Raw genomic sequence first — 56979 nt, 5'->3', positions numbered from 1 at the left:
TAATCGATCCCGGCCATGGCGGAATTGATAATGGAACCCACGCTTCAACCGGAGAGGCCGAAAAAGATCTGGTGCTGGCATTTGCGTCAGCGTTGCGCGACCGCATAGAGCAGGGCGGCAAATACCGTGTTGTCATGACGCGGACGAACGACACGTTCGTCCCGCTGGGCGATCGTTTGCGCGTCGCCCGCAACAACCGCGCTGCATTATTCGTGTCGATTCATGCCGACGCATTGCCGCGTCACGAGGGTGATGCGCAAGGCGCAACGATATACACACTGTCGGACAAGGCATCGGACCGCGAAGCGGAACGACTGGCCGAAGCCGAAAACAAGGCGGATGCCATCGGCGGTGTCGATCTGACTGAGGAGCCGACCGAGGTGGCCGATATCCTGATCGACCTCGCGCAACGGGAAACACGCACGTTTTCCAATCGCTTCGCCCAGTTGTTGATGAGTGAGATGAAAACCTCCGCGCGGATGCATAAGCACCCGCTGAAGTCAGCCGGATTCAGGGTGCTGAAGGCTCCCGATGTGCCGTCGGTGCTGGTTGAACTCGGTTACGTTTCGAACAAGGCAGATCTTCGCCAAATGGCGTCAGAAGAGTGGCGTTCCAGGACGGTCCGTTCGGTCGCTAAGGCCGTCGAGACGTTCCTTGCAAAAAGGATGGTGTCAGTCGCTCCGGCCGACTGAGGCGAAAAGTGGCGCGCTAAAGGTTAGAAGCCCTAGTTTGGCCACAGCCGCCGCCCTATAGAAAAGTCGTCGTAAGTTCGCAGAATCGGTCAGAACCGGCATACTCATCCGGCAGATGCTTCGGCCAACGAAAGCGTCCGCCCGGCGACAAGGCTTGCAGCCGATATCGTCAAGCCCCGGCAACGAAACGGACATTCAACAATGCGCTTGCTGCTGCGATTCACGGGCTTTCTGTTTGCAGCGGGAACCATCCTGTTTCTGGTCGGGGTCGCGGCAGTAGCGGGATTGATCTGGCATTTTTCCAAAGATCTGCCGGACTATTCCCAGCTTCAGAATTATGAGCCACCCGTGATGACGCGTGTCCATGCGTCCGATGGTTCGCTGCTCGGCGAATACGCGAAGGAGCGGCGGCTCTATCTGCCGATACAGGCAGTGCCGAAGTTGGTCATCAACGCGTTCTTGGCTGCGGAGGACAAGAATTTCTATGAACATGGCGGCATCGATTACCAAGGGATGCTGCGTGCGGCGCTGCTTTATGCTCAGAATTACGGTAGCAACAGGAGACCGCAGGGTGCCTCCACGATCACCCAACAGGTTGCCAAAAACTTTCTTCTGACCAATGAAGTTTCCTTTGCCCGCAAGATCAAGGAAGCGTTGCTGGCGATGCGCATCGAGCGCGCCTATTCCAAGGACAAGATCCTCGAGCTGTATCTGAACGAGATTTACCTCGGTCTTGGCGCCTACGGCATCGCGGCTGCTTCGCTCGTGTACTTCGACAAGTCAGTCAATGAATTGACCGTTGCCGAAGCTGCATATCTCGCGGCTCTACCCAAGGCACCCTCGACGCTGCACCCCGTCAAGAACCGAGACCGCGCGATCGAACGACGCGACTATGTCATCGACCGGTTGCTGGAAAACGGCTGGGTCAACCAGGCCGACGCGGAAAAGGCTCGCAAGCAGCCGCTGATCGTCACGAGCCGAACCAACCTGGCACATACCTTCGCCGGCGAATATTTCGCTGAGGAGGTACGGCGCGACCTGTTCGAGCGCTATGGCGAAAAGAAGCTCTACGAAGGGGGGTTGTCGGTCCGGACGACGCTCGATCCGGAATTGCAGGTGATAGCGCGCAAGACCATGGCAAATGGCCTCGTCACGTATGACGAGGCTCAGGGCTGGCGCGGTGCGATAAGCAAGCTCGATATCTCCGGCGATTGGGGCGTGAAGCTCGCCGAGGTCAAATCACTCTCCGATATCTCGCCGTGGCGATTGGCGGTCGTGCTCGAGTCCGACGACAAGTCCGCGCGGATCGGCTTCCAGCCCGGGCGCGAACTTGGCGGCGCCGTAAGCAAAAAGCGGCAAACGGGCCTGATTACGCTTGAAGGGGTAAAGTGGGCCAAGGCTGCATCCGGGTCGACAAGAGGCCGTACGCCGACAAAGGTGTCCCAAGTGCTTTCGCCCGGTGATGTGATCTATGCCGACCCCCTGATTGCAAAGGACGGCAAGATCGTCGAGGGGGAATACCGGTTGCGCCAATTGCCCGAAGTATCCGGCGCGATGGTGGCGATGGATCCGCGGACCGGCCGTGTGCTGGCAATGGTCGGCGGCTTTTCCTTCGATCAAAGCCAGTTCAATCGCGCCACGCAGGCCTACCGGCAGCCTGGATCCTCATTCAAGCCGCTCGTCTATTCCTCCGCGCTCGACAACGGCTATACGCCTTCGACAGTCGTGGTCGACGCGCCGATCGAGATCGATCAGGGTCATGGCTCAGGCGTTTGGCGTCCGGAAAACTACTCCAAGGAAAAATATTACGGGCCACAAACGCTTCGAAATGCGCTGCGGCTCTCGCTCAACACCGTTACGGTCCGTTTGGCGCAGGATATCGGCATGCCGCTGATAGGCGAATATGCAAAGCGCTTCGGGGTTTACGACGAGCTGCCGAACTATCTGTCCTACGCACTAGGAGCAGGCGAGACCACGGTTCTGCGCATGGTGACGGCGTATTCGATGTTCGATAATGGCGGCAGGCGGGTGAAGCCTACCCTGATCGACCGCATTCAGGATCGCTACGGTCACACCATGTACAAGCACGACACGCGAGAGTGCGGCGGCTGCGATGCGCCGGAAGGCTGGAAGAACCAGTCTGAACCTCAGCTGATCGACCACCGCGAGCAGGTGCTGGATGCAATGACAGCTTATCAGATCACCTCAATGATGGAGGGCGTGGTGCAGGCCGGCACCGCTACGGTCATGCGCGATCTGGGCAAGCCGATCGCCGGTAAAACCGGCACCACCAACGACCAGAAGGATGCCTGGTTTATTGGATTCTCACCTGACCTCGTCGTCGGCATCTATGTCGGGTACGACAAGCCGCGCAATCTCGGCCGTCAAGCGACGGGCGGACATCTGGCGGCTCCGATCGCACATGATTTCATGAAGGTTGCGCTTGCTGACAAGCCCGCTACTCCGTTCCGCATTCCTGCCGGCATCAAGCTGGTTCGCGTCGATTCCAAGACGGGTATGCGCGCAGGGCCAGGTAGTAGCGGCAAGACGATCCTTGAGGCTTTCAAGCCTGGCACCGCGCCTCCCGACAATTACTCTGTGATCGGTGTGGCTGATGCAAACGGACGCGAGCCACAGCCGCTGCCCGACGCGGACCGCAGCTTGTTCCGACCCGGCACCGGAGGGCTTTACTAGAGTCTTTCACCGCTTCGCGGAAACGGTGAAAACTCCATCTTTTTGATTTGACGCGTTTCTTCGCGCGAACCGGATTCCACTTCGCTCAATAGCGCTATAGTGTCCGGTTCAACTGTGTTGGACCGGCTCCAGCCTTATGGTTTTGATGAGTACGATCCCTTTTCAACTTTTGCTCGCGCAGTCTTTCCGGTTTGTTCATGCTCTACACGATTGCGCTTTGCGACCTTCGCAGCTAAATCACCAACCATCGTTGATAGTGTGAGCCGCAGAGAAAACCATGCGCGCTGAAATCGAAAGACTTGTCGAAGAGATCAAGCAGTCGGTCGGGCTGCTGAGGAGGCATCTTTGACGTCGAGACATCGACCGCGCGTCTGGCGGAGCTGAACAAGCTCGCCGAGGATCCAGACCTCTGGAACGATCCCCAGAAGGCCCAGAAACTGATGCAGGAACGAACCTCCCTGGAGGATTCGCTGACCGGTATCGGCAACGTCGAGCGTGAACTCGAGGACCAGATCGGCATGATTGAACTCGGCGAGGCCGAGAATGATCAGGCCGTCGTCAACGAATCCGAAAACGCCCTGAAGACCCTCAAGAAGGAGGTCGCCCGCCGCGAGCTCGAAGCCTTGCTTTCGGGAGAGGCGGATCGCTTCGATACCTATCTCGAGGTTCATGCCGGCGCGGGCGGTACCGAAAGCCAGGACTGGGCGCAGATGCTTCTGCGCATGTATGCACGCTGGGCGGAGAAGCGCGGTTTCAAGATCGAGTATCTGGAAGAAACGCCTGGCGAAGAGGCTGGTATCAAATCGGCGACAATCCAGGTTAGCGGGCACAACGCCTATGGCTGGCTCAAGACCGAAGCAGGCGTGCATCGTCTCGTGAGAATCTCCCCGTTTGATTCCAATGCCAGGCGCCATACGTCGTTTTCAAGCATAGCGATTTTCCCGGTTGTCGACGACAGCATCAAGATCGACATCAAGGAATCGGACGTCCGCACCGATACCATGCGCTCCGGCGGAGCGGGTGGACAGCATGTCAACAAGACTGAATCGGCGGTGCGGCTGACACACGTCCCGACAGGAGTCGCGGTGGTTTGTCAGGCCGGGCGTTCACAGCACAAGAATCGCGCGCAGGCCTGGGACATGCTCCGGGCGAGACTCTACGAGATCGAACTCAAGAAGCGGGAAGAGCAGGCCGCCGCTGATCAGGCCGCCAAGACCGACATCGGCTGGGGCCATCAGATCAGATCGTACGTCTTGCAGCCCTACCAGATGGTGAAGGATCTCCGAACGGGAGTGCAAACGTCAGACACTTCGGGCGTGCTCGATGGCGACCTCGACGAATTCATGGCAGCGACGCTGGCCCAGAGAGCTTTTGGTAGCACGCCTGGTGCCATTGAAGACGTCGATTAAAGCATTTTCGAGCGAAGCATGTTCTCGGGTTTGACCCGAGGATTGATACCGGTTCGCGTGAAGAAAACGCGCCGGAGTGACGATTGGCTCGCTCCATGAAATTGCTGCACCGTTTCGCTCTTGTCGCTCGGCGCCTCGGCTGACCTGAGCCAAGCCACCGGATTAGACGACATGATCGTCGACAAAATTCTCGTCAAAACCGTGCATACGAAAGGCCCATTGGAGGCCGACTACACCGCCCTTGATAGGCTGAATCAGCCATAGCGCCATGAGCAGCGTCATAGGCAAATAGATCGCCCATTGAACCGCCAGCGGCGGCGAAAACTCCTTCTCGATCAGCAACGCAAGCGGTACCACGATGTGGCCGACGACGACGATGACAAGATAGGCGGGCAGGTCGTCGGCACGCTGCGGGGTAAAATCCAGACCGCATTCCGAGCAGGTGTCGGCGGTTTTCAGAAAGGCACGAAAAAGTTTGCCTTCGCCGCATCTCGGGCAGCGGCAGAACAAGCCGCGCCTCACCGCGGCCCAGGCGTCGCGTTTCTCGCCTTCCCGGGTCCAGGTTTTGGCGGCTGTGCTCGCGGGATCTGGAGGAAGCGCCGTCATGATTTGCCCTTCTTTGGTTTGCCAGCCTTGCTCTTGCCCGGCTTGCGCGACGTCTTGCGCGGTTTGTGGCCTGGATGGCCCTTCAATTGGACTTCAGGATGACGCGCGTCCCGACCACGCTGCGCCTTTGGTTTCCGTCCAGCGCGCGCGCGGAGGGAGCGCGACCCCACCTGAGCTCCGGACAAGAGTTCGAAACGCAGAGCGCCAGCCAAGGGTACAGCTTCTACCAAACGAACCTCGACCACGTCACCCAGCTTGTGCATGGAACCGCTGCGCGAACCGACCAGTGCATGGCGGGTCTCGTCGTACTTGAAGTATTCGGTGCCCAGCGAGCGGATCGGGATCAGCCCATCGGCGCCCGTATCGGTCAGTTTCACGAAAAGGCCGGCGCGGGTCACACCGGAAATACGGGCCTCGAAAATATTGCCGATGCGATCGGCAAGAAAATGCGCGATCAGGCGGTCGGCGGTCTCGCGTTCAGCCTTCATGGCGCGACGCTCGGTAACGGAAATACGCGCCGCGATTTCAGCCAGCGTCTCGGCGGTCTCGGAATCCGGCAATGCGCCGTCGCCAAGGCCCAGCGCCCGGATCAGGGCGCGGTGCACGATCAGGTCTGCATATCGCCTGATCGGGGATGTGAAATGCGCGTAGCGCCGTAGGTTGAGACCGAAGTGGCCATAGTTTTCCGCCGAATATTCAGCCTGCGCCTGCGAACGAAGAACCACTTCGTTCACCAGCGACTCCGAGTCATGGCCTTTGACGTGGTCGAGTACCCGATTGAACAGCTCAGGTCTCAGCGCGCCGCTCTTGGCGAAGGACAGATCAAGCGTTCTCAGAAATTCACGAAGGTTGTGAACTTTCTCCACCGTCGGTTCGTCATGAACACGATAAATCAGCGGCAGTTCTTTCTTTTCCAGCATCTCGGCTGCGGCGACATTTGCAAGGATCATGAACTCCTCGATGAGTCGATGCGCCTCGAGTCGATCCGGTACGATCACACGATCGACCGTACCGTCCTTCTTCAGCAAAATCTTGCGCTCGGGCAGTTCAAGATCGAGCGGATCGCGCTCATCGCGCGCCCGCTTCACCAGCGCATAGGCTGCGTAGAGCGGTTTCAGGATCGGTTCGAGCAGGGAGCTGGTGATGTCATCGGGGTTGCCGTCGATCGCGGCTTGCACCTGCGCATAATTCAGCTTTGCCGCCGAGCGCATCAGGATACGATGAAAGGTGTGCGAACGTTTGCGTCCGTCGGGACCGATCACCATGCGTACGGCAAGCGCGCCGCGCTCTTTGCCCGGGATCAGGGAGCAAAGATCATTAGAAATGCGCTCCGGCAGCATCGGGACCACGCGATCGGGGAAATAGACCGAATTCCCGCGCTTCAGCGCATCTTGATCCAGCGCCGATTCAACCCGCACATAGTAAGCAACGTCGGCAATGGCGACGGTGACGATGGCGCCGCCCTTGTTGTTTGGATCGTCGTCTGGCGTGGCGTGAACCGCGTCGTCGTGATCTTTCGCATCGGGCGGATCGATGGTGACGAGCGGTAGCTGGCGCCAGTCTTCGCGTCCTCGTGGCGATACGAGCTTCGCAGCGTCTGCTTCGCGGAGCGCAGCCGGCGAGAACGCTTGAGGGATGTCATGAGCGTGGATCGCGATCAGACTGACGGCCTTTTCGGTCGCGAGCGAACCAAGCCGCTCTTTCACCTTGCCTGAAGCAAGCCCGAAGCCGCGAGTACGCACGAGTTCGACACTCACGAGATCGCCGTCCTTCGCGCCGGCGCTGTCGGCTTCCGCGATGTTCAATTCGCGCCCGGCCTGCTTCTTGTCGACCGGCACGAGGCGTCCACCACCTTGGGGCAAGGCGCGATAGACGCCAAGTATACGCGCACGGGTGCTATCGATCACCCTGATGACACGAGCACGATAGCGTGCGGATTCGGTGGGCTCCATCGCTTCGATGCGCAGTAGCGCGCGGTCGCCGACGCCAGCCACGGTGCCGGGCTTCGCGCGGCGCGGCACATGGATGAGGATCTTCGGCGCGGGCGTCGCTTCCTCGTCCCATTCGGTAGGTGTGGCGATCAGTTCGCCGTCGCTATCGCGTCCCGTAATATCTGCCATCAGCGTCGGTGGCAGCATTTCCGGCTGACGCAGCTTACGACCCCGTTTAACGATCGTGCCGTCGTCCGCGAGATCGCGCAGGATCTGCTTGAGTTCGGCGCGATCGGCATTCTTCAAGCCGAACTCGTGCGCGATCTCGCGCGTCCCCGCCCGGCCGGGGTGTGCACGGATGAAGGCGACGATAGTCTCGCGGTCCGGAAAATCCCTGGCGCGCGGTTTGCTCACGTCAGCCGTTCTTGCCAGCGCTCTTTTTTACGGCCGTATTCACAGGGTTGGGCGGCTGCTTGGCCGCGGCGATCGAACCACGTGCTTTGCTCACAGCCTCAGATTTCGGCTTCGCCGGAGCCTGTTTCGAAGTTGCCTTTTTGGATGGCTTTTCTGCCACAGCGCCGGCCTTGCCGTTCTTTTTGGTGTCGGCGGGCTTGGCTTTCTTTGCCGCGCGTTTCGGCTTGCCGCCACCCTTGGCGGCACGTTCGTCGATCAACGCGATGGCCTCCGGCAGGGTAATGGTGTCGGGGGTCTTGTCGTTTGGAATCGTGGCGTTGATGCCGCCTGCCGTAACATAGGCGCCATAACGTCCGCTCTTCACCGCGACAGTGCCGAGTGTCGGGTGCTCACCGAGGGGCTTGCCGGGATCGGCGCCGAAGCGCCGACTCGGCCCCTTGGCGACTTTCTCGGCGATCAGCGTCACCGCGCGGTTGAGACCGATGTCGAACACCTCGTCGCCGGCTTCAAGGCTCGCATAGGTCTTTTCATGCCGGACAAATGGACCGAAGCGGCCGATGCCTGCCGTGATTGGCGCGCCGGTCTCCGGATGCTTGCCGATCTCACGCGGAAGCGAAAGCAGCTTCACTGCAAGGTCCAGCTCCATGTCGGCGGGTGACGTGTTTTTCGGGATACCCGCGCGCTTCGGCTTCTCGCCGTCGGCGTAGTCGCTGGCCTCGCCGAGCTGGATGTAAGGTCCGAAGCGGCCGGACTTCACCGCGACATCCAGACCGCTCTGCGGATCCTTGCCGAGAACGCGATCGCCGCCAGCGTCGCCATCGGCGGCGAGGGGACGGGTATAGCGACACTCGGGATAGTTGGAGCAGCCGACGAAAGCGCCGAACTTTCCGGCCTTGAGGTTCAGTTTTCCGGTGCCGCAGGTGGGGCACTGGCGCGGATCGCCGCCATCTTCGCGCGGTGCATAGATGTGCGGTCCGAGCATATTGTCGAGCACATCGAGCACTTCGGAAACGCGGACATCCTTAATTTCATTGACCACGCCGATGAAGTCATCCCAGAAATCCTTCAGGACCTGCTGCCATGATACTTCGTTGTTCGAAATGCGATCGAGCTGTTCTTCGAGATTGGCGGTGAAGTCGTACTCGACATAGCGCGCGAAGAAATTTTCCAAAAATGCAACGACAACGCGGCCCTTGTCTTCGCCATAGAGCCGTTTTTTCTCGAGTTTCACGTAGCCGCGATCCTTGAGCACCTGCAGAATCGATGCGTAGGTCGAAGGCCGGCCGATACCGAGCTCCTCCATGCGCTTGACCAGCGAGGCTTCCGAGAAGCGCGGCGGGGGTTCCGTGAAATGCTGGGTGACGCTGAGGTTCTCGCGTTTCAGCGCTTCGCCTTCGCTCATGGCGGGAAGGCGACGGCCGTCCTCGTCTTCCTCATCGTCGCGGCCTTCCTGATAAAGCGCCAGGAAGCCATCGAACTTGATGACTTGGCCGCTGGCTCGCAACTCCAGCGTGCGCGCACCAGCCCGAGCCGCAATATCGACAGTGGTCCGCTCCAGCTCTGCTGATTCCATTTGGCTCGCGATGGTCCGGATCCAGATCAGCTCATAAAGCCTGGCCTGATCGACATCGAGACGACGCTTCATGTCCGCAGGACGGCGCGACAGGTCGGTTGGCCGGATCGCCTCATGGGCTTCCTGCGCGTTCTTGGCCTTGGTCTGATACTGGCGCGGTGCGTCCGGAACGTAGGCGTTGCCATAATCCTCGCCGATCACCTTGCGCGCCTGCGTGATCGCCGAGCCGTCGATCTGTACGCCGTCGGTTCGCATGTAAGTGATGAGGCCGGTGGTCTCGCCGCCGATGTCGATGCCTTCATAGAGCCGTTGCGCGATCCGCATCGTATGCGCTGGCGCGAAGCCGAGCTTGCGGCTGGCCTCCTGCTGCAGCGTCGAGGTGGTGAAGGGCGCCTGCGGATTGCGGCGCGCCGGCTTGGCCTCGACGGTCGACACGGTGAAGTTGGCGGCCTCGATCGCCTTCCTGAAATCTTCGGCCTCGGCACCCGATCCGATGTCGAGCCGCTGAATTTTCTTGCCGTCAGCGCCGACGAGGCGGGCTTCGAAGGCATCGCCGCGCGGCGTCGCCAGGGTCGCTATTAACGACCAGTATTCGCGCGGGACGAATTTCTCGATCTCGAGCTCGCGGTCGCAGACCAGCCGCAAGGCGACTGATTGCACCCGGCCGGCCGAGCGCGCGCCGGGCAGCTTACGCCACAGCACCGGGGAGAGAGTGAAGCCGACCAGATAGTCGAGCGCACGCCGCGCCATGTAGGCATCCACCAGCGCGCCGTCGATCTGGCGCGGGTTTTTCATGGCGTCGGTAACGGCTTGCTTGGTGATGGCATTGAAGACGACGCGCTCGATCTTCTGATCCTTCAGCGCGCGCTTTTGCTTGAGCACCTCGAGCACATGCCAGGAGATCGCTTCGCCCTCACGATCAGGGTCGGTGGCGAGAATGAGCTTGTCCGCCCCCTTGAGCGATTTGGCGATGTCGTTGAGTCGACCGGCTGCCTTCGGATCGACCTCCCAGATCATCTGGAAATTGGCATCGGGATCAACCGATCCATTTTTGGCTGGAAGGTCCCGAACGTGACCGAAAGACGCTAACACCTCATAGGAAGCTCCCAGATATTTGTTGATCGTCTTCGCCTTTGCGGGCGACTCAACAATGACGATATTCATGTTCTTCCAATATCTTATTGATAAATTTCAAACCGATTCGCGAGAGGCTCGTCGGCTGTTTCGGGGCGAACATGGGTGCAGCATGGCCTTAAGTCAAATAGACTTGTGTGAAAACCTATCAGCTCGATTACACCTAGAAATTGTATTTTATCTATAATATAAACCTATAGTTGTTTTATCGTGAAGGGTAATGGCGCTGGATGCAGCTGCCACCTGGCATGATGAGAGGAGTTTTCGGGGGATGAGGGGACGACCAAACCGGAACGAGAAATCTAGCGATCACGAGCCGCGCTTGGGCGAAACCGCGGGCGACGGTGGTCCGGACGAGGCCGCGCGCTATCTGGCGGTTGCGGTTGCCGATCTTGGACTAATTGCCCGGCGTCATGGACTGGATACCCTCGGCTTCCTCCTCGATATGGCGCAGATGGAGGCCGAAGATATCGTCCGACTCCGTGCTGGACGCGAGGGACGCTGAAGGAAGCGATTAATGGACGGCTCGAGTTTTCCGGTATCGCAAGCTCGGTCTGAAGTTCCGAGCTTTCTAAAATGGGACAAACGAGCGGTCCGAGCATGCCCCCGAAACCCGGACGATGCCCTAGTATAGAGCGGATCGCAACGCCGGTTGGCTTCCCGGAATGGCGCGCTTCGCAGCGCTTGCATCGATTGAAATCGATTGCACATTGTCCTCGATAGGACGACCCGTTCCGACCACTGGTTGGGCTTGCGTGGGTAGAGGAACAGCTGTCCGGAACGGCACTGCGGATTTTTCCTGAAGCGCGAAAAAATTCTGTCCAGAAACGAAAAACCTGTCGGTGGCGTTGTCAGTGGCGACCGTCGGTTTGCGCGGCCAGACGGCTCTTTCCTGCAACAGCGGTCCGGCACCGCGAACGAAGCGCTGCGACCGGTCGAAAACCTCTGGCAAAAGAACAAGCTGTTTTTGGTTTAGGTGTGAGTCCCAGATCGCCGAAGCGGGGAGGGTGCCGACGTTGGCAAAACTGAAAGCCGGAGCTTCTTGCCTATGCGCGATCGCGATCGCGACCGTTACCGGCGCAGGACGCATCCGCCAATCTTGCGGCTCCGTGGTCGTCTTCAGTTGGTTCGGCGTGGCCGGCACCACGTGAACAATGCGGTAGCCTCGCTCCTTCAGCGTTCGGAGGATTCTGGGCAGCGCAGCTACCGTCCGCGCCTGGATATCGTGCAATAGCAGAATGCCTTTACGCTTGGCTTCGATCCGGCTGATTGCGAGTTGATAGACGCGCTCGGCCGAGATGTGCCGCCAGTCGTCCGCCGGGAAATCAGCACTCCAGACCTGAATGCCATTGGAAGCCAGGTAATCCTCGACACCCTTCGCCCGCAGCAGACCGGGAATGCGCATGAATGGCGCCACAGCCGCAGGATCGCTCAGTGCGGCTGCAGCGGAAGCGATTCCGTCGTCGATTTCTTGCCGAGCGCGTTCGATCGGCATCCGATTCATGCTGAGCAGATGATTCTGCGAATGGGTGCCGATAGAATGTCCAGCCGCAAGCACTCTGCGGAGATACTGCGGGTAGTTGCGTGCCATCTGCCCGACTGTGAAGAAGGTCGCCTTCACGCACTCACGCGCGAGGATATCGAGAACCTGCTGGCTGTGGGGCGGCAATGGGCCATCATCGAAGGTCAGCACCACCTCGTGATCGCGAAGTGGCAACGTTTCCTGATACTGCATGGTGCCGACACGGGGATGTTCCCGGGGGTCCACCACCAGGGTCCGAAAAGTTCCGAGGGCATTGGAATTGCCGGGACAATCGCCGGCTATAGCCGGAAATGCCGTGAGGTCGAGGGTGGCGGCGAGCAGACCGAGCCAAAGAATCCACTGCGGCCTCCGCCGGCCTCCTTTTAATATCCGTACCATCCAGAACACCTTCGCGCATCCATTCCGGCCGAACCTACGGGCCGCCGATGAACGCGACCTTAACTCATCAGGCCGGTGGAATGGACCATTTGGCGGGAACTATCACGCTCACGCCAATAATCGTACCAATGCGCTCGGAGCCTGCTGCGGCTTGAGGTCGGTGATCTGGCGGGTCTTCAAGCACCCGTCGGCGTTCACGTTTTTGGGCCTTTCGGCTTCGGAACAACATGCACCACGCGGTAGCCATTGTCGCGCATGTATTTCAGAAAATCTGGCAGCATGGCAGCGGTTTGCGCACGGGTATCGTGAAACAGGATGATGCCTTTCCGCGCGGCCGTCAGCCGGCTGGTAATCAACTTCAATTCATCCGTCGGAGTCATCGGTCGCCAATCGCTGGCCCAAAAATCGGCGCCGAACACAACGATCCCCCTGGCTTGCAGCATTTCGAGCAGTTCGGGCGTGGATTCGAAGTACGGAAAGCGGAAAAACCGCGTGTCGGGGACACTCGTCGCCTTGCCGTTGAGGGCGGCTTCGTCAGCGGATATCCCACGGTCGATGTTGTCTCTGGCGGCTGCAAAAGTCATCGCATTGAGATGGGGATGCGACCAGCTGTGGTGTCCCAGCGTATGGCCATTCGTTGCGGCATTCTTGATGAGGCCCGGCGACGCCTGCGAATTCCTGCCGACCTGGAAAAAGGTCGCACGGACGCATTCGCGAGCGAGCGCAGCCAGAATCCGCGGTGTTGTCGCAGCCGGCCCGTCGTCGAAGGTGAGGACCACTTCCTTGTCGTCGAGCGGAAGCGTTTGAGGAAAGCTCTTGAGGCCGACACGGGGATACTTGGCTGCATCGACCTCGAGAATACGCGAAGTGCCGAGGGTTCCCTGGCGCGGGCAGTCGCTGGCCCATGCAGAAGTGGTCCATGCCACAAAAACAAGAAGCGTAACCCTCAGTAGTATGCTCATGGCGCTGTTCCGACCAACGTATGCCATCGTCTGCACGTGTATCTACGTTCGTTATAGCCTTTGCTGATCGCCGGGGCGATGGTCCTGCTGTTCACTCGGACTTAACGCACATCACCGACGATCCTGCGAATCGGAGGATGATAATGCAGCGCTTGCGTTTGAAAGCGGACGGCCGGATCGTTGAAATCCGCGATGGGAAAGAGTTTCCGCTTGCGCCGTCCATGCCGGTCGCGAGTGCCGCTCCGAACGGCGTTGCAAGGTCTGCGCTGGCAGCCGCATCTCCGTCTACAGAGCCTGAAGTCAGAAGCCTGCGTCGACGGGCGCGTTTGACACAGGTCGAATTCGCGGCGCGACTGGGCGTTCCGGTTGAAACCATCCGGAACTGGGAGCAGGGCAAGCGGATGCCGCGCGGACCCGCACGCGCACTTCTTGCAGTCGTCGCGCATGCGCCCGAAATCGTATTCGCCGCTCTCGATGGTCATATCGACTGAACGCGCTCGGGCACCATCGGACTGATTGGCAGCGTTGTCACAAACGGCATAAGGTTTAGCTTGCTTTCGGCTCGATGACCGGAGGGGTGCGATGCAGTTCATTGAAGCCAATGGTGCGCGCATTCCGGCAATCGGATTGGGCACATGGGAGCTTCGCGGCCTGACCTGCGCGCGCCTCGTGGAGCAGGCGCTCAGGTTCGGTTACCGCCATATCGACACCGCGCAGATGTATGAGAACGAGCGCGAAGTCGGCGAAGGCCTGCGCGCGTCCGGTGTCGATCGTAACGATGTTTTTGTGACGACCAAGGTCTGGACTACGCACTTCGCGCCAAATGATTTGGAGCGGTCCGTCAAGGAAAGCCTCAAGCAACTGCGCCTCGCGCAGATCGATCTGGTGTTGTTGCACTGGCCCAATCCGCGAATTCCGCTGTCAGAGACTTTGAGCGCTCTTGCCAACGTCCGGCGGCTCGGCATGACGCGTCACATCGGCGTGTCGAACTTCACCGTCGCACTGATCGAGCAGGCGGCGGCGCTCTGTCCGGAGCCTCTGGTTTGCAATCAGGTCGAGTATCATCCGTATCTCGATCAGGCCAAGGTTCTGGAAACATGCCGGAGCCACGACATGGCACTGGTTGCCTACAGTCCCGTCGCCAAGGGCCGCATCAAGAACGATGAAACGCTGGCGCGGATCGGGGCCGCCTACGGCAAGACCGCGGCGCAGGTTTGCCTGCGCTGGCTCGTTCAGCAGAACGTGGCGGCGATTCCGCGAACATCGCGAATAGAAAGGCTGTCGGAGAACATCGAGATTTTCGACTTCGCACTGACCGATGACGAGATGACGCGGATATCGGCGATGGGCAGTGTCAAAGGACGGCTGACCGATTTCGGATTTGCTCCGAAATGGGACTAGCTCGCAGGACGTGAGATAAACCGTAGTTGTTGATTTCGGCCTACCACTCGCGCATGCAGGACGTCCCCTGCTTACCGGCTGATTGCATGTTCTTCCTGCTCTCCAAAATCATCGGATTTATCACGCTGCCCTCGAACGCGATTGCGATCGTCAGTGGCGTTGGTCTTTGTCTGCTGCTCATGAGGTGGCGGCGCGCGGGTACCGGCCTGCTGACGGTTGGTATCGTTTCGCTGCTGGTGTTCGGATATTCGCCGGCCGGGAATGTCCTGCTGCTAACATTGTCGGATCGTTTTCCGGCATGGCAGTACGACGGACGCGATCCGGACGGCATCATCGTCCTCGGTGGCGCCATCGATGCCGAAATATCGGCGGCCCGCGGTGCCGTCGAAACCAATGGTTCAGCGGAGCGGGTGATCGCAGCGCTCGAACTAGCGCGGCGATTTGCCAAGGCACGTATCGTTTACAGTAGCGGAACTGGGAATCTGATCGCGGACTCCGTTGCCGAGGCGCCGATCGCCAGGCAGCTGCTGGAGACATTCGGAATATCACCCGAGCGTATCGTGCTGGAAAGCAGCTCCCGCACGACTGATGAGAACGCGCGGTTCACCCGCAAGCTTGTTTCACCAAAACCCGGCGAACGCTGGTTATTGGTAACGTCGGCGTATCACATGCCGCGATCTGTCGGCGTATTCCGCAAGGCGGGCTTCGACGTCGAACCCTATCCCGTTGACTGGCGCACGCGGGGCTGGATCGATGCCTCGATGCCATTCGACAGGCTCAGCGCGGGTCTCGCGTGCGCGGATACCGCCGTCCACGAATGGGTTGGTCTGGTTGCCTATTGGCTGGCGGGACGCAGTGACGCGTTATTTCCGGGACCGCGGCGACAATAGAGAGCCGCTCAGTCCTGGCGCGGCAAGCCCACCCTGTACACGCCGCCAAAGTCGAGGGGATCGACCGGCTTACCTTTGCGGTAGATCACGAGGCGTCCGGATTGAGCCAGCGCCACAGCCGCGCGCCGGATCGGCATCAGCAGACTGCGCCAGTCGGATTCAGCGGCGATGGCTTGTGCAAGCTCCGGCGCGCTCAGCGTTCTGGTGACGTCGCGCGTCAGAACCATCAGAATGTCTTCTTCGAGGGAGAGCGTCGAATGCGAATCTTGCGTAGTCATGGATCAATGCCATGTCGCAATGACGGACGCTCTGCAAGAGCGGTCGTCCAGTAGGGGTCTCAACTCAAAAATCGCTACACACGGAACCGAGATCGGTTGTTATGATGGCGGTCCGGGTAGCGTGGCTGGCGGAACGATGGAATCGCAGGTGTTCATAGGCTCCGCCGTTGCGTCGATTGCCGCTCACTTGGCTTTGGCAGCCAGCTTCCTTTTGGCCGAGGCGCGCCCATTCGACAATGTCCCGCAGCAGCTGATTACGGTCGATATCGTTTCGTCGAAGGAGATTCGTTTTCCCGCAAAGGAGGATATTCCGAAACCGTCGCAAACCCTCCCGCCTGATAGGTTGGATAGCCTAGACAATAAGCCGCAGATAGATACGGAGGCTGCCAAGGATTCGGCGCAATCGTCACCGGTTCCGCCTTCAAGCGCTTCCATGCCACCCGCTTCGCAACAGGCGGCGCTTGAGCCTTCGCCGCAGCCGGATGCCGCGCCGCCGTCTTACAATGCGCCCGAACCAGATATCAGCGTGAGGTATGGGGTTCTGCTTGGCCTACCGCCGGGTCGTATTGACGACGATAGCGGCGCCGCGGAAGCCATCAAGGCGGATATTTCGGCGATGGACACCGCGCAATTCCGGCGTCACCTCAAGACCTGTTCGAAGATGCCCGCGTCCCTCTCGCCCAGCGACAATATCCGCATCGTGCTGCGTGTGCCGTTCGCCATCGATGGGACAATCGCCGCGCCGCCTGCCTTGATCGAAGCCAGTGCGTCGGCGAAGGGGCCAGCCTTGATGAAGAGCGCGATTAAAGCACTGATGGCGTGTCAGCCTTACGCGATGCTGCCGCCAGATAAATACGACCAATGGAAGGTCCTCGATCTCAGCTTCACGCCGCGCGATTTCTCAGGCAGCTAACGAAGGGCAGCCTGTGGCGGCGGTCGCCGGCGCGCAGCTTGCGGTGCAGGAGTGAAATTCATGACGATGACGCTCGTGATCGGAAATAAGAATTATTCGTCGTGGTCGATGCGGCCCTGGCTGGCGCTCAGGGTCGGCGGCATCGCCTTCGAAGAAAGGCTCATTCCCCTCTATGCAGGCCCGGCAGACAAACAGCGCATCCTCGATATAACGCCCGCCGGCAAAGTCCCGGCGCTGATCGATGGCGACGTGACCGTTTGGGATTCGCTCGCGATCATCGAGTATGCCGCCGAACGGTTTCCGAAGGCAGGTTTGTGGCCGGCAAACCCCGCACGCCGCGCACGCGCACGGTCGATCTCGGCGGAAATGCATTCCGGTTTTTCGGCGCTACGCAGCGAATGCGGGATGAACCTGCATCGCCGGATCGGCGCTAAGGCGCTTTCCAACAATGCGCGTGCCGACATCGCTCGCATCCAGGAACTGTGGACCGATTGCCGTCGACGATCCGCGGGAGAGGGGCCGTTCCTGTTCGGATCCTTCACCGCAGCGGATGCAATGTATGCGCCGGTGATCCATCGTTTCCGGACCTACGCGATCGAAATGACGTCCCCGGTGCAGGAGTACATGGATGCGATGATGGCGCTGCCCGCCTTTCGCCAGTGGACCGAGGAGGGTCTCGCGGAAACCTTGGTGATCGAGAAATTCGAAATCGATTGAGCTGACGTCCGCTTGCCGTTAGGCGCCACCGTCAGCCAGCCAACGGTTACCGTGCTGCAGACAACGTCTACAACCCTGACTCGCGGACTCCCTCCGACAACAACCGCAATGCGATTACGTTACTGGAAAACCTGCGAAATTGGCAATTTCATGGTATCGTTATGACTCGCCAAACGCCTCGGCGGCATGTTATAGCAGCCTAAAAGCCTGACCGGCCGCACGCGCTGTAGCGCGAAAACCGGTATTGGGGTCGATGGAGAAGGCGTTGAAGCATAAATTTATCGTTGGAGAAACGGTCCTTTTCACCGCGAGCAACGTGGCGCGCCCCGCTGCGAGCGGCACTTACGAGGTGATCCGGCAGCTTCCCACTGATGGCGACGACTTTCAGTATCGGATCAAGAATTCGGCCGAGGCTTTCGAACGCGTCGCAAAGGAAAGCCAGCTCGCCGCCTGCTAGGATCAGCGGCACGATCGAGCTATTTTGCCCAGAACTCTCCGTAACGCACTGGTTTGGACTGATTTTGCCGTATTCCCGGATCATTGAATAGCCGGGCTTCATTGGCATTCGCCGATTGTTTATGCTGGCTCACGGTTCGGCATGAGGGGCATCGAGCATGAACTGGGCTTGGGTGACATCACTCGATCAATTCTGGCGTTCGCCGGCATTCCCTATGTGGCTGACGCTTGCTGGGGCGGTTTTCTTCGCGTTCATTTTATTCCTGACGCTCATTCGTGCCGAGAAGTCGGTTGCCAACGGCGTTTTGGCCATCATCACATTACTCGCGATCGGAGTTACGGCGGCTATTACGCTCCGAGGCTTCGAGTCAGACGGCGGCCGGATTTTGGATCCGAAGAACCGGGGCGCACCAATGAACGTTGCGATGCCTGCGCTGTTCTGCATCGACGGGCTGGCTGGCGAACTAATTGAGAGCGCTTGCGAGAAGGCGCTGTTCGGGATGCCCGATACGGCGGCAGCCGCCGTTTCCTATGTTGCTTCGGAAATCAGCCGACTAAGGTCGTTCGGCGACGTCGCTGCCGCCAATAGCGCCATGTCGCCGGAGTTAGAGGCACTGCGGCGAGCGATCGAACGCGACCGTTATGGTCTGGTCGCCCATGTGTTGGTTGCGCGCGATCATTGCCAGCCGTCAGAATGTCCGGCTTTCCAATCGCTGACTGATCACAGTCGAATTGCAGCGAACATGGAGGAGCAGCTCTACGAAAAAATGGTGATGCGTCACGCATCGTCCTGGAACGCGCCAGCGGCAGCGACGCAGGCGGCCGAACCCGATCCGCCGGCGACGCCGACGCTCGCATCGGAGCCGACTGGCAAACCGACGACCATCGACTATCCGACCGCCGCGTCTATTCCACCGATCAACATCATGACACCCGAGCCGGCGACGGGTACGGCGGCGGCCCCGCCAGCTTCGTCTTCGGCGGCCGCGCAGGCAACTCCGAAGCCGCGTCAACCGCATCCGGCCGCGAAGAAGCCACCCGCACCGAAGCCGCACGCGGCACCGCCCGTCAGCCTTACGCCTCCTGCAGCACCATCGGCGCAGAACTAAAGCTCCGTTCAACAACTATCGCTGACATGCACCTCAACCTGGTCAAACTCGCCGTAGGCTGCGAATCCGTAAACGAGCTCAAGGGCTGGATAGCGGAGCGCATGAAGCAGGCGACCCGGAAAGGGTTGCCGCGCCATCATGTCCACATTACCCGGATGACACCGAAACGCGGCGAGGAATTGCTCGCGGGCGGCTCGCTTTATTGGGTCATCAAAGGTGAAATCGCGGCCCGGGAGAAGCTGATCGGCATCGAGCCGTTCCGCGACGGGGACGGCGTCGGTCGATGTCGTTTGGTCATGCAGCCGAAGGTAGTTGCCGTCAGGCCGCGCCCGATGCGCCCGTTTCAGGGGTGGCGTTATCTATCCGTTGCGGATGCCCCTCCCGACCTCGGCAGCAACGCCGCGAGCGTCGCGGCGATGCCCGAGCCCCTGCGCCGCGAATTGCGCGATCTGGGGCTGCTGTAAGCTGGAACAAGCGGGCGGGGAACTAAACGCCGATGTTGTCGATCAAACGGGTGGCCCCGATTTTCGCCGCGACCAGGAACCTGACCGGACCATCCTTTATCGAACGAACCGGTGACAGCGTTTCGGCGTGGCGGGCTTCGAAATAATCGAGCGAGAAGCCCGCGTCCTCGATCGTTCTTGCCCCATCGGCCAAGACGGCTTCGAGATGATTGCCCTTTCGTAACCGCTCCGCCGCATCCTTCATGACGCTATAGAGCGTCGGTGCGACAGCGCGCTGCTCGATCGACAGGTAGACGTTACGTGACGACATCGCGAGCCCGTCTCGTTCGCGCACGATCGGAACTCCAATGATTTTCACGCCAAGATTGAGATCAGCCGCCATTCGCGCCACGACCTTGAGTTGCTGATAGTCCTTCTGACCAAACAGGGCGAGATCCGGCCGGCATTGAATGAACAGCTTGCCGACGACAGTGGTGACGCCACCGAAAAAATGCGGTCGGAAACGATCTTCAAGACCCGCCATGGCTGGTCCTTCAGTCGATATCCGGGTCGCGAAGCCTTGCGGGTACATGGCGCTGACGTCCGGATGCCATACCAGGTCGACCTTTGCCTCGGCGAGTTTGGCCATGTCGGCCTTCCAAGTTCGCGGGTACGATCCAAAATCTTCATGCGGCGCGAACTGGGTCGGGTTTACGAAAATTGAAACGACAACCTTTGACGCGCGCCGCTTTGCCTGACGCACCAGCGCCAGATGTCCTTCGTGAAGGGCGCCCATGGTCGGCACTAAGGCAATGGTTGCTCGCCGAGCCCGCAGGCGCTCCAGGGCGCGGCGCAGCGAGGGAAGCGTACGGACAACGATAGGAGCGGTTGGCATTGCTGTTCGGTGATAGATCTTAGGGCGCGGCTTGAGCTGCGGCGAAAAGCGAACCTTATCAGGCTCGATCCTGCATCGCCATTCAGACGCAGCCGGATTTCGAGCGATTTGGCGGCGACGGTGAGCGATGCAAGGTATAATCCGCGATTGGCGGCACGGCTTTTGCCTTACATGTCATGTCCATATGACATAAATCCTCGACAAAAGCCGGAAGAGTTCTGGTAGCTGAACTGCTCGATTCCCACTCACGGTTGACCGGCGGAGAAAGAACCGGACGTGGGCTTGGTTTGATCGGGCAGCCGGCTCTCCAGCAGATGCGCACCGCTTGAATTGTCAGCGGTTTGCGCCACATAGTGCCTTTAATCCTTGCGAGTCTCTATGTCCTACGATCCGGAGTCGCTGAAACACCCCCCGAACCCGTCGACCTGCCGGAGCCAGCTATCCGACAGAAGCGCTCCGCTGCCTGACGTAAAATCCTCGTCGTCGTCCGATATCGCCGCATTCGTCGCCAAGGCGCGCTCGATGTCACCTCATTCGGCAGGCGGCCATGGCAGGCTGATGTTCGCGCTCGACGCTACCATGAGCCGGCAGCCGACGTGGGACATGGCCTGCGCCCTTCAGGCCGACATGTTTCGCGAAGCGGTCGGCATCGGTAGCCTCGACATTCGCCTTGTCTACTATCGCGGGCTCAACGAATGTCGCTCGAGCGGCTGGATATCCGACAGTGCAAAGCTCGCAAGGTTGATGAGCACCATCGATTGCCGCGGCGGCAACAGCCAGATCGGCAAAGTTCTCTCGCACGCCCGCAGCGAAGCGGTCGCTTCCGGTATCAAGGCCGTTGTATTTGTCGGCGACGCGATGGAAGAACCGGTCGACGATCTTTGTGCGAAGGCTGGGGAATTGGGATTATTGAAAGTCCCTGTGTTCATGTTCCAGGAAGGACATGATGCGATTGCCGAGCAGGCCTTTCGCGAAATCGCGCGGCTGACCGGCGGCGCCTGGTGTCGTTTCGATCCCGGTGCGGCGAGCCAGTTGCGCGAACTGCTTCGTGCAGCAGCGGCTTATGCAGCAGGCGGCCGGGAAGCCTTGCAACGGCTGTCGACGACGGTAACAAGTGCGACCCGGCTATTGGGACAGATGAAATTAGCTCCGTAGCCCGGATTTCGTAGCGTCTCTATGCCTCTGTAACCGCTGCCTACAACCGCTTTCTTTGACTGCGCCGAACCACTATTTATCCACCATGCCGACCCTGATAGCAGGCCTCTTCACCTTCATTTTTCTGTATTTGCTGCTTCAATTGTTGCGGGCAGCAAATCCGGCTGTACTGGCGCGAGCTATCAGGCTCGCCGGTGGCATCATAGCGTTCGCGATGGCAGCTTTCATCGGCATCAAGGGAGAATTGGCGCTTGCGTTGCCGCTGGCGGCTCTCGGTGTCGGACTTTTGGGCTGGTCATCGTCAGGCATGTCCTTTTTCGCCAGGCTTTTCGGCGCAGGAAAGCAGCATACGACCACCGGACATACTTCCCAGGTTCGCTCGCAGTTCCTCGATATGGTCCTGGATCACGATAGCGGTCGTCTCGGCGGACGGATCATTGACGGACCCGACGCCGGCCGCTCACTGGATGATTTCGACCTGCCTCAGCTTCTCGCAATGATGACCGGCTTTGACGCGGAGAGCTGCGCGTTACTTGAAACTTATCTGGACCGCCGGTTTCCCGCCTGGCGTCAAAACGCGCATGGCGATCCGGCAGGGGGGGGGAGCCACGCGTCGCCGGGCGGCAAAATGACGAACGAGGAGGCCTATCAGATCCTTGGCTTGGAGCCGGGGGCGGGAGAGGACGACATTCGTCGTGCACATCGGGGGTTGATGAAGAAACTGCATCCCGATCAGGGGGGGTCGACGTATCTGGCGGCCCGGGTAAACGCGGCCAAGGATACTTTGCTTCGCACTCATCGCAGCTAACTCCAACAACGCTACCAAACGCTACACTGCGAGTTGCTTCTATCTTTCTGTCGGACGAGGCCCCGTTTTCGCCCGCCGTTGTCCGGCGGGTCGATCGTTGCTTGGATATTATCCGCTAATTCTTGACGAGTGGTTTGCGCGGGTGGTTTCGGCCGCAGATGACCTAGAGTCCCGTTTCTGACGGAATCAGAAGCGGGGCTGAATGATTTTGATCAAACGGGTTTTCTTCCCGCGAACCGAAATCAACTTCGCTCGAAAACGCTATTAGCCTGGATCAATCCTGACTCGCATACAATACGGGCTGGGCGATCAGTTTTTGATTGTGATGCAGGATATATCCGAACGCTTCAGGGTGCGGCACGCGGCTTCGGCTTCGTCGCGGTCGAGGCCGGCGAAGCGGGCGCGATAGAGTTTTTTGTTTCCCTTGCCTACAGACTCAGTGAAGGGATCGGCCTTGCCCAACATCTTGGGGGCGCGACCTCGGGCCGTATCGAGACGCTCACGCGCCTGGCTTTCCGTTTCCAGTGCGCCAACCTGAATGATCCAACCCGAATGCGATGCCACTGGTTTCAGCGCGCCATTCTTCTGAACGGTCCGCGGTTGAACCTCTGCTCCTGAATCCGCATGAGCCATCGCCTGCTTTGTCGAAGAAGAAAGACTCGAAGCGGGGAGTACGCCCAAGATGCCCTGACCATTGCCGAAGTTGGCAGGTTGCGGCGGCATATTCGCCCGCGCTACGACAGAGCCCGACGTTTCCGGTGCCCCATCGTGATCCGTTGTGGCGTTGCCGGCGGCCGGCGACACAGAGGGTGCCGGCCCGGCCGAAGCCAACCTGACCGATTTTGCCTTGACCTGCACCGTTTTGACCCGCACCGGCTTCATCGGTTCGGTGGCGCCGGGAACGGCGTCGATGGGCTGGGTCTTGATAACGCCACTCGTCAAAACAGCGGGTTCGGACACAGGCCTTTTCGGGGGCAGCGCAGCGTTCGAAGCCGTTATCAGCGAGCGAGCGGGACGTTCGGGCGGCAGCGTGACGGGTTCGGGCACATTGGACGCGACTTGAACAGCACCGTCCACTTGCGTCACGCTAGTGGGCCGTGACCGCGCCTGATCTTCGGCCGCTTTCGCATTGGCCTCCGCCATACTGCTTTCGGCAATAGCGGCAACCGTCCGCCGCGTTGAAGCCATCTCGAGATTTTGGGCCAGCAATTGGCGCATGGTCGCATCGCGTGAACCGCCGCTGCGACCGCCAAGAACGACGCCGACGAGGTGGCGATTGCCGCGCCTGAGGTTGGTGACCAAGTTGAAGCCGGAGGCTCGAATATAACCGGTCTTGATTCCATCGACGCCATCTACGCTGCCGAGCAAATGGTTATGGCCCCGAATGGTGCGACCGCGGAACGTGAATGAGGTGGTCGCGAAGTAACGGTAGTAACGCGGGAAACGATCTTGCAAGGCACGGCCAAGCGTCGCCTGATCCCGCGCGGTGGTGATTTGATCGTCGTCGGGAAGACCTGAAGCGTTCCGATAGACCGTCCGCGTCATGCCGAGCGCGCGGGCCTTCCGCGTCATCATTCTGGCGAAGTCGTCTTCGTCCCCTGCGATCGCCTCGGAGATTACGACGGCCGCGTCGTTAGCGGATTTCGTCACCAGTCCTTTGATCGCATCTTCGACGCGGATGGTCTGACCCTGCTGCAGACCGAGCTTCGTCGGATCCTGTGATGCCGCGCGCGCTGAGACGCGCATCTCGGTGTCGAGGCCGATCTTGCCGGAATCCAGACGCTCAAAAAGCATATAGAGCGTCATCATTTTGGTGAGAGATGCCGGATGACGAAGACTGTCAGGATTAGTGGACGACAGCGTCGCTCCGGAATTGGCATCCACAACGATCGAAGCGAATGGCGGATTGTAGCTATGCCGCTCCTGCTGCTGATGATGGCGATGGTGGTGACGGGCACGCCGCGCATTCGCCTGATCGATCGTAAAAACGACCGCGACTATCGCTGCAAGTCCGAATGCGCCAACGCGCATCGCGCGCGAGGAAGCCAAGGTGGTATGAAGCATGTACTTCCCCGTCCCCATTTTCGACTCTAGTCACCGGTTCGTGAGGCAAAATTGTGCCCGACCGACTGATCTGGACGTTCAGCGCAAACCGGTTCTCTAGGCGAGGTGGCAGGTCAGATTGCCGTTCTGGCTAAGAGCCTGGTTCCATGGCATTTTTTGCCTTTGCCACGGGAAACGCTCAAGATTCGAATACCAGCGTAGGGGGCTGGAGTTTCGAAAGAGTTAAGCAACTGTTGATGACGCTGGACGGGTTTGAATGAATGCAACGATTGTGCAATGCACAATAACACTTGAATTTATTGTGCATCGCACTATTTTCGTATCAGATCAGCGGCAACTCCCGCTTTGTCACGAAAGGAAGTATCATGACCACGACTGAAGAGATCCAGCAGCAGGGCAAGGAACAGTTGGACGCCGCTGTCGCAACCGCGAGCAGCTTTCACAAGGGCGTTCAGGCCATCGCTGTAGCCTTTGGCGATTACACTCGAAAAACGGTTGAAGATGGCAACGCATTCACCGAGAAACTCGTTGGGGCGAAATCGCTGGACCAAGCCGTAGCGGCGCAAACCGAATATGCCAAAACGGCCTACGAGACGTTCGTGAACGAGTCTCAGAAGATCGGTGGCCTCTACGCCGATCTCGCCAAACAAGCCTACAAGCCGCTTGAGGACTTTACCGCGAAGTTTGTTCCAGCAGCGCGCTAAGAAAAATCTCAAATAAGAAAAGCCCGGCCAATATCATCGGCCGGGCTTTTTGTTGTGCTACCGCGAGCGCGTTATTTGGCGATGCGCAGCTGCGAGATTTGCGTGAGAACGTTCTGAAAGGCGTCGGCAGTCTGCGTCGCCGACGTGATCATCTGAAAATTTCCGTCGGTGGCGCAGTTTTTGAGCACGTCCGATAGGGGATCCTTGCTGCCGATGTTGACCTGGATTGTAAAGACGACGACGCCGCTGTCCTTGACTTTTTGGCACAGCAACGCCTGTCGCGCGTCGATACTGGACGCGCTCGTGTACCAGCGATTCTGCGTGTTCAGGCCGTCGGACAAAAGGACGATATAGTCCTGATAGACGTACGCCGACTCTTTTCCGGGCGCCGCGATGGGACCGTTGGTCGTGCTGAGCGACTGCCAGCCCCAGGCAAGGCCGATACTCTGGTTAGTATTGCCGCTGGGAGACATCGCACCGATCTGTGTTTTCAGATCGCCCCACGCGTAACTCATAGGCGTGATCGTGGCTGGGAGACAGTCTTTCCACTGTTCGGTGTAGAATTTCGTGGAGGGTGTTCCGTCGCTGCCCGTAGAGGGAGCGGCATTTGAAATGTCGTAATCCGGGTCGCGGTCGTTGATGCAACCGGTCCAAGTGCTGTGAGCGGGAGCGGCGTTTTTCGCCTGATCGGTATCGGTCGGATGGGTCCGCCAGTAGTGCTTATATTTTACCTGCGTGCATTTGCGGTTTTTGCCGTTGCCCGAGCACGAGCAGTTGGGTGTTGTGCTGGGACAACTTGCGCCCGATCCAGTTGATACAACTATGCTATTGTCCGTATCGACAACGCTAGTATAGCAGCCATTGTAGTAAACGCTGGTTTTCCCCGGGAACTTCTCTCCGCCGTCTATGCCGGGACAAATCATACCATAATACTTTCCGCCGGGGTCCGACGGGATCAGATATCGATTGGTGCTAACGCTGCTGAGATCTGTTGCGCTGGCGAGGGAGCCCGGCCGGTCCATGCAAGCGAAGCTGAATTTGCCTATGCTACTATTTTGAGTTGGTCGAGGGCTTCCGTTGTTTTTTGTATCGAACGGGCAAGGGGCACCCGGGCCGATATCAGCCCATGTGTAGGTGATGTTGTTGTACTTTACGTTGATTGGATAACTATTCTGAGTGATGATAGGCGGCTCACCCTCCCACTCCGACCAATTCAGCCAAGCTGCGTTGACCTTGGCGGTTCCAACGTTGACGTCCTTTGCGAACGGAACGATTGAAATATAGACATCACCGGTGGTTTTGGAGAAAGCGGACAGCGAATCGATCATGTCTTTCGCGGCGGTTTGCAACGCCGACATTTTGCCGTTGGACGCCATCGAGCCTGTATTGTCCAACACCATCGCGACCCTCATGCGCGAATTACCCCATGTGGATGTGGAACTGGTGCCGAAACTAAGTTCCGGAAAGCCGGCGACCTTCATGAAATCGGTTTTGATCGTGCCCTGTCCGGAGGCGAGGATCGTTGCCGCCGCCGATGACGTGCTCGGGGTATAGGTCGCGCTTACGGTCACGCCGAAAGCGGATTTGTCCGTATAAAGCGACGAAAAATACCGCTGCACCGCCTCCGTGATCTGTTGGGACGACATCGTCGGGTTCGCCGCAGCGTCTCTGGAAACCATGAGCACCGCTGAATCAATGGCCGCCTGCATCGAGGAGCGTGCGGCATTCGCCCGCGTGTAATCGACGGCGGCGCCCACGAAACCTAATATCGGCAGAAGCGCGATCGCAAAAATAGGTGCGATGTTACCTCGAGAATCGCGACTAAAATGCCCGATTGAGTTGCGAGTCCGTTTGTAAATTGACGTCCCAGACATAGTTGTCACCGATCCGTTGGTTCAAGCGCATTTTCGAGCCTCTGGGCTAAACGGGTGGTAAAGTTGTCCTGAGAAAGCAGGTAAATAGCCGCACAAATTGCGACGATCGTTCAAAATTGCTTACCCATCGTCAATGGAGCTTAAATGGGCTTTGCTGACTTTCTGGAGGGGCAGAAGGAGTCGGTTAACCACCAACTGGGCGGTTGATCTCGCTCGTTAGCCGTTTCAGGAGAAATTACGATCTTGCGGTGAGGCGAATACAAACCCATACTTAAACCGTCCGGGCCAGCCGACGTTCACACAGGGATAAGCGGCCCTATACGTCGCAGCTTGACGCGGCGCGCGGTAACTTGGCCGGGGCCGTCGTTGATCGTGAAAAGATATCGAACGCTTGAGCCATGTTGAAGCTGCCTGTCATTCAAATATCTGGATCGTGCGTGAGGGATGTCCCTTCAGCACCAAGAATGAGTGAAGACGAAGACCGCGTCGGCGGCCAGGGCGATCCAGCCGCGTCGGTAATAACCAAAGTCAGGCCGAAGACGAAACGTCCCAGTCTTTATCGTGTGCTCATATTGAATGACGACTACACACCGATGGAGTTCGTCGTTCACGTCCTCGAGAAGTTCTTTCAAAAGGATCTGGAGGCCGCCACCCAGATCATGCTGCATGTCCATCATCACGGTATCGGCGAATGCGGCGTGTTCACCTACGAGGTTGCCGAGACCAAGGTCACGCAGGTGATGGATTTCGCGCGCAAGCACCAGCATCCGCTGCAATGCGTGATGGAAAAAAAGTAACTGCGCCAACCCGATTAGTCGGAACGATTTTTTTGCTTTCTGGTCAGGCCGGTTCAATCAGCGCGGCGGTTCGGCAAAGCTCATGATTCCCAAGCCTCTGTGCGATTCGCGTTGCCGCGCACTATGTTCGCGGAGACGGACCCTTCCCCCCGGACGGTATATTACTATATTGTTGACGAAGGTTGTTGTTGCCTGACGGGGCGATGGCGATCATGATGGCCAAGAGACCCTAGAGGACGCGGAATGCCAACTTTTTCTCAAAGCCTGGAACAATCCCTGCATCGGGCGCTCGCAATCGCAAATGAGCGGCATCATCAATACGCGACGCTTGAACACCTTTTGCTATCGCTGGTCGACGATTCGGATGCGGCAGCGGTCATGCGGGCTTGCAGCGTAGATCTCGACAAGCTGCGCGGCAGCCTGGTGAACTATCTCGAGACCGAATTTGAGAATCTGGTCACGGCGGAAGCTGCTGACGACGCCAAGCCGACCGCTGGTTTTCAGCGCGTGATCCAGCGGGCTGTGATTCATGTGCAGTCGTCCGGCCGGGAGGAAGTGACGGGCGCAAACGTACTGATTGCGATTTTCGCCGAGCGCGAAAGCCATGCCGCCTACTTCCTGCAAGAGCAGGATATGACGCGCTACGACGCGGTGAATTACATCAGTCATGGCATTGCCAAGCGCCCCGGCGTCTCCGAAGCGCGACCGGTGCGCGGCGTCGACGAAGAGACCGAAACGAAGAGTGGCGACGATGCCAAGAAGAAGGGCGATGCGCTTGAAACCTACTGCGTCAATCTGAACAAGAAGGCGCGGGACGGCAAGATCGATCCGGTGGTCGGGCGAAATGCCGAGATCAACAGAGCGATCCAAGTGCTATGCCGCCGGCAGAAGAACAATCCGCTCTTTGTGGGCGACGCCGGTGTCGGGAAGACCGCGATTGCCGAAGGGTTGGCGAGGCGCATCGTCGACAGCGAAGTTCCCGAGGTGTTGGCGGCCGCGACCGTATTCTCCCTCGACATGGGAACACTGTTGGCCGGCACACGCTATCGCGGCGATTTCGAAGAACGATTGAAGCAGGTTCTCAAGGAACTCGAAGCCCATCCGAACGCAGTGCTGTTCATCGATGAGATTCACACGGTGATCGGCGCGGGAGCGACCTCCGGCGGTGCCATGGACGCTTCCAATCTGCTCAAGCCTGCGCTGGCGTCGGGAGCGATCCGCTGCATGGGTTCAACCACCTACAAGGAATACCGGCAGCATTTCGAGAAAGATCGCGCGCTGGTGCGGCGGTTCCAAAAGATCGACGTCAACGAACCGTCGGTCGAGGATGCCATCGCCATTCTCAAGGGCCTCAAGCCGTATTTCGAGGACTACCACAAGCTGAAGTACACCAACGATGCGATCGAGGCGGCGGTGCAATTGTCGTCGCGGTATATTCACGATCGCAAGCTGCCCGACAAAGCGATCGACGTGATCGACGAGTCCGGCGCGGCGCAGATGCTGGTTACCGAGAGCAAGCGGAAGAAGACGATCGGGATCAAGGAAATCGAGACGACGATCGCGGCCATGGCCCGGATCCCGCCCAAGAGCATGTCGAAGGATGACGCGGAGGTTCTCAAGCATCTTGAGCAGACTCTCAAGCGCGTGGTGTTCGGACAGGATCGCGCGATCGAGGCTCTGACGGCGGCGATCAAGCTCGCGCGAGCCGGCTTGCGCGAGCCGGAAAAACCGATCGGCTCCTACCTGTTCTCCGGCCCGACTGGTGTCGGCAAGACGGAGGTCGCCAAACAGCTTGCAGAGGCGCTTGGCGTGGAGCTGCTGCGCTTCGACATGTCCGAATATATGGAACGGCACACCGTTTCGCGGCTGATCGGTGCGCCTCCCGGCTATGTCGGTTTCGATCAGGGTGGTCTGCTGACTGATGGCGTTGATCAGCATCCACATTCGGTGGTGCTGCTCGACGAAATCGAGAAGGCGCACCCGGATGTCTACAATGTGCTGTTGCAGATCATGGACCACGGGCGGCTTACCGATCACCACGGCAAGCAGGTTAACTTCCGTAACGTGATCCTGATCATGACCACCAATGCGGGCGCTTCCGACATGGCGAAGGCTGCGTTCGGCTTCACGCGTAACAAGCGGGAAGGGGACGATCGCGAGGCGATCAACCGTCAGTTCTCGCCTGAGTTCCGTAACCGGCTCGACGCCACTGTCTCATTCGGCCATCTCAGCACCGACGTGATTGGCTTGGTGGTTGAGAAGTTCGTGTTGCAACTCGAGGCACAGCTTGCGGATCGTTTTGTGACGATCGATCTTTCTGATCCGGCCAAAGCCTGGTTGGTCGAGCACGGCTACGACGAGCAAATGGGTGCCCGGCCGATGGCGCGGGTGATCCAGGAGCACATCAAGAAGCCGCTGGCAGACGAGGTGCTGTTCGGCAAGCTCAAGGGCGGTGGCCACGTCCGCGTTGTTCTCGTCAAGGACGAAGCGGTCGCGGGCGTCGATCTCGAGAAGATCGGTTTCGAGTTCCTCGATGGGCCGGTCACACCCAAACCGGAGAAACTTCCGGGCGCCCGCAAGCGGACACCGCCGCGCAAACCCAAGCCTGGCGGCGGAGGGCTCACGTCGAAGGAGCCGCTCCTCAAGGTCTGACCGCGGATACAAAAAAACAAACGGCCGGCACGAAAGTGCCGGCCGTTTTGCCTTGTTCATGGGCTTGAGCGATAGAGCCATTCCGGCTTTGAAATCAATCTACGCGAACCGGTATCCACTTCGCCCGAAACACGACGATGTGGACGCATAAGCGCGCATCCACAGTCTTGTTGAGGCGATTGCGACGGCGGCTAGGAACTTCTGACGAGATTGACAAAAAGACGCGAGCGCCGCTCGTGCGAACGGGATTTATCTCTCCTCAGTGTTCTGCTCGTCCCCCGTGGCTGGCTCGTCATGTTGTGCTTCCGGATCAAAGAATTCGCCGGCGGCGGCGATCGCTTCGGCCGCGGCGTCGCGATCCTCCTGTCGGGTACTGATGTCCTCGCCGCGCTGGATGCGTTCGGCTTCGTCGACGCTGCGGGCGACAGTCACCGTGATTTCAGCCTCAACTTCCGGGTGGACCGCGACCGTCAGCTTCTGCTTGCCTATCGTCTTGATCGGCGCATCTAGCCAGACCTGGGGGCGGGTGACGATAATGCCGTCGGCGGCCAACGAAGCGACGATGTCGCGGACGGTGACCGAACCGAATAGCTGGCCGGTTTCGGAAGCCTGGCGGATAATGACAATGTCGCGTCCGTTGATCTTCTCGGCGACGTTGGCGGCTTCGCCCTTGGCCTTGATGTTGTTAGCTTCAAGCTCGGCTTTCATGCCGTCGTATTTGGCTCGATTTTCGGCGGTCGCGCGCAGGGCCTTGCCGCGTCGGAGAAGAAAGTTGCGGGCGAAACCGTCCTTAACCTTCACGACCTCGCCCATCTGCCCAAGCTTGGCTACACGTTCCAGCAGAATGACTTCCATATTCGATCCTCTTGTTCGGTGTTGAGTAACTGTATTGAGTCACGATTTCGGCGCGAGCGGCGGAGGCCTGTGCCGTTGCAGGTAACGTTGCCGAAATCCAAAAATTGCGTCTGCGATGCCGATGCCTACAATCGTGACGACGGGCCATACGAACATCAGCACGACGGCGTAGACCGAGCCGAGCCATAGCCCACGGTTCCGCATCGTTAGGGTGATCGTGTGCAACACGGCGAAACCTACTAGCGCATACGTCATCATCAGACACGCGGTAACGATCTGGGCCAGGATCGCAGGCAAGCCGCCGACGAAGCACATCGCCAGCGCGACCATCATCGCAACCAGAGCCATCGGCGGGAGCGTCGTTGTCCTCATGTCGGGCCAGGGGCGCCGCAGCCGGCCGGAGGTGGCGGTGACTTTGGCCGCCAGCCACATATTGAGCGTCAGCGTCGCCATAGCAATCGTTGCGGCAGCGGCGGGGGCAATGGCCACAAACGCATCGACGACCTCCGAGGCCCGATCGCGTGACGCTGCATCCTGCACATTGGCGATGCGTACCAAACCGCGCCGCAGGGTATCCGTAATCGTCGATGCGTCGGAGCCAAGCGTAAGAAGCGCGGCGGTCGTGGTCAGCGCGGCGAAGCAGGCAATCCAGATCAGTATGCGTCCAAGTGGATACCAGTCGACCGGGTACAGAGCGGGCGGCACTGCGTCGGTGCTTTGCGGCGGCGTATCCGCGATGACCGGACGGCCGAGCAGCACCAGATGTCCCAGCCACCACGCGGGCAGCGCGACAGTCAGCACGAAAGCTGCGGAATACGGCGGACCGAACAAGACGCCAAGGCTGGCGCCAGCAATAGCGCCGCCGATAGCTGCGCAGGTCGGACCCCATCCCATTGCCGCGACCATCAGCGGCAATGGAGCCAGATAGAACAACAGCAGCGAGATCAGCGCGCCCGAAATGATCGACGCGAACATCAGCGCGGAGGCGCATCCGGCTGCGACCGCAATGAGGAGGTTCATAGTCATCAGCTGTCCCGCTCCTCTCGAGCGGTTAGAGGTCTCGTTCGAGCCCCAACCATCGGCCCCCGGAATAACCCGGAAGCCTTATGAAATATAACGATGATAGACGCCGGCGACGCCGCCGGCGACCGTGAATTACCGGATAACGTATGGAAGTAGACCGAGGAAACGCGCACGCTTGACCGCACGCGCTAGCTCACGCTGCTTCTTGGCGGATACAGCGGTGATGCGGCTCGGCACGATCTTGCCGCGCTCGGAGACGTAACGCATCAACAGCTTGGAATCCTTGTAATCGAGTTTCGGCGCATTCGCACCCGTGAACGGGCAGGTCTTGCGGCGGCGGAAAAATGGACGGCGTGCACCGGCATCAGCCATGATTCTTACTCCTCAACCACTGCGTTGGCGTCATCGCGCGGTCTGCGCGGACCGCGGTCGCCACGGAAACCGCCGCCGCGATCGTCACGCTCACGGTCGCGATCGGCCTTGCGCATCATCGCCGAAGGACCTTCTTCATGTTCTTCGACCCGCACGGTGAGATAGCGGATGACGTCTTCGTGGATGCGTTCCTGGCGCTCGATCTCATTGACGACCGTGGCAGGCCCATCGATGTTAAGCAGCACGAAATGCGCTTTGCGGTTCTTCTTCATGCGATAGGTGAGCGAACGTACGCCCCAGTTCTCGGTCTTGGTGACCTTGCCGCCCAATCCCGTGATCACGCCCGTGATCTGATTGGTCAATTCCTCGACCTGCTGGGAACTCGCATCTTGGCGCGCGAGAAAAACATGCTCATAGAGAGGCATGGATGTCCTTTCCTCAAGTTGGCGCGGACCCCGGCGGCAAGCCCTTCGAGACCTTGGGAAAGGACTCGGGATAAGCTCAGAAGGCGGAAGCACGGGACGACGGGCCGATGGGCCCTGCCGCATCAATATCGCCTGACAGGTGAAATTGCTGAGACCGTCCGTTCAGCTCCCGGCCGGGATCTGCGGATGGCGCGGGTTATACGGATATTCGGGCCGGTTGCAAGAGATAACGGCGTCGCCGGCTCGCGGTCTAAGCCATCAAACCACGAAGCTCAGAGACCGCCGCAAGCAGTTGATGAGCCTTGCAACCACCTGTCTTGACATCATTCGGCCCGCGGTGTCTCTCCGCCCGGGGTTTCAAGGGGCGAGCGTATGACCGCGGCATTCACTTTTCCGGGGCAGGGTTCCCAGACCGTAGGTATGGGCAAGGCGCTGGCCGAGGCTTTTCACGTCGCAAAAGCTGTTTTTGACGAGGTGGATGCGGCCCTCGGCGAAAAGCTGACCGCCACCATCTGGGATGGGCCTGCTGAAACCCTGCAATTGACCGAGAATGCCCAGCCGGCCTTGATGGCAGTCTCTATTGCCACTCTCCGCGTACTCGAAGCCGAGGCCGGATTTTCGGTGGCACGGGATGCCGCCTTCGTGGCCGGACATTCGCTCGGAGAATATTCCGCGCTGGCGGCCGCGGGCAGCCTGAGCATCGCGGATACAGCACGGCTGCTGCGGACGCGTGGCCTCGCCATGCAGAAGGCGGTTCCGGTCGGTGCTGGCGCTATGGCGGCGCTATTGGGCCTTGATTATGAAGCCGCGGTCGCCGTTGCCGACGAAGCCGCGCAGGGTCAGGTCTGCCAGGCCGCGAACGACAATGGTGGCGGACAGGTTGTCGTGTCCGGCGACAAGGAGGCGGTTCATCGGGCAGTCGAGATCGCGAAGACCAAAGGCGCGAAGCGCGCGATGCTGCTGCCGGTGTCGGCGCCGTTTCATTGCAGGCTGATGCAACCCGCGGCCGACGCGATGGCGAAGGCACTAGCTGACGTGGCGATCAGCACGCCGGCGGTGCCAGTCATTTCCAACGTACTGGCCGCCCCGATCACGAACCCTGACGAAATCCGCCGGCGGCTGATCGAGCAGGTGACAGGAACCGTCCGCTGGCGCGAGTCGGTCGCCTATATGGCCGAACACGGGGTGACGCGCTTTTTCGAGATCGGAGCCGGCAAGGTTCTGAGCGGGCTCGTCAAGCGCATAGCGGATGGCGCCATCGGCGTGGCCGTCGGCGGACCGAACGATATCGCGTCGGCCAGGGAAGCGCTGGCAGCCGCCCGCTCGGCTTAAACAAGACAAAGGAGGAGCGATGTTCGACTTGACCGATAGGACCGCGCTTGTGACAGGCGCAACCGGCGGTATCGGCGGCGCCATTGCGAAGGCGCTCCATGCGCAAGGAGCGACGGTTGCCATTTCCGGTACTCGTCGGGAGGTGCTGGAGGCGCTGGCGGGTACGCTTGGCAAGCGCGTTCATGTGCTGCCCTGCAATCTATCGGATGCGGCGGAGGTCGAAGCATTGGTGCCGGATGCCGAGAAGGCGATGGGACGCGTCGATATTCTCGTCGCCAATGCGGGCGTCACACGGGACAACCTGTTTGTGCAATTGCGCGACGAGGATTGGGATGATGTGATCAGGATCAATCTGACAGCGACATTCCGCCTGGCGCGCGCGGCGACAAAACTGATGATGCGCAAACGCTTCGGCCGCATCATCGCGATCACCTCGGTGGTCGGCGTCACCGGAAATCCGGGGCAGGGGAATTACACCGCATCGAAAGCCGGACTGATCGGCATGATCAAAACGCTAGGCGCGGAATACGCGAAGCGCGGGGTGACAGCCAATTGCATTGCACCCGGATTTATCGCAACAGCGATGACCGACGCGCTGAGCGAGAAACAGCGAGAGACGATTCTGACGAAAGTCCCCGCGGCCCGCCTCGGAACGCCGGAAGATATTGCGGCGGCGGCGGTCTATCTGAGTTCGAACGAAGCGGCCTACGTGACGGGGCAGACGATTCATGTCAATGGCGGAATGGCAATGATTTGAGGCGCTTTTAGCCCGTCTACCGGGGCTTGTGGTCAAGGCTTTCGATGTGTGATAACCGGACCAAGAACGGGTGGGCAAAGAACGCCATTGCAGGAATTTGAAACCCTGTATATTGGCGGTGTGGCGGCTGCCGTCGTTTGCCGGTCCGCACCCGCACAAGGCGGAAAAGACCGAAATCCTACACGACTGCAAATAGCGACAGGAATTAGCTAGTTTAATGCTCCACGATGGCTCGTTTGCGGTCGGGTCCAATTGAACAAGCGCGAGGTTTAATGATGAGCGAGATTGGCGAGCGGGTTAAGAAGATCGTGGTCGAGCACCTTGGCGTAGAGCCCGAGAAAGTCGTCGAGAGTGCCAGCTTCATTGACGATCTTGGCGCAGACAGTCTCGATACGGTCGAGCTCGTGATGGCCTTCGAGGAAGAATTTGGCTGTGAGATTCCCGATGACGCGGCGGAGACGATCCTGACCGTCGGCGATGCCACAAAGTTTCTCGAGAAGAACGCGAAAAGCTGACGCTCTTCCGCGATCTTACATGAAGCCGGACGGGTCGTGTTCGAACGGCCCACCGGCTTTTCCTTATGATTTGTAAGGAAGCTGGAGTTTTCCAGATGAGGCGCGTCGTCGTCACCGGACTTGGCATGGTGTCGCCGCTTGGCTGCGGAGTCGAACCGACCTGGAAGCGCATACTCGACGGCATGAGCGGCGCGAAGCAGATCGAGACGTTCGACGTTACCGACTTGCCGTGCCGAATCGCCTGCGTCGTTCCACGTGGCGACGGTACTGACGGAACCTTCAATCCTGACCTGTGGATGGAGCCGAAGGACCAGCGCAAGGTCGACGATTTTATTATCTTCGCGATGAGCGCCGCCAGACAGGCGCTCGACGATGCGGATTGGCATCCTTCAACCGACGAGGATCGTTGCGCGACCGGCACCCTGATTGGTTCCGGAATCGGCGGCCTTTCGGGTATCGCCGACACTGCGGTCCTCATGAAGGAGAGGGGAGCCCGCAAGGTGTCGCCATTCTTCATTCCGGGACGCCTGATCAACCTTGCTTCGGGATACGTGTCGATCGAACACGGGCTCAAGGGACCGAACCATGCTGTGGTGACAGCCTGCTCGACAGGCGCGCATGCAATCGGCGATGCGAGCCGCCTGATCGCACTCGGCGACGCCGATGTCATGGTGGCTGGCGGCGCGGAATCGCCGATCTGCCGCATCGGCATGGCAGGCTTCTGCGCCGCGCGGACGCTGTCCACCGGCTTCAACGACACGCCGCAAAAGGCATCGCGTCCTTACGACAACAATCGCGACGGCTTCGTCATGGGAGAAGGTGCTGGTGTCGTTGTGCTCGAGGAGTACGAGCATGCACGGCAGCGCGGCGCGAGAATTTATGCCGAAATTACGGGATACGGCCTGTCGGGGGATGCCTATCACATCACGTCACCGTCCCCGGACGGCGACGGCGCGTTTCGGAGCATGACCGCTGCCATGAAGCGCGCTGGCATATTTCCATCGGATATCGACTATATCAACGCCCACGGTACATCGACCCAGGTCGGCGATGAAATCGAACTGAAGGCTGTTGAAAGATTGCTGGGTAACGCCGCGTCAAGCACGTCGATGTCCTCCACAAAATCCTCTATTGGCCATCTGCTGGGTGCCGCGGGCGCAGTCGAAGCTATTTTCAGCATCCTTGCGATTCGCGACAACATCGCCCCGCCAACGATCAATCTCGATAATCCTTCGGTGGAAACAGCGATCGATCTCGTCCCACACAAGGCGCGTCAGCGGGAAATCAACGTCGTACTGTCGAATTCGTTCGGGTTCGGCGGGACCAACGCATCAATTATCATGCGGCGCCTCGCCAATTAACGTGTGATGGACGCAAATCCACTGTTTCGCCGCATTCGATGATAAATCCTAGAGACGGCCGCATGCTGTTGGCCGGGGCAGGGAATTCGCCGGCCGCGATTAAACCGACAGGATTTATGTTGCATCGATGACTGAAAGGCCGCCCATCTCTCCGCGCAGTCCGCGCGCCGCGCTTGAACCCGAACAGGTACCCCCGCCACCGAAGCGTTCTGCCCGCGCGCGAAGCCCGCTAGTGGTTGCGGGCAACGCGATCATTACGGTTTTGTTGATCGGGATGCTTGGTGCCGGCGGCGTTTTTTTCTACGGCAAGCAGAAGATCGAAGCGCCGGGGCCGCTACAGGATGAAAAGATCGTCAACATTCCGGCCCGCGCCGGAATGAACGACATTGCCGAAATTCTTCAGCGCGAAGGTGTGATCGACGACAATCGCTGGGCGTTTATCGGAAGCGTATTTGCCTTGAAGGCGCGCGCGGATCTGAAGCCAGGAGAATATGCGTTCCAGAAGCAAGCCAGTCTGCGCGAAGTCATCGGCACTATTGTCGAAGGCAAGGTGGTGCAGCATCCCGTGACTATTCCAGAAGGCCTGACTTCCGAACAGATTATAGAACGGCTTTCGGAGAATGAGATTTTCTCAGGGACCGTTCGAGAGATTCCACGCGAGGGCACATTGCTGCCCGAGACGTACAAGTTTCCGCGAGGCACCAGCCGAGAGCAAGTGATCCAGCGCTTGCAACAAGCTCAGAAGCGCGTGCTCGCAGAAATCTGGGAGCGTCGTGCCTCAGATGTGCCCGTCAAAACATCTGATCAACTCGTTACGCTGGCATCTATCATTGAAAAGGAAACAGGCAAGGCGGATGAACGCAGCCGGGTCGCGGCCGTGTTCGCCAACCGTCTGAAACAGAAAATGAAACTGCAGTCCGACCCAACGATCATTTATGGTCTGGTCGGAGGCAAGGGGACGCTGGGGCGGCCGATCAAACGCAGCGAAATTATGCAAGCGTCTCCATACAACACCTACGTGATTGAAGGGTTGCCGCCGGGACCGATCGCGAACCCCGGCCGAGCTTCGCTCGAAGCAGCGGCAAATCCAGCGCGAACCCGCGATTTATTCTTCGTTGCCGATGGAAACGGGGGGCACAGCTTCACCGAGACTTACGAGCAGCACCAGAAGAACGTCGCTCGGTTGCGGACCATGGAAAAGCAGATTCAAAACGATGCGGTTGAGCCGCTGGACGAGCCGGCGCCGGCTGTCGCGCCCACCACAACAGAAACCGGCACCACACAGGACGAGCCTGCCCCGAAGCCCGCCCCGCGGGCGCGAACCCGGCCAAACCGGTAAGGCGCTGTAGAGCCTTCGCAGCACATCATTCAGCAACAGGGATCGAATCAGACCGCCGTCGGCATTCGGCTTGGTGTCTGATTCACCTTTTGATCGCGCATCATCTTATCCGAAACCGGTTTCCATGTTCGCGTGAAAACGCATCAACCAAAAGCGCAGAACTTCGATTCTGATTCCATCAAAAGCGGATTTCACTCGGCCACAAAATTCTCTAACGTCGGGACGATCCGTTAAACGAATCTCACATCTGGGTGCTTCGGAGAAACCACGCGATGGCGTTGTCGAGCATGACCGGCTTTGCAAGAAGCCACGGCGCCAGTGGGCCGTATGCGTTCGAATGGGAGTTAAAATCCGTGAACGCCAAAGGGTTCGACCTTCGGACGCGGCTACCGACCGGTTGGGACGATATAGAAGCGACGATAAGGAAGCGCGCAGCACAAGTGTTGTCACGCGGAACGGTCTACGCCAATCTAACGGTGAAGCGCAGCAACGCGGTTCCCCTTGTTCGCGTCAATGAACAGGTTCTGGCATCTCTCCTGAAGGTCGCGCGCGATTTGTGTGGCAAAATCGACGTGCTCGCGCCGAGCATTGACGGTTTGCTATCGATAAAGGGTGTTATGGAGGTCGTTGAACCGGAGCTCGACGATGCCGAGGAACTCGCAGCAAAGACCGCCGTCGCTGAAACCTTCGAGCAGGCGCTGCGCAGCCTAGTGGATATGCGCGAGCGTGAAGGAGCTACGCTTGGCGGCGTACTGATGCAGCGCATGGATGAGATCGAGCGTCTCGCGCGCAGGGCAGAGGCCGCCCCTGGCCGTCAACCGGGCGCAGTGAAGGCGCGACTTGCCGAGCAGATTACCGCATTGCTCGACACATCGGACCGCTTCGATCAGGATCGACTCCATCAGGAAGCGATCTTGATCGCTACGAAGGCCGATATCCGCGAGGAATTGGATCGCATTGCCTCGCATATTTCGCAGACGCGCGAGTTGATCGGCAGGGGCGGGCCGATCGGACGAAAGCTTGATTTTCTTGCGCAGGAATTCAACAGGGAAGTCAACACTTGCTGCTCGAAGTCGAACGATCTCGAACTGACCAATGTCGGACTTGAACTGAAAAACGCCGTCGAACAGTTTCGCGAACAGGTCCAGAATCTGGAGTGATCGATGACTGCTCACGATCGGGGTTTCGACGGAGTCGAGCGGCGCGGCCTGATGTTCGTGCTATCGTCGCCTTCCGGTGCCGGAAAAACCACGCTGTCGCGGCTGCTGATCGAGCGCGTCGAGGGCTTGAGCCTGTCGGTCTCTGCGACCACGCGCCCGATGCGGCCGGGCGAGGTCGATGGTCGTGACTACAAGTTCGTCGACGACGCAACCTTTGCGGCCATGGTCAAGCACAATGATCTGCTGGAATGGGCCGTCGTGTTCGACAATCGCTACGGCACGCCGCGCGCACCAGTGTATGCAGCGCTGGCGTCCGGCCGCGACGTACTGTTCGATATTGACTGGCAAGGCACGCAGCAATTGCGCGAGAAGGCACGGGCCGACGTGGTCAGCGTCTTTATTCTACCGCCGTCCGCCACTGATCTGGAACGACGCCTGCATACCCGTGCCCAAGATGCCGATCATGTCATCCGCGAACGAATGGACCGCGCCACGCATGAACTCAGCCACTGGGCCGAGTACGATTACATCGTCATCAACCAGAATGTCGATGAAGCGTTTGCTGAGGTGCAGTCAATTCTGAAGGCTGAACGGCTCAAGCGCGAACGCCGAACCGGATTGACGGCGTTCGTGCGAGAATTGCAGCGGCAACTTGAGACTTAGAGCCTCGCCTGTGATGCATCCGAAGCGAGGCGCTGTGACTTTGATTTGATGAGTTCGCTTAGAAACCTTTTCATTCGCCGCTACGTCGTTGCTCCACGTGATGCCCGAGACAGAATTTCCATGATGTCGCGAGATTGCGCCTCGATGTCCTGGCGTATGCGCAGCACGTCACTGCGGGAGGTTTGTGCCGTATCGGGCCCCTGTCGTTTCCAGGGCGGAGGGTAGCCTTGGTCGACCAAATCCTCGATCAATCGCGAGTGACGGACTTGCAAGAGGCTGCTCAGATTCCCGAACTTGACAGCTGCAAATCCAAGAAACCCTGCTACGGCCAACGCGCCAGCGAGTCCACCCAGCAGCATAGATGACGAGTGGGACTGAATTTCAGCCTCAGGAACGCTGACGACGGCTGAAGCAAGGCTTGGCTCGCTGCGTTCGCCGCGCGCCTGAGTATCAAACTCGATTGTTGCCGCAGAGACCGGCGGGCCGTTCGGCGTCTGCGGACCAGACGTGACTGCGGCTTGTACCGGCGGTTGCGTCGCATTGGCGACCGGTGCTGCGTTGATGGCCGGATCGGGCCACTGTGTGGTAGTGGCCGGTTGCGAGATATTCGTGTTTTGCGCAGGTTCGTCGGAAGAATCCCTCGTGGACGGCAGAGAGTTGGTGTCTGCTGGATCGTTCGCGCTTGTCGCGTCATCGAGCTCCGCATGAGCATTTGTGATGGACGGCCGGAGAGGTGGTGCGGAAGACCTCATTGCCCGTTTGTCCGACGCGGGGGCAGACAGCGACGGCCTTGCTGAGGTTTCCAGCGCAGTCTTGCCGCGCCCTTCGCCGAGATACCAGCAGTGACGCTTCGTTCCCGGCTCGACGCGATAATGCCAGTGACCTCCGCGCGGCGTCGTCGCGCCCGGTTTTACGAGGCAGGTATCGTCCGCGCGTGCCGAGCCATGGACGGTGATCGCAAGCATGCCGCCCGTGAACAAAGCTACCCCAAGGGTTGAGAGACGTTTCCCCAAACGGTTTGACATGCATATCCCCGATCATGACAAGATTCACGATGCCTTTCTTTAATAGTCAGGAAAGACTTGGGTCGCATTGCGCCGTAAATCCGGAATGGTCGGGGCGTAATTGAGGCTGAATGACCTCTCTTCTGCCTACATTTTTTACCTGCTCGGCCACCATAACGTAGGCGCGTGGTCTCGCGGCTTCGCGATAAAGATAACATGTGCACAACAACACCGAACTTTACGGCGATTGCGGCGCATCAACGCCATAACATCGTCTCAGATCCGATCCGTTCTATTGCGGTGTATGTCCGCCAATTCACGAGCCATCGCAACGAAACCGGATATTGGAACCGTCTCCGCGCGCCGCGTGGGGTCGATGCCTGCCGCAGCCGCCAGCGACGCCGGATCAGCGGGCAACGATTTCAGGCTTTGCCGTAGCATCTTCCGGCGATGCCCGAACGCGGCGGCGGCAACTTGCTCTAGCATCCGGCGGTCGCATGGCTCGGGGCTGTCGCGTGGTATCAGCCGCACCACCGAAGACGTGACCTGGGGTTGCGGAACGAAAGCCGCGGGCGAGATGTCGAACAGAATTTTGGTCTCTGTGCGCCAGTTCGACAGCACGGCGAGGCGGCCATACGCATCGTCGTTTTCGCGGGCAACGATCCGTTCGGCGACCTCGCGCTGAAACATCAGCACCATGGCGTCATACCATGGCGGCCAGGGCTCGATGCTGAGCCAGCGGATCAGAAGCGCGGTGGCGATGTTGTAAGGCAGGTTGGCGACGATCTTTGCGCGCATCGTGCCGAGCAGGGGTCGTGGATCGAAGCTTGTCGCATCCGCGTTGACGATCGTGAGGCGGCCGGGATAGCGAGCCGAAATTTCTTCCAGCGCGCCAAGCGCGCGTTCGTCACGCTCGATGGCGATGACGCGCATCGCGCCGAGCGCAAGCAGCGCCCGCGTCAATCCGCCAGGACCCGGCCCGATCTCGATGACGGTCGCATCCTGGAGTGGACCGGCGGCGCGCGCGATCCGGGCCGTGAGATTCAGATCGAGTAGAAAGTTCTGTCCCAGCGATTTTCGCGCCGACAACGCGTGACGTTTGATGACGTCGCGCAGCGGCGGAAGGTCATCAATCGCGCTCATGCCGAACGTGTCGACGCTGCCATCCGCGCGGCGAGGCTCAGCGCAGCGATCAGACTCGATGGATCGGCGCGTCCCGTGCCGGCGATGTCGAATGCAGTGCCGTGATCAGGCGATGTACGGATAAACGGCAGTCCCAGCGTGACATTGACGGCCCGATCGAAAGCCAGCGTTTTGACCGGAATCAGAGCCTGATCGTGATACATGCAAATGGCACAGTCGTAAGTCCGGCGCGCGGCCTCATGGAACATGGTGTCGGCCGGAAGCGGGCCTTTGACGTCGATTGCTTCGGCGCGCAGGATTGCGACGGCCGGTGCAACGATCGTCTGATCCTCGGTTCCGAGCGAGCCGTCCTCTCCCGCGTGGGGATTCAATCCGGATACCGCGATGCGGGGGCTGGTGATTCCAAATCGCGAGCGTAGGTCTGCAACGACAATGCGAACGGTATCCACAATCATGCGGCTCGACAGCATTGTGATCGCATCGCGCAAGGGCAGGTGGATAGTGACGGGCACGACCGCAAGATCAGGCGACCAAAGCAGCATCACCGGTTGCGGTGCGTTGGAGTTCGTTGCCGCCAGTTCGGCGAGAAATTCGGTGTGGCCAGGATGGGCGAATCCCGCCCGGTAGAGCACGCTCTTGGCGATCGGATTGGTGACCACTGCTCCCGCATGGCCCGCTACAACATCGTTGACCGCATGACGGATCGATCCAATCGCTGCGGGGGCGCTGTTGTCGTCGGGATGACCGGGATGCGCGGTTGCCGGATGCCCCGTGGCGACAATCGGAAGTGCTTCATTGAATATCTGGGAAAGGTCTTTCTGGCCAACCTCCGCCAAGGAAAGATCAAGCAAGGGAAGATCAAGTCCGAGCAGCTTTGCCCGGGCCGCGATGAATGCGCTATCGCCAAGAAGATAGAAGGGAGGAACGGCATCGTTCTTGCGGCGCAGCCAGGCCGCGATCGTGATATCCGGTCCGATGCCGGCCGGCTCGCCCAGGGTCAATGCAATCGGCTTCACCACGCGGTGGCTCCAGCGCGGCTTTTGATAGAATACACGCCGCCGTTCATGACATCTGCCGCATCACCCTGCTGGACACGCGGGAAACGTCATTTGTCGCCTTTCTCCGGACGACTTTCACGATATTCGATCATCGCGGATCTTCGAATATCGTCCAGGTAGGATTTGGACCGCTTCTCATACTTGTCGGCAAACATTTTTTCCCGGATTTCCTTTTTCTTCGGGGTGTCCACACTGGTTACCTTCTTTTCGCATACCGCTACCATTTCGACGCCCTGCCGCGTGATTTCCGGTGGAGTCAGATGCCCCACGGGCGTCTTATCGAGCAGATCTCGAAGCGTAGGTGGCAGGTCAGCGGACGTTTTTGTGATCGGATCGCGTAGGGTGGCATTCCGCATCGCCTTGACGGTGCGAACGGCCTCCGAGCAAGACTGAATACGCTCGCGCAAAGAATTGGCTTCGTTGCGCCGCGCCTCCACCACCGGACCCGCCGCGCCGCGCGGAACGATCAGGACAACGGGACGCATCCGGTATTCGACCCCCTCGATTTTCGATTTATCCTCGCCGCTATTCTTCAGCGCTTCATTGACATCACGATCGCTCACAAGAAGACTTTCCTTGAAGCGGCCGCGCACAAGGCTTCCCCAAACCATATCAGCTCTCAGGCGCGCCTTGATCGTGTCCGGGCGAACTCCCTGAGAGCCGATCGATTTTGTCAGCTGTTCGGGCGACATCCCCATCCGCGCGCCCATGCTGGCGTATGCCTGATCAATATCCGTCGAAGTCGGGTTCACGCCGAACTTCTTGGCCTCCCTGATCTTCACCTTTTCGCCGATCAACTCTTCGATCACCTCCTGCCGGGGCGGAGATTTGTGGGTGGATATCTTAATCAGGCGGATGCGCTGCTCGATATCAAAAGTGGTGATCGGCTCGCCGTTGACCATGACCGCGACCGACTGGGCAAGCAGCGGCGAGTTCAAGCCGACGAAAGAAAGAAACGCGAATAAGGCCAGACGGCTCAACGGCCGGAAGAGCAAGATCATTTTCATGTCAATGCGCGCTTAGCAGGTCTATTGTCGTCGAGGTCTGAGTTCATCAGGCGGCACAGCCTGCTTCTTCAAAGTACCACCACTTGAAACTAGCGGATGCCAGAGCCGGTCGATCCTCCGCGGGTCTGGCCCAAGGTTCTCAGCCCAAGCTGAAGCATGAAAGCATGGTTAAGCTGGGGCGGCGTTGCTCCCGCGGAATAAATGTATGACGTCACGTAGTTGAGGCCGAGAACAAAACAATCGTCCACGTATCCCGCGCCGACTGCATACTGGTTGATTTGATTGGCTTCCAGGTCCCAGCGTGCCGCACCCTGCACGACCCAGTTGGATGCAACCTTTATGGAACCGGTGCCCAAAAGACCTCGGCGCCTTGTGAGAAAGCCGAGGGCGGGCTGCTCCGCATAATCGCCGTACAACACGCTCCCGGACCACCGGCTGAAACTGGCGCGGCCTTCGGCTTCGAAGCGCTGCACATTCAAGGTCGCCTCATCAATCCGCGCGCGGGTGCTGAACGTGAAGATGCTGTTGGGCGAATAGTTCACGCTTGTGACGTAGTCGGATTGCGGGCGCTGCAAGCCGGAATTGACGCCGGTATTGGTGATATCCGCGACAGCAAACGAGTTCAGGCCGAACAGCTGATAGGACTGTCCGAACAGAAAGTTGATCGCGCCGCCCTGATCGAATTGAGTCGTCGCCTGTGCGCCGACGTTGGCGCGGCCGCCACCCTCGACACGGTCATAACCGGAGAATTTGTCCACGCTGAAGAGGTTGCTGGCGTCGAAGACCAGGCTTTGCGCATCCTCATTCGGCAGCTTGCCCGCATAGCTTTCATTCGGACGGATGATGACCTGCGCGATCGGTTCGATCGTTGTGGTGCCCCAGGGCTGAACGTTGATGAAGGGATAGCGATATTCGAGACCCACAACGGGCATGAGGCGGAGTGCCTGCGTGGTACCGGGCTGGATGAAATTGGACACGCCCGGCTGGTTCGAGATGTCAGCATTGATGGCGTCGGCGCGAAGCGAAGCGAACGGCGTCCAGATCTGACCAAAGGAATCGGTGAACGACTTCCGCCACTGTGCCTGTGCGGTCAAGCGTGTATAGGTTCCCGGAATGCCTCGAAGCAAACAATTGGCCGGTGTTCTCGCCGCTGGGTCAGCCGACGTTGGCGCGCACACGAACGAGGTATTCGCCAGCGTCGAGATCGGATCGAACTGCGCCTGATCACGCGCGAGATTGACGAAGTTGAACTTGTAGCTGAATTCGCCGCCAATGACCGAATGGTTGATGACATTCGAATAGTCGATGACAGGCGCAACCACCGGAACCAGGCTCTGATTGCCCGAGAAGCTCAGGTAGTGAATCGCGCGGGCGTCGAAGTAGCTACGGGTACCGACGCCGGTCAGATAGAGTTGCGAAATCGCTTCGGTCGGCAGAGTCAGGAACGATTGCATCAAGTCCCTGTACTGCTTCAACCGGTAGTCGGAGAAGAAGAAGTAGTCGCTTAACAGAACGCCGTCCCAACCCCAGACCCATTTATCGTTCAAGGCAAACTGACCTTTGGTATCCACACCGCCGCGGAAGTCCCGGTTGCCGGGCCCCGAACCGAAGGCGTCCGGATCAAGCTGATTGATACCATAAGCACGGATTTGATAGGCGCCGTCCACGAAACGCTGCCTGAACTCGCCTTGCATCAACACGCCTTGTCGCGTGGTGAATCGGGGAGAAAGGGTCAGGTCGTAGTCCGGCGCGAGCGCGAAATAGTAGGGAACCTCGACCCCGACCCCGTAGGGAGAATAGGACGTAAAGGTGGGCACCAGGAAGCCGCTTTTGCGCTTCACAGTCGGATCTGGTGTTGAGAAGAAAGGCATATAGGCCATAGGCACGCCGTAAAATTCCAATCGGGCGTCCTCGAAGTACAACATCTTCTCGGTCTGATCGTGAATGATGCGGGCACCCTTGACCTGCCAAAGCGGGGGCTTTTTCGGATTCTCCCTGCAGGGCGCGCAGGCTGTATAGACGCCGTTTTCGAATACCGTGTAGTTGCCCTTGGTCCGATCGGCCCGGGTTGCGGCCATGCGCGTCGCATCGGCCGTGTCAACTCTCAGCGAATCGACGAAGCCGTCCCGGTAGTCGTCGCTCAAATCCAGGATATTGGCGTAGGTGATCTTGCCTCCCGCATCAGTCATGCGGATGTTGCCTTCGGCATGGAGCCGCTTGGTTTTCTGGTCGTAGATGACCTTGTCCGCCTCGACGCTCGTGCCGTTGTAGAACATCTGCACATTGCCGACGGCCGACACGCGAGAATTGTTGTAGTCGTAGTCGAGCTCGGTGGCTTGAACGAGCATCTGCCCGTCATTCTGAGGTGGCGGCGGCGTAGGCTTGGGCGGGCGAGGATTGTAAGTGAAGCTTTGTGCCACAGCCGGAGTAGTTGCGACGACGTCAATCACAGCGGCGGCAATCAGTCCGAGAACGGCCGCCGTCAGCGAGGCCGGAATCACGGACGCACCAGACCGACGGCGGCGCAGTGAGACGCGCCGCTCGCGAACAGGCGAGCGCTTACGGAGGGTGGCGATTGCAGCCACTATCCGTCCTCCTGATGCAGCAAGACCAAAAAGCCGGTGAGGCTGCCGACGCAGACCGGCAGCCACGCCGCAGCGATTGGATTCATCAGCTCGGCCTTGCTCAAATCCTCAGTTACCTTAGACAGGACATAGAGCAGAAAGCCCGAACCCACGCCACTTAAAACCATCTTTTGCACCCCGCCGAAGCGGAAGAAGCGGAGGCTCACCGAGGCCGCCAGCATCACCATTGCAGCCAGCAAAAACGGCTGTGCGATGAGTTTGTGGTATTGCAGCCGGTATCCTGCGGTTGCAAATCCTGAGCTCTCGGAGGATCTGATATAACCCGGCAGTTGCCAAAATGACACAGTTTCGGGGGTGGAGAAGCTGTTTTGGACCTGTGCCGGCGTCAGACTGGTCGGAAGGACAAAGGTTTCCTGCTCGACCGGCGGATTGTCCAGCGTAAACCGGCGAACGCCTTTGAACAGCCAGCGCCCGTCTTCCAGGGCTGCTTCGCGTGCCTCGATACGTTCCTCGAACTTGGAATGGGGATCGAACGTGAACACGGTGAGCCCCGTCAAGCGCACGCCTTGCTGCTCACTGCGCGCCGCATTGATGATAGCCTGACCGTCGTCGGTCACTTGGTTGATCCAGAAACCGGATGCGTCCTGGAGACCTCCTCCGGAGACGCCGCCAAACAGTTCGGCCTCCATCCGCTTGGACAATTCGCGCAGGTTGGCAGACAAAGGATTGTAGACCGTGGTGGCGAGGGCGCCGAGCACGATCGCGCACACGAGCGCCGGCGAGATGAATTGCCACGCCGAAACGCCGGCGGCGCGGGCCACCACCAGTTCAAGCTGCCGCGACAGTGCGAGATAGCACGTCATGGCGCCGATCAGGACACAGAACGGGGTCAGTTTCTCAAGGAGCTGGGGCACCCTGAAAAGCGATGTTTCCGCAACCACGAGTGCCGATGCCGACGCAAGCCCCGACGTCCTCCGGACCATTTCAATATAATCGACAAGAACGAGTAGCAGAAAAATGCTGACGAAAACGCCGAGCGCAGCCACCATGAAGCGGCCAGCAAAATAACGACCCAACGTGTTCGTCAACATGCTCATGCGAGGGCCGGTTTCTTCCCCAGCAGGCGGAGGAGCCGCTCGTTCGATCTGTTGATCGCCTCCGTTAACGCGGCGGATGGTTCGAGCACGATTCCAGCAACAATCACCCGCAAGCAGATACCAATTGCCCCGAAAAGAAGCAGGTATTGCAGGAGCGCCGCCATCGGCGATTTCACAGTCATGACCGAAAGCGCGAAGCCTGCCATACGAAGGCCGAACACCGCCGCAATTGCCGCTCCCATGGAGAAATTGCGACTCTGGCGCGTGGTGCGCGGTGTTCCGAGGAATGCGAAGGTCAGCGCTGCAAAGGCAAACGGATAGATCGGGGCGGTGAATCGATCGTGAAGCTCGGCGCGGAATTGGCCACGCATCTGCTGAACCAGAGGGTCCTTCTGATCGGGAGCAATCAACTCCCAAAGGTAACGTTCACGAATGCCATAAATAACGTCATGCCCTCGATTGGAGAATTTCGACATGTCGAACGCATAGCGGTCAAACGCGACCATGGCCGGTTCGCGCTTGCCCGTCTCGAATCTCTCCAGGTGCCCATCTTCCAGGATAAGAAACGATCCCTGGTCGTTCTTCATCACCGTTCCGTGGTCGGCGATGATACTGAGGCGCTCTTCAGGATTACGGCGATCATCAATGAAAATTCCGGCGAGTTGGCCACCAGGCTGTCGTTCCCGAATACGAATTGTCAGATTCGGATCCAGTTGCGCAAATCGGCCGGGTTGCAGAACGTTCGCCAGAACGTCGGCGGTGATCTCGGCATCCCATCGCTTCAACCGACGCATCCCATCAGGCGCAAGGTAGGCCGCGATGAACGCCACCAGCAAGGCCACAATCACCGTTGCATAGATGAACGGCCGGAAGAGCCGGAACGGCGATAGGCCGGCGGCGTTCATCACGATGATTTCCGAGTCCGTAGCAAGCTTGTGGAGGGTGTGCGAGATCGCGATCATCAGCGCAATCGGGGAGATGATCAGCACCAGCACGGGGATAGCAAGACTGGTGATCCCCAGAAACGTCAGGATGGTCTGTCCCTGGCTTGTCATCAGGTCGATTCCACGCAACGCCTGCGTAATCCAGATCACCCCTGTCAGGCTGACCAGGACCACCACAAACGACGCCAGCGTCGTCCGGAAAATATACTTGTCGATCGACCCCATCGGTCTGAACGATCCCCAATCTTTCAGGCAAACACATCCGGCAACGCCAGACCGCGACCGAGACGTCCCCAGCGTCCCGCCATGTTTTACCTGACTCGTCTCTCAGTACCATCCCTTTGATCTGTCAACAAAATGGCCGAGGCTTAATGTCCGTCGATTATAGTTAAAATCCGGAATATGTGACACTGCAGCCACGGCGGCGGGGGTTAATTGCGCTCAAAGCGAATTTGTAGCAACGGCGCCGAAAGCTGACACGGTGTTGAACCCTTGGCAGCGTTGCCGTTGACAGGTCATAGTCGCTAAGTCACACGCTGGCCCGATTTCGAGGCCGCACCACCCTGATCCTGGAGGTTTCCGATGCCCGACGCCGTCAAGGTGGGCTTTGTTCCTGTTTCGACCGCTTCGCGCGGGACCCTCGTAGTATTTTGCGATGATGCGCTGAAGTTCGGCCAAGCCGCGAGCAAGGCTCTCGGGTCGTCAACCGCACTTGTCAAACGGGCGGCTGCAGCCAATCAGTTCAAAGGCAAAAGCGCGACGACACTCGATATTCTCGCGCCGGAGGGGCTCAAGGCTAATCGCCTGATCGTTGTGGGTGCCGGCAAAACGTCGGCTCTCAAAAGCAGCGATTTCTTGAAATTCGGCGGTGTTCTTGCGGGAAAGATTCGTAGCGATAACGGCGGCGTCACGATCATTGCGGAGCTGCCATCCGCAATGATGGGTCCGGATCAGTCGGCGGCGCTGGCTTCCGGTATCCGGTTACGCGCTTACAAATTCGATCGTTACAAGACGCGGAAAAAGGACGGCGACGATGCGGTATTGCGCGCCGATATATCGATAGCGGTCGCCGACGTCGCCGCAGCAAAGAAGGCGTTCGCGCCTGTCAATCACGTTGTCGATGGTGTCATTATCGCGCGCGACCTCGTGAACGAACCGCCGAATGTACTTTATCCGGAGGAATTCGCGCGGCGCGCGAGCCGGTTGCGCGCGATCGGGGTCGGTATCAACGTTCTTGACGTCAAGGCGATGACCAAACTTGGCATGGGGGCGCTGCTGGGTGTGGGGCAGGGGTCGGCACGGCCCAGCCGGACGGTCGTCATGCGCTGGAATGGCGGCAAGAAGGGCGAACCGCCCGTCGCTTTCATCGGCAAGGGCGTTTGCTTCGACACCGGCGGAATCTCGATCAAATCCGCCAGCGGCATGGAAGACATGAAGGGCGACATGGGCGGGGCGGCCTGTGTGGTGGGGTTGATGCATGCGCTCGCCTCGCGCAAGGCGAAGGTGAATGCCGTCGGCGTCATCGGCCTTGTCGAGAACATGCCGGACGGCAACGCGCAGCGGCCCGGCGATATCGTGACGTCAATGTCAGGTCAGACCATCGAGATCATCAACACCGACGCCGAGGGCAGGCTGGTCCTTGCAGACGTGCTCTGGTACGTCGCCCGCAAGTTCAAGCCGAAGGTGATGGTTGATCTCGCAACGCTCACCGGCGCGATCATGGTGGCGCTCGGCACCGCACACGCCGGCCTGTTCTCCAACAATGACGAATTGTCGGAACGACTGACCAAGGCAGGCTTGGAGACCGGTGAGCGGGTCTGGCGGATGCCGCTTGCGCCTGAATACGACAAGCTGATCGACTCGCAGTTTGCTGACATGAAAAACACCGGCGGCCGCTATGGCGGCTCGATCACGGCTGCTCAATTTTTGCAACGGTTCATCGACGATACGCCGTGGGCGCATCTCGACATCGCGGGAACGGCGATGGGCGCTCCCAAATCCGACATCAATCAGAGTTGGGGATCCGGGTTCGGCGTGCGGTTGCTGGATCGCCTCGTCGCGGAGCATTACGAAACGCAGCGATGACGGAAGTTCTGTTCTACCATTTGCAGAACATGTCGCTTGAAAAAGTTCTGCCACCGCTGCTCGAGAAAACCTTCGAACGCGGATGGCGCGCCGTCGTCCATACAACATCTGAGGAGCGCGCCGATGCGCTCGATGCTCATCTATGGTCCTATCGTGACGATTCTTTCCTGCCGCATGCGACGTGGCGGATCGAGGACGCCAGCGAACAGCCGATTATCCTGACGGTCGACGGCCGAAATCCCAACCGGGCCACCGTCAGATTTCTAATCGACAGTGCCCCACTTCCGGACAGTCCTGATACCTACGAACGGCTGGTGCTGATCTTCGATGGCGACGATAGTGGCGCGCTAGATGCCGCGAGGGCCGTCTGGACAGAGTGCAAGTCACGAGGGTTTGAGGCGACCTACTGGCAGCCTGACGAAACTGGACGCTGGCAGCGTCGCAAGTAGCCAGATAGAGCGGTTGTAATTTGATGATACTTGAAGCTTTCTGCTCAGACACTAAGGTCCAGTCATGGTCACGCCGCAAATAGGTGGTGGGACAGGTTTTTTACGATCCGTCGGGATAAAATTCGTCGTGAGACAGCCCAGATTTCGCCGAAGGGCCTTGATGTCGCTCCTTCTGATAGCGCCGCTTGTATCGGGCTGCGGCAGCGCATCGGATATTTTGTCGTCAGATCTGCTGTCGAAGGATGCGGACTGGTTTTCGCGATCCGGCAGAGTATTCGTCAAGAACGTTTCGATTGAAACACCGCCGCTCACGCCGGACAAGCCGGTCGCGCCGGACGACCTCATCAGTGCGGACGGTCTTTGTACGGGGATGGCGCCGCCGATCGGCGCAGGGGGATCCGGTGCACCCTCCGACAACGCTACCGCTGCTCCGCCAACTGCAACGGGTACCGTGGCGTTAGGTCATACCGAATGCGACGTGACGCGCGGCATCGGAGTCGCGCCGGATAATGTCAGTCTCTCCAACAATCCGGGGGGAGATCGTGTTGCAGTCTTGACGTTCCTGAGAGGACCACGCGCCGGAACTTATACATTTTCGGCGGGACGTCTGTCCTCGATCGAGCGGGCGCCTGAACTAGCAGCACCTCAGAAGCCGGAGCGGCGAGCGAAAAAACGGTAGAAGCGTGAGCTGGAGCTCCGCTTCCAATAGAATTGAAATCCTTGCTCTATGATTTTGATTTAACGCGTTTTCTTCACGCAAACCAGCATCCGCGGCGCTCGAAAACACTAAAGTTTTCAGCAACGGTTTCCGTCAGCCTGGGGCGTTATCGTAGGACGAGCTGGCCTCCAGCCATTCCTCCTCGGCGCGCTGCAGGGCGTCGACCGCGCTGGCCCGTGCCTTTGTGAGTTGCGCCGCCTGTTTGGGCTCGCGCTTGAACAGATCCGGCAACGCAAGGGCGACGTCGATTTTTTCGATGATGCCGGTGATTCGCTCGATCTCGGCCTCGGCGGCCGTAATCTTCTGTTTGAGCGGCGCGCGCCGTTCGGTCCTCTCGCGCCGCGGCTTGTCACGGCCGTCGTCGCGCTCGCCAGACGACCCGCGGTCGCGACCGTTTGTGCGGAGGCCGCGTGCCGACAAAACCGCGCGGCGGTAATCGTCGAGGTCCCCGTCGTAAGGAGTAACGGCGCGGTCTGCCACAACCCACAGCCGGTCGGCGCAGGCCTCAATCAGATAGCGGTCATGCGAGACCATAATGACAGCACCGGGATATTCGTTGATTGCTTCGGCAAGCGCGGCCCGGCTGTCGATATCGAGATGGTTGGTCGGTTCGTCAAGAATGATCATGTTGGGGGCGAAGAACGTCGCAAGCCCGAGTAAAAGGCGCGCTTTTTCGCCACCCGAAAGGCTTCGAACAAGGGTGTCGCCCGCCTTGCCTGAAAAGCCGATGCCTCCCACGCGAGCGCGAATTTTTGTTTCTGGGGCATCTGACATCAGTCGCCGCACATGATCGTAGGGCGAGCCGTCGAGGTCCAGTTCGTCGGTCTGATGCTGGGCGAAATAGCCGATCGATAGCTTGTCGGCGCACACCACTTTGCCGGCGAACGGTTGTAGCTTGCCGGCGAGCAGTTTGACGAGGGTGGACTTGCCGTTTCCGTTGGCGCCGAGCAGGGCAATACGATCGTCCTCATCGATCCGCAAGGTTACGCGCTTGAGGACTGGCGATTCCCGATCGTAACCTACGACTGCCTCGTCAACGGCAATGATCGGCGGCGACAACAGCTTGTCCGGCACGGGAAACGAAATCTCGCGCACGTCTTGTGTCACCAGCGCCGTCACGGGCTTCATGCGCTCGAGCATCTTCACGCGCGACTGCGCCTGGCGTGCCTTCGAGGCCTTGGCCTTGAAGCGATCGACGAAATCTTGAAGCCGCTTGCGTTCGTCGGCCTGCCGCCTGGCGTGCTTGGCATCGAGCATCTCGCGGGCAGCGCGCTGGTCCTCGAACGAGGAGTAGGTGCCCTTGTAGAGAGTGAGCTTGCCGCGATCGAGGTGCAGGATCTGATCGACGGATGTGTCGAGCAGGTCGCGGTCGTGGCTGATGATGATGACCGTGCGCGGGTAGTGCGCGAGGTGATCTTCCAGCCAGAGCGTTCCTTCGAGATCGAGGTAATTGGTCGGCTCATCCAACAGCAACAAATCGGGTGCAGCAAAGAGGGTTGCCGCGAGCGCGACGCGCATACGCCAGCCGCCTGAGAATTCCGAACAGGGGCGGGCCTGGTCCGCCGTTGAAAATCCGAGACCGCTCAGGATCGACGCCGCGCGTGCGGGTGCGGAATGGGCGTCGATATCGACGAGACGCGTCTGGATGTCGGCGATGCGGTGTGGATCGCGAGCAATTTCGGCTTCATGCAGCAGCGCGTGGCGTTCGATGTCGGCCTTCAGCACCACCTCGATCAGGCTTTCAGGGCCGTCGGGAGCTTCTTGTGCGAGGCTACCGACGCGCCAGCGCGGCGGAACGGCAATGGTCCCCGTTTCGGTCGGCAGCTCACCGCGGATGGCATGGAACAGCGTCGATTTTCCGACACCGTTACGACCGACAAAGCCGACACGAGCGCCGGGCACGATCTGAACAGAGCTATGGTCGATCAGCAGCCGTCCGGCGATGCGGATCGAAATATCGGTGATGGACAGCATGGATGTTTTTCACCGCTGCGCCGGCCAAACGCAACTCGTTTGTGGGCGTTCGGGAGCAAATACGGCGAAGGCTTCAACCGAAACGAGACCAGCGCAAGGAGGTCAGCCGTGGCCGTCCTGCGCACTCAGCTGCTGCAACAGCACCTGAAGCCGGAAAGGTAGTTCCGGCTCTTCCGGCCGCAGGTCGGTTCGCAGCCGCTCACCGATCGCTTTCGCGACCTCTTTGCTGGTCTGCGGATCAATCCGATCGGCGCTTTCGGCGATTCGGTCGGGCATTGTGGTTCGGTGTCCCTGCGGTGCGCTATAGGATTAAGCCCCGAAGCGGTAAATTGTTTCGGGGATATGGCCTATCGCGTGCAGTATCTGCAAGCCCGAGGATAACAGCCGATGTGGAAATCAAACGTTTAGACGGGCCAGGGTCTTCGGAAATCGGAGGCCGGGGCCTTCCCCACGCACACAAAACCGAGGCCGAGCAAGTCGTCATTCTCGGCTAGCCATTGTTCAAGCGCGTGCCCGCTCGCAGAAATTTCTGAGGATCGACAGCTTCCCCGTCGATCCTTGTTTCGTAGTGCAGGTGCGGACCTGTCGAACGGCCCGTCGATCCGACCTCACCGATGACCTGTCCGGCCTTGACGGTTTGGCCGATCTTCACATCGATTTCCGAAAGGTGACCGTAGCGGGTCGACAAGCCATTGCCATGATCCACCTCGACCATCCGGCCATAGCCACCCGTCCAGTTCGCGGAGATGACCTTTCCGTTCGCCGTCGTCCGCACGGGGTTTCCTGCCGTAGCGCGAAAATCGAGCCCGGTGTGCATTGCCGGTCGCCCAACGAACGGATCGACGCGAACGCCGAAACCGGACGTGAATTCGAGCTCTCCCACGACCGGCTTGCGATAGGGAACAAGGGCGAGCGCGCGATCCAGCCGGTCGATCTGCGCACGCGTCAGGTTGACGCGGTAAAGCTGACGCTCGAACGGATCAGAATCGGATCGCAGCTTGACAGGCACATAGGGCCCACCCGTGCCGGGATACAGCGTGGCGGTCGCCATCTTCGCCACGCTCAGTCCGAGATCGGAGAAAACTCCACGCATCCGGTGCAGGCGGGAATCCATACCATCCGCGATCGAACTCAATTCGGCGATCTGACGGCTCTCGACCCGATCGAGCGACGATTTCAGCTGCAAGAGCCTGTTGTCCTCGCCGGTGACGTTCATGAGCGGGACCGGTTTTGGACGGGCATTGGCCGGCTGGCGAAAGTCAAGGGGCGCGCCTCGATCGGGTAGCGCCTCGAAAGTAGTAGTATCGTTGATCGGGGAGGGCTTTTCAGACCGCGATGAGCCTGCGTCAGCGTCGTTTCCCGCCTTCCGGGCCGACCCTTTGATTGATCCCGTTACTGAAACCTCAGATATGGCACTCAGGGCACCGGCGCGAGATTCAAGCACCGTCTGACGGCGCATGATCTCGTCGAGCTTTCTCTCGAACTGTTCCTGATCGATCAATTGACGGCTGGTGGTACGATCGACCCGCGAGCGCAATTCGGCAATGCGATCTTCGTAGGCATATTGCATGTCCGCCTGCCGCGCGATGAGCCGCGTCAGCACATCATCGCGGAAGGCGAAATAGGTCGCAGTCGCAGCCGACCAGATCCCGAGCAGCGTGACGGTTCCGACCGCAATCCAGAACACGACCGGGCCAAACCGAACCTGTCTGCCGCCATGAGCAAAAGTGTAACCGCTCCGCTTTTCCCTCATTCCCGGCAAGCTAGCCGCTGCCGCGTAGCGCGAAGGATGTCGATCATGATCGTGGGTGCGATGCGGCGGGTACTCGGCGCACTGACTGGAACGGTACGGCATCGATACTCCTGTGCCGACCTGAAACAGGGCTTCGGACGGCTCAACTTCGATGCTGATTTGAACCATTCATGGTTAATTTTCGGAAAATGGCGGTGCGCTTTTACAGTCGGCGCGCTGCCGCGAGTACCTCGTCAGCGTGACCTTCGACCTTGACGCGGCGCCAGATACGAGCGATCCGCCCGGCTTCGTCCACCAGCACGGTTGTACGAAGAACGCCGGTGAAGGTTTTGCCATACATGGATTTTTCGCCCCAGGCGTTATATGCTTCCAACATGTCGTGCTTTTCGTCCGAAACAAGAGGAGTGGACAGCTTATGCTTGTTTCGAAACGATTCCTGTGCCTTTACGGAGTCGGACGACACGCCCATCACTGTCGTTCCACTGGCCGCGAACTCTTTTGCCAGCCGTGTGAAATCCATGGCCTCCCTGGTGCAGCCCGGAGTGCCTGCGCGCGGATAGAAGAAGATCACGAGCTTCGTCCCGGCGAAATCGGCAAGCGAAACGTGGGTGCCGTCTTCCCTCGGGAGTTTGAATGGTGGCGCCAGGGAGCCTTCCGCAAGCTCACCTGCTTGTGAGAAGGGCGAAGTCAGGCGTGATTTGAGCTTCCCGCTCGCTGTCATATCGACGTTGCGAGCCGGTTTTATGCGGTTGACCGTCGCAGCCCGGGCAGTCCCAGAACTGTCCGACTTGGAGGATTTCTTGCGTATCTTCTTGGACATACGCCTTCCTTTCGTCGCTTTCCAACGCTCAGTATCCGTTCAACTGCG

Annotated in this window: 51 protein-coding genes and 1 pseudogene (1 of these 52 running past the window's edge); 27 read left to right on the top strand and 25 right to left on the bottom strand. The window is 59.3% G+C overall.

The features are described from left to right. The 3 genes from B2M20_RS09780 to prfB form a co-directional block, all read left to right on the top strand. A protein-coding gene (locus B2M20_RS09780; protein ID WP_079447029.1) for an N-acetylmuramoyl-L-alanine amidase crosses the window boundary here: on the top strand, nucleotides 1–692 show its 3' portion. It extends 577 nt beyond the left edge of the window; only the last 692 of its 1269 coding nucleotides appear in the window; the start codon falls outside the window, past its left edge; its stop codon occupies nucleotides 690–692. 201 nt (nucleotides 693–893) lie between these two features. Continuing rightward, nucleotides 894–3386: a penicillin-binding protein 1A gene (locus tag B2M20_RS09775; RefSeq protein ID WP_079446850.1), complete on the top strand. Its 2493-nt coding sequence runs from the start codon at nucleotides 894–896 to the stop codon at nucleotides 3384–3386. A gap of 277 nt (nucleotides 3387–3663) precedes the next feature. After that, a protein-coding gene (prfB, locus tag B2M20_RS09770; RefSeq protein ID WP_139372876.1) for a peptide chain release factor 2 occupies nucleotides 3664–4795 on the top strand; the annotation gives its coding sequence in 2 pieces (ribosomal slippage) (nucleotides 3664–3732 and nucleotides 3734–4795; 1131 coding nt in all). A gap of 162 nt (nucleotides 4796–4957) precedes the next feature. On the opposite strand, the gene B2M20_RS09765 is transcribed toward prfB, so the two are convergent. Genes B2M20_RS09765 through topA form a run of 3 tightly spaced genes read right to left on the bottom strand, consistent with a single transcriptional unit; the run spans nucleotide 4958 to nucleotide 10483 of the window. Then, complete coding sequence (locus B2M20_RS09765; protein ID WP_079446848.1) at nucleotides 4958–5401, bottom strand: DUF983 domain-containing protein; 444 nt, start codon at nucleotides 5399–5401, stop codon at nucleotides 4958–4960. Next, entirely contained in the window at nucleotides 5398–7746 is a 2349-nt protein-coding gene (gene rnr / locus B2M20_RS09760; protein WP_079446847.1) for a ribonuclease R, read from the bottom strand. The genes B2M20_RS09765 and rnr overlap by 4 nt, the downstream gene beginning before the upstream one ends. 1 nt (nucleotide 7747) lies before the next feature. Continuing rightward, on the bottom strand, nucleotides 7748–10483 hold the full coding sequence (topA, locus tag B2M20_RS09755) for a type I DNA topoisomerase (protein ID WP_079446846.1): 2736 nt from the start codon (nucleotides 10481–10483) through the stop codon (nucleotides 7748–7750). A gap of 241 nt (nucleotides 10484–10724) precedes the next feature. Between topA and B2M20_RS09750 the strand changes: the two genes are divergently transcribed. Beyond that, on the top strand, nucleotides 10725–10958 hold the full coding sequence (locus B2M20_RS09750) for a hypothetical protein (RefSeq protein WP_079446845.1): 234 nt from the start codon (nucleotides 10725–10727) through the stop codon (nucleotides 10956–10958). Between the two features lie 120 nt (nucleotides 10959–11078). Here B2M20_RS09750 and B2M20_RS09745 read toward each other — a convergent pair whose 3' ends face one another. Together B2M20_RS09745 and B2M20_RS09740 are read right to left on the bottom strand one after the other, a co-directional pair. Then, nucleotides 11079–12374 carry a polysaccharide deacetylase family protein gene (locus tag B2M20_RS09745; protein WP_079446844.1) on the bottom strand — a complete coding sequence of 432 codons (1296 nt, stop codon included), beginning with the start codon at nucleotides 12372–12374 and terminating at the stop codon, nucleotides 11079–11081. A 194-nt stretch (nucleotides 12375–12568) separates the two neighbouring features. Further along, nucleotides 12569–13336, bottom strand: coding sequence for a polysaccharide deacetylase family protein (locus tag B2M20_RS09740; RefSeq protein WP_079447028.1), 768 nt, complete (start codon nucleotides 13334–13336; stop codon nucleotides 12569–12571). A 143-nt stretch (nucleotides 13337–13479) separates the two neighbouring features. Between B2M20_RS09740 and B2M20_RS09735 the strand changes: the two genes are divergently transcribed. From B2M20_RS09735 to B2M20_RS09725, 3 genes are all read left to right on the top strand, one after another. After that, nucleotides 13480–13827: a helix-turn-helix domain-containing protein gene (locus B2M20_RS09735; RefSeq protein WP_079446843.1), complete on the top strand. Its 348-nt coding sequence runs from the start codon at nucleotides 13480–13482 to the stop codon at nucleotides 13825–13827. A gap of 91 nt (nucleotides 13828–13918) precedes the next feature. Continuing rightward, nucleotides 13919–14737, top strand: coding sequence for an aldo/keto reductase (locus tag B2M20_RS09730; protein ID WP_079446842.1), 819 nt, complete (start codon nucleotides 13919–13921; stop codon nucleotides 14735–14737). 86 nt (nucleotides 14738–14823) lie between these two features. Further along, complete coding sequence (locus tag B2M20_RS09725) at nucleotides 14824–15627, top strand: YdcF family protein (protein ID WP_079446841.1); 804 nt, start codon at nucleotides 14824–14826, stop codon at nucleotides 15625–15627. Nucleotides 15628–15635: 8 nt separating this feature from the next. Here the strand turns inward: B2M20_RS09725 and B2M20_RS09720 are convergent, their stop codons facing one another. Continuing rightward, a complete protein-coding gene (locus B2M20_RS09720) occupies nucleotides 15636–15905 on the bottom strand; it encodes a DUF3253 domain-containing protein (protein ID WP_079446840.1) in 270 nt (89 codons plus the stop codon). A 136-nt stretch (nucleotides 15906–16041) separates the two neighbouring features. Between B2M20_RS09720 and B2M20_RS09715 the strand changes: the two genes are divergently transcribed. The 5 genes from B2M20_RS09715 to B2M20_RS09695 all read left to right on the top strand — a co-directional run bounded on the left by B2M20_RS09715 (nucleotide 16042) and on the right by B2M20_RS09695 (nucleotide 19564). Then, nucleotides 16042–16818, top strand: coding sequence for a hypothetical protein (locus B2M20_RS09715; protein ID WP_079447027.1), 777 nt, complete (start codon nucleotides 16042–16044; stop codon nucleotides 16816–16818). A gap of 60 nt (nucleotides 16819–16878) precedes the next feature. After that, nucleotides 16879–17535 carry a glutathione S-transferase family protein gene (locus tag B2M20_RS09710; protein WP_079446839.1) on the top strand — a complete coding sequence of 219 codons (657 nt, stop codon included), beginning with the start codon at nucleotides 16879–16881 and terminating at the stop codon, nucleotides 17533–17535. A 253-nt stretch (nucleotides 17536–17788) separates the two neighbouring features. Continuing rightward, nucleotides 17789–17992, top strand: a complete 204-nt coding sequence (locus B2M20_RS09705; protein WP_087881150.1) for a hypothetical protein — start codon at nucleotides 17789–17791, stop codon at nucleotides 17990–17992. A gap of 157 nt (nucleotides 17993–18149) precedes the next feature. Beyond that, nucleotides 18150–19100, top strand: coding sequence for a hypothetical protein (locus B2M20_RS09700; protein ID WP_079446838.1), 951 nt, complete (start codon nucleotides 18150–18152; stop codon nucleotides 19098–19100). Between the two features lie 26 nt (nucleotides 19101–19126). Continuing rightward, a complete protein-coding gene (locus B2M20_RS09695; protein ID WP_079446837.1) occupies nucleotides 19127–19564 on the top strand; it encodes a DUF1489 family protein in 438 nt (145 codons plus the stop codon). Nucleotides 19565–19586: 22 nt separating this feature from the next. On the opposite strand, the gene panC is transcribed toward B2M20_RS09695, so the two are convergent. Further along, nucleotides 19587–20438, bottom strand: a complete 852-nt coding sequence (gene panC / locus B2M20_RS09690; protein WP_079446836.1) for a pantoate--beta-alanine ligase — start codon at nucleotides 20436–20438, stop codon at nucleotides 19587–19589. Between the two features lie 378 nt (nucleotides 20439–20816). Here panC and B2M20_RS09685 point away from each other — a divergent pair, with 378 nt between their 5' ends. After that, entirely contained in the window at nucleotides 20817–21593 is a 777-nt protein-coding gene (locus B2M20_RS09685) for a hypothetical protein (protein ID WP_087881149.1), read from the top strand. An 85-nt stretch (nucleotides 21594–21678) separates the two neighbouring features. After that, nucleotides 21679–22401: a DnaJ domain-containing protein gene (locus tag B2M20_RS09680; protein WP_079446835.1), complete on the top strand. Its 723-nt coding sequence runs from the start codon at nucleotides 21679–21681 to the stop codon at nucleotides 22399–22401. 309 nt (nucleotides 22402–22710) lie between these two features. Here the strand turns inward: B2M20_RS09680 and B2M20_RS09675 are convergent, their stop codons facing one another. Then, complete coding sequence (locus B2M20_RS09675) at nucleotides 22711–24465, bottom strand: D-alanyl-D-alanine carboxypeptidase (protein WP_079447024.1); 1755 nt, start codon at nucleotides 24463–24465, stop codon at nucleotides 22711–22713. 365 nt (nucleotides 24466–24830) lie between these two features. Between B2M20_RS09675 and B2M20_RS09670 the strand changes: the two genes are divergently transcribed. Beyond that, the gene (locus tag B2M20_RS09670; RefSeq protein ID WP_079447023.1) at nucleotides 24831–25169 is read left to right on the top strand and encodes a phasin family protein; all 339 of its coding nucleotides are present in this window, start codon (nucleotides 24831–24833) and stop codon (nucleotides 25167–25169) included. 71 nt (nucleotides 25170–25240) lie between these two features. Here the strand turns inward: B2M20_RS09670 and B2M20_RS09665 are convergent, their stop codons facing one another. Further along, the gene (locus B2M20_RS09665; protein WP_244553487.1) at nucleotides 25241–26650 is read right to left on the bottom strand and encodes a vWA domain-containing protein; all 1410 of its coding nucleotides are present in this window, start codon (nucleotides 26648–26650) and stop codon (nucleotides 25241–25243) included. 204 nt (nucleotides 26651–26854) lie between these two features. Next, a pseudogene (locus B2M20_RS20255) lies at nucleotides 26855–27043 on the bottom strand (TadE/TadG family type IV pilus assembly protein); the annotation flags it as partial. A 464-nt stretch (nucleotides 27044–27507) separates the two neighbouring features. Here B2M20_RS20255 and clpS point away from each other — a divergent pair. Together clpS and clpA are read left to right on the top strand one after the other, a co-directional pair. After that, complete coding sequence (gene clpS, locus B2M20_RS09660; protein ID WP_244553481.1) at nucleotides 27508–27840, top strand: ATP-dependent Clp protease adapter ClpS; 333 nt, start codon at nucleotides 27508–27510, stop codon at nucleotides 27838–27840. Between the two features lie 243 nt (nucleotides 27841–28083). Beyond that, nucleotides 28084–30492 (top strand): ATP-dependent Clp protease ATP-binding subunit ClpA, encoded by a 2409-nt coding sequence (gene clpA / locus B2M20_RS09655; RefSeq protein WP_079446832.1) that lies wholly within the window; start codon nucleotides 28084–28086, stop codon nucleotides 30490–30492. 249 nt (nucleotides 30493–30741) lie between these two features. Here the strand turns inward: clpA and rplI are convergent, their stop codons facing one another. The 4 genes from rplI to rpsF form a co-directional block, all read right to left on the bottom strand. Then, entirely contained in the window at nucleotides 30742–31347 is a 606-nt protein-coding gene (rplI, locus tag B2M20_RS09650) for a 50S ribosomal protein L9 (RefSeq protein ID WP_079446831.1), read from the bottom strand. A gap of 39 nt (nucleotides 31348–31386) precedes the next feature. Further along, nucleotides 31387–32373, bottom strand: coding sequence for a hypothetical protein (locus tag B2M20_RS09645; RefSeq protein WP_079446830.1), 987 nt, complete (start codon nucleotides 32371–32373; stop codon nucleotides 31387–31389). Nucleotides 32374–32502: 129 nt separating this feature from the next. Continuing rightward, nucleotides 32503–32742 carry a 30S ribosomal protein S18 gene (rpsR, locus tag B2M20_RS09640; protein WP_079446829.1) on the bottom strand — a complete coding sequence of 80 codons (240 nt, stop codon included), beginning with the start codon at nucleotides 32740–32742 and terminating at the stop codon, nucleotides 32503–32505. 5 nt (nucleotides 32743–32747) lie between these two features. Further along, entirely contained in the window at nucleotides 32748–33167 is a 420-nt protein-coding gene (gene rpsF / locus B2M20_RS09635; protein ID WP_079446828.1) for a 30S ribosomal protein S6, read from the bottom strand. Nucleotides 33168–33539: 372 nt separating this feature from the next. Between rpsF and fabD the strand changes: the two genes are divergently transcribed. The 7 genes from fabD (at nucleotide 33540) to gmk (ending at nucleotide 40294) form a co-directional block, all read left to right on the top strand. Next, nucleotides 33540–34499 (top strand): ACP S-malonyltransferase, encoded by a 960-nt coding sequence (gene fabD, locus B2M20_RS09630; protein ID WP_079446827.1) that lies wholly within the window; start codon nucleotides 33540–33542, stop codon nucleotides 34497–34499. A 19-nt stretch (nucleotides 34500–34518) separates the two neighbouring features. Next, nucleotides 34519–35256: a 3-oxoacyl-[acyl-carrier-protein] reductase gene (gene fabG / locus B2M20_RS09625; protein ID WP_079446826.1), complete on the top strand. Its 738-nt coding sequence runs from the start codon at nucleotides 34519–34521 to the stop codon at nucleotides 35254–35256. Between the two features lie 275 nt (nucleotides 35257–35531). Beyond that, on the top strand, nucleotides 35532–35771 hold the full coding sequence (locus B2M20_RS09620) for an acyl carrier protein (RefSeq protein ID WP_009799564.1): 240 nt from the start codon (nucleotides 35532–35534) through the stop codon (nucleotides 35769–35771). 95 nt (nucleotides 35772–35866) lie between these two features. Next, entirely contained in the window at nucleotides 35867–37132 is a 1266-nt protein-coding gene (gene fabF / locus B2M20_RS09615) for a beta-ketoacyl-ACP synthase II (protein WP_079446825.1), read from the top strand. Nucleotides 37133–37259: 127 nt separating this feature from the next. Further along, complete coding sequence (gene mltG, locus B2M20_RS09610; protein WP_079446824.1) at nucleotides 37260–38471, top strand: endolytic transglycosylase MltG; 1212 nt, start codon at nucleotides 37260–37262, stop codon at nucleotides 38469–38471. Nucleotides 38472–38743: 272 nt separating this feature from the next. Further along, nucleotides 38744–39631 (top strand): YicC/YloC family endoribonuclease, encoded by an 888-nt coding sequence (locus tag B2M20_RS09605; RefSeq protein ID WP_079446823.1) that lies wholly within the window; start codon nucleotides 38744–38746, stop codon nucleotides 39629–39631. Between the two features lie 3 nt (nucleotides 39632–39634). Next, complete coding sequence (gene gmk / locus B2M20_RS09600) at nucleotides 39635–40294, top strand: guanylate kinase (RefSeq protein WP_079446822.1); 660 nt, start codon at nucleotides 39635–39637, stop codon at nucleotides 40292–40294. Between the two features lie 80 nt (nucleotides 40295–40374). Here the strand turns inward: gmk and B2M20_RS09595 are convergent, their stop codons facing one another. The 7 genes from B2M20_RS09595 to lptF form a co-directional block, all read right to left on the bottom strand. Further along, complete coding sequence (locus B2M20_RS09595) at nucleotides 40375–41319, bottom strand: hypothetical protein (RefSeq protein ID WP_244553480.1); 945 nt, start codon at nucleotides 41317–41319, stop codon at nucleotides 40375–40377. Between the two features lie 255 nt (nucleotides 41320–41574). Next, nucleotides 41575–42441 (bottom strand): 16S rRNA (adenine(1518)-N(6)/adenine(1519)-N(6))-dimethyltransferase RsmA, encoded by an 867-nt coding sequence (gene rsmA, locus B2M20_RS09590; protein ID WP_079446820.1) that lies wholly within the window; start codon nucleotides 42439–42441, stop codon nucleotides 41575–41577. Beyond that, nucleotides 42438–43460 carry a 4-hydroxythreonine-4-phosphate dehydrogenase PdxA gene (pdxA, locus tag B2M20_RS09585; protein ID WP_079446819.1) on the bottom strand — a complete coding sequence of 341 codons (1023 nt, stop codon included), beginning with the start codon at nucleotides 43458–43460 and terminating at the stop codon, nucleotides 42438–42440. The genes rsmA and pdxA overlap by 4 nt, the downstream gene beginning before the upstream one ends. An 86-nt stretch (nucleotides 43461–43546) precedes the next feature. Then, a complete protein-coding gene (locus B2M20_RS09580) occupies nucleotides 43547–44506 on the bottom strand; it encodes a SurA N-terminal domain-containing protein (protein WP_079446818.1) in 960 nt (319 codons plus the stop codon). A gap of 89 nt (nucleotides 44507–44595) precedes the next feature. Continuing rightward, entirely contained in the window at nucleotides 44596–47091 is a 2496-nt protein-coding gene (locus B2M20_RS09575; protein WP_079446817.1) for an LPS-assembly protein LptD, read from the bottom strand. Beyond that, entirely contained in the window at nucleotides 47091–48188 is a 1098-nt protein-coding gene (gene lptG, locus B2M20_RS09570) for an LPS export ABC transporter permease LptG (protein WP_079446816.1), read from the bottom strand. The genes B2M20_RS09575 and lptG overlap by 1 nt, the downstream gene beginning before the upstream one ends. After that, a complete protein-coding gene (lptF, locus tag B2M20_RS09565; RefSeq protein WP_079446815.1) occupies nucleotides 48185–49357 on the bottom strand; it encodes an LPS export ABC transporter permease LptF in 1173 nt (390 codons plus the stop codon). Before lptF ends, lptG begins: the two co-directional genes overlap by 4 nt. Nucleotides 49358–49714: 357 nt before the next feature. Here lptF and B2M20_RS09560 point away from each other — a divergent pair, with 357 nt between their 5' ends. The 3 genes from B2M20_RS09560 to B2M20_RS09550 all read left to right on the top strand — a co-directional run bounded on the left by B2M20_RS09560 (nucleotide 49715) and on the right by B2M20_RS09550 (nucleotide 52345). Next, nucleotides 49715–51217: a leucyl aminopeptidase gene (locus tag B2M20_RS09560; protein WP_079446814.1), complete on the top strand. Its 1503-nt coding sequence runs from the start codon at nucleotides 49715–49717 to the stop codon at nucleotides 51215–51217. Further along, complete coding sequence (locus tag B2M20_RS09555) at nucleotides 51214–51666, top strand: DNA polymerase III subunit chi (RefSeq protein WP_079446813.1); 453 nt, start codon at nucleotides 51214–51216, stop codon at nucleotides 51664–51666. The genes B2M20_RS09560 and B2M20_RS09555 overlap by 4 nt, the downstream gene beginning before the upstream one ends. A 160-nt stretch (nucleotides 51667–51826) precedes the next feature. Continuing rightward, nucleotides 51827–52345 (top strand): hypothetical protein, encoded by a 519-nt coding sequence (locus tag B2M20_RS09550; RefSeq protein WP_079446812.1) that lies wholly within the window; start codon nucleotides 51827–51829, stop codon nucleotides 52343–52345. A gap of 132 nt (nucleotides 52346–52477) precedes the next feature. Here B2M20_RS09550 and B2M20_RS09545 read toward each other — a convergent pair whose 3' ends face one another. From B2M20_RS09545 to B2M20_RS09535, 4 genes are all read right to left on the bottom strand, one after another. After that, a complete protein-coding gene (locus B2M20_RS09545) occupies nucleotides 52478–54358 on the bottom strand; it encodes an ABC-F family ATP-binding cassette domain-containing protein (protein WP_079446811.1) in 1881 nt (626 codons plus the stop codon). Nucleotides 54359–54460: 102 nt separating this feature from the next. Beyond that, the gene (locus tag B2M20_RS19515) at nucleotides 54461–54634 is read right to left on the bottom strand and encodes a hypothetical protein (protein WP_158081522.1); all 174 of its coding nucleotides are present in this window, start codon (nucleotides 54632–54634) and stop codon (nucleotides 54461–54463) included. 214 nt (nucleotides 54635–54848) lie between these two features. Then, entirely contained in the window at nucleotides 54849–56213 is a 1365-nt protein-coding gene (locus B2M20_RS09540; RefSeq protein ID WP_079447022.1) for a M23 family metallopeptidase, read from the bottom strand. Between the two features lie 100 nt (nucleotides 56214–56313). Beyond that, complete coding sequence (locus tag B2M20_RS09535) at nucleotides 56314–56931, bottom strand: peroxiredoxin (RefSeq protein WP_079446810.1); 618 nt, start codon at nucleotides 56929–56931, stop codon at nucleotides 56314–56316. Nucleotides 56932–56979: the final 48 nt, after the last annotated feature.

The organism is Nitrobacter vulgaris (genome assembly GCF_002028545.1).
Classification (GTDB): Bacteria; Pseudomonadota; Alphaproteobacteria; order Rhizobiales; family Xanthobacteraceae; genus Nitrobacter; species Nitrobacter vulgaris.
The sequence above is the reverse complement of the archived record's forward strand: the minus strand, read 5'-3'. Positions and strand labels throughout refer to the sequence as shown.

What these genes read in the sequence shown, in the direction of transcription:
- B2M20_RS09710 (WP_079446839.1), top strand. Translation starts at nt 16,879, where the DNA reads ATGACGATGACGCTCGTGATCGGAAATAAGAATTATTCGTCGTGGTCG.
- B2M20_RS09580 (WP_079446818.1), bottom strand. Translation starts at nt 44,506, where the DNA reads ATGAAAATGATCTTGCTCTTCCGGCCGTTGAGCCGTCTGGCCTTATTC.
- B2M20_RS09545 (WP_079446811.1), bottom strand. Translation starts at nt 54,358, where the DNA reads ATGCTGTCCATCACCGATATTTCGATCCGCATCGCCGGACGGCTGCTG.
- fabF (WP_079446825.1), top strand. Translation starts at nt 35,867, where the DNA reads ATGAGGCGCGTCGTCGTCACCGGACTTGGCATGGTGTCGCCGCTTGGC.
- B2M20_RS09555 (WP_079446813.1), top strand. Translation starts at nt 51,214, where the DNA reads ATGACGGAAGTTCTGTTCTACCATTTGCAGAACATGTCGCTTGAAAAA.
- lptG (WP_079446816.1), bottom strand. Translation starts at nt 48,188, where the DNA reads ATGAGCATGTTGACGAACACGTTGGGTCGTTATTTTGCTGGCCGCTTC.
- B2M20_RS09645 (WP_079446830.1), bottom strand. Translation starts at nt 32,373, where the DNA reads ATGACTATGAACCTCCTCATTGCGGTCGCAGCCGGATGCGCCTCCGCG.
- B2M20_RS09540 (WP_079447022.1), bottom strand. Translation starts at nt 56,213, where the DNA reads ATGCCGTACCGTTCCAGTCAGTGCGCCGAGTACCCGCCGCATCGCACC.
- B2M20_RS09740 (WP_079447028.1), bottom strand. Translation starts at nt 13,336, where the DNA reads ATGAGCATACTACTGAGGGTTACGCTTCTTGTTTTTGTGGCATGGACC.
- rsmA (WP_079446820.1), bottom strand. Translation starts at nt 42,441, where the DNA reads ATGAGCGCGATTGATGACCTTCCGCCGCTGCGCGACGTCATCAAACGT.
- B2M20_RS09765 (WP_079446848.1), bottom strand. Translation starts at nt 5,401, where the DNA reads ATGACGGCGCTTCCTCCAGATCCCGCGAGCACAGCCGCCAAAACCTGG.
- B2M20_RS09675 (WP_079447024.1), bottom strand. Translation starts at nt 24,465, where the DNA reads ATGCTTCATACCACCTTGGCTTCCTCGCGCGCGATGCGCGTTGGCGCA.
- B2M20_RS09750 (WP_079446845.1), top strand. Translation starts at nt 10,725, where the DNA reads ATGAGGGGACGACCAAACCGGAACGAGAAATCTAGCGATCACGAGCCG.
- panC (WP_079446836.1), bottom strand. Translation starts at nt 20,438, where the DNA reads ATGCCAACCGCTCCTATCGTTGTCCGTACGCTTCCCTCGCTGCGCCGC.
- B2M20_RS09685 (WP_087881149.1), top strand. Translation starts at nt 20,817, where the DNA reads ATGTCCTACGATCCGGAGTCGCTGAAACACCCCCCGAACCCGTCGACC.
- B2M20_RS09725 (WP_079446841.1), top strand. Translation starts at nt 14,824, where the DNA reads ATGTTCTTCCTGCTCTCCAAAATCATCGGATTTATCACGCTGCCCTCG.
- rpsR (WP_079446829.1), bottom strand. Translation starts at nt 32,742, where the DNA reads ATGGCTGATGCCGGTGCACGCCGTCCATTTTTCCGCCGCCGCAAGACC.
- B2M20_RS09605 (WP_079446823.1), top strand. Translation starts at nt 38,744, where the DNA reads ATGGCGTTGTCGAGCATGACCGGCTTTGCAAGAAGCCACGGCGCCAGT.
- B2M20_RS09550 (WP_079446812.1), top strand. Translation starts at nt 51,827, where the DNA reads ATGTCGCTCCTTCTGATAGCGCCGCTTGTATCGGGCTGCGGCAGCGCA.
- B2M20_RS09700 (WP_079446838.1), top strand. Translation starts at nt 18,150, where the DNA reads ATGAACTGGGCTTGGGTGACATCACTCGATCAATTCTGGCGTTCGCCG.
- B2M20_RS09535 (WP_079446810.1), bottom strand. Translation starts at nt 56,931, where the DNA reads ATGTCCAAGAAGATACGCAAGAAATCCTCCAAGTCGGACAGTTCTGGG.
- B2M20_RS09680 (WP_079446835.1), top strand. Translation starts at nt 21,679, where the DNA reads ATGCCGACCCTGATAGCAGGCCTCTTCACCTTCATTTTTCTGTATTTG.
- B2M20_RS09705 (WP_087881150.1), top strand. Translation starts at nt 17,789, where the DNA reads ATGGAGAAGGCGTTGAAGCATAAATTTATCGTTGGAGAAACGGTCCTT.
- rpsF (WP_079446828.1), bottom strand. Translation starts at nt 33,167, where the DNA reads ATGCCTCTCTATGAGCATGTTTTTCTCGCGCGCCAAGATGCGAGTTCC.
- clpS (WP_244553481.1), top strand. Translation starts at nt 27,508, where the DNA reads ATGAGTGAAGACGAAGACCGCGTCGGCGGCCAGGGCGATCCAGCCGCG.
- B2M20_RS09745 (WP_079446844.1), bottom strand. Translation starts at nt 12,374, where the DNA reads ATGGTACGGATATTAAAAGGAGGCCGGCGGAGGCCGCAGTGGATTCTT.
- rplI (WP_079446831.1), bottom strand. Translation starts at nt 31,347, where the DNA reads ATGGAAGTCATTCTGCTGGAACGTGTAGCCAAGCTTGGGCAGATGGGC.
- lptF (WP_079446815.1), bottom strand. Translation starts at nt 49,357, where the DNA reads ATGGGGTCGATCGACAAGTATATTTTCCGGACGACGCTGGCGTCGTTT.
- fabD (WP_079446827.1), top strand. Translation starts at nt 33,540, where the DNA reads ATGACCGCGGCATTCACTTTTCCGGGGCAGGGTTCCCAGACCGTAGGT.
- B2M20_RS19515 (WP_158081522.1), bottom strand. Translation starts at nt 54,634, where the DNA reads ATGCCCGACCGAATCGCCGAAAGCGCCGATCGGATTGATCCGCAGACC.
- B2M20_RS09620 (WP_009799564.1), top strand. Translation starts at nt 35,532, where the DNA reads ATGAGCGAGATTGGCGAGCGGGTTAAGAAGATCGTGGTCGAGCACCTT.
- B2M20_RS09730 (WP_079446842.1), top strand. Translation starts at nt 13,919, where the DNA reads ATGCAGTTCATTGAAGCCAATGGTGCGCGCATTCCGGCAATCGGATTG.
- B2M20_RS09560 (WP_079446814.1), top strand. Translation starts at nt 49,715, where the DNA reads ATGCCCGACGCCGTCAAGGTGGGCTTTGTTCCTGTTTCGACCGCTTCG.
- topA (WP_079446846.1), bottom strand. Translation starts at nt 10,483, where the DNA reads ATGAATATCGTCATTGTTGAGTCGCCCGCAAAGGCGAAGACGATCAAC.
- clpA (WP_079446832.1), top strand. Translation starts at nt 28,084, where the DNA reads ATGCCAACTTTTTCTCAAAGCCTGGAACAATCCCTGCATCGGGCGCTC.
- B2M20_RS09720 (WP_079446840.1), bottom strand. Translation starts at nt 15,905, where the DNA reads ATGACTACGCAAGATTCGCATTCGACGCTCTCCCTCGAAGAAGACATT.
- B2M20_RS09595 (WP_244553480.1), bottom strand. Translation starts at nt 41,319, where the DNA reads ATGTCAAACCGTTTGGGGAAACGTCTCTCAACCCTTGGGGTAGCTTTG.
- B2M20_RS09665 (WP_244553487.1), bottom strand. Translation starts at nt 26,650, where the DNA reads ATGAAGGTCGCCGGCTTTCCGGAACTTAGTTTCGGCACCAGTTCCACA.
- gmk (WP_079446822.1), top strand. Translation starts at nt 39,635, where the DNA reads ATGACTGCTCACGATCGGGGTTTCGACGGAGTCGAGCGGCGCGGCCTG.
- B2M20_RS09715 (WP_079447027.1), top strand. Translation starts at nt 16,042, where the DNA reads ATGGAATCGCAGGTGTTCATAGGCTCCGCCGTTGCGTCGATTGCCGCT.
- B2M20_RS09775 (WP_079446850.1), top strand. Translation starts at nt 894, where the DNA reads ATGCGCTTGCTGCTGCGATTCACGGGCTTTCTGTTTGCAGCGGGAACC.
- fabG (WP_079446826.1), top strand. Translation starts at nt 34,519, where the DNA reads ATGTTCGACTTGACCGATAGGACCGCGCTTGTGACAGGCGCAACCGGC.
- mltG (WP_079446824.1), top strand. Translation starts at nt 37,260, where the DNA reads ATGACTGAAAGGCCGCCCATCTCTCCGCGCAGTCCGCGCGCCGCGCTT.
- B2M20_RS09735 (WP_079446843.1), top strand. Translation starts at nt 13,480, where the DNA reads ATGCAGCGCTTGCGTTTGAAAGCGGACGGCCGGATCGTTGAAATCCGC.
- B2M20_RS09670 (WP_079447023.1), top strand. Translation starts at nt 24,831, where the DNA reads ATGACCACGACTGAAGAGATCCAGCAGCAGGGCAAGGAACAGTTGGAC.
- B2M20_RS09695 (WP_079446837.1), top strand. Translation starts at nt 19,127, where the DNA reads ATGCACCTCAACCTGGTCAAACTCGCCGTAGGCTGCGAATCCGTAAAC.